The 57,671-nt window shown below is 63.3% G+C and carries 45 protein-coding genes and 1 tRNA gene (2 of these 46 only partly in view); 15 read left to right on the forward strand and 31 right to left on the reverse strand.

The features are described from left to right. Nucleotides 1-1,347 carry the 5' portion of an aminotransferase-like domain-containing protein gene (locus KIO74_RS08975; RefSeq protein WP_502762038.1) on the reverse strand. 60 nt of this gene lie to the left of the window's left edge, so only the first 1,347 of its 1,407 coding nucleotides appear in the window; the start codon lies at nucleotides 1,345-1,347; its stop codon lies beyond the left edge, outside the window. A gap of 107 nt (nucleotides 1,348-1,454) precedes the next feature. Here KIO74_RS08975 and KIO74_RS08980 point away from each other — a divergent pair, with 107 nt between their 5' ends. Both KIO74_RS08980 and KIO74_RS08985 read left to right on the forward strand, forming a co-directional pair. Beyond that, nucleotides 1,455-2,318 carry a DMT family transporter gene (locus KIO74_RS08980; protein WP_213331679.1) on the forward strand — a complete coding sequence of 288 codons (864 nt, stop codon included), beginning with the start codon at nucleotides 1,455-1,457 and terminating at the stop codon, nucleotides 2,316-2,318. A 35-nt stretch (nucleotides 2,319-2,353) separates the two neighbouring features. Continuing rightward, complete coding sequence (locus tag KIO74_RS08985) at nucleotides 2,354-2,983, forward strand: FMN-binding negative transcriptional regulator (protein WP_213331680.1); 630 nt, start codon at nucleotides 2,354-2,356, stop codon at nucleotides 2,981-2,983. Nucleotides 2,984-3,007: 24 nt separating this feature from the next. Here KIO74_RS08985 and pbpC read toward each other — a convergent pair whose 3' ends face one another. The 3 genes from pbpC to KIO74_RS09000 form a co-directional block, all read right to left on the reverse strand. Beyond that, nucleotides 3,008-5,104 (reverse strand): penicillin-binding protein 1C, encoded by a 2,097-nt coding sequence (gene pbpC / locus KIO74_RS08990; RefSeq protein ID WP_213331681.1) that lies wholly within the window; start codon nucleotides 5,102-5,104, stop codon nucleotides 3,008-3,010. 5 nt (nucleotides 5,105-5,109) lie between these two features. Beyond that, nucleotides 5,110-10,482, reverse strand: coding sequence for an alpha-2-macroglobulin family protein (locus KIO74_RS08995; protein WP_213331682.1), 5,373 nt, complete (start codon nucleotides 10,480-10,482; stop codon nucleotides 5,110-5,112). A gap of 299 nt (nucleotides 10,483-10,781) precedes the next feature. After that, entirely contained in the window at nucleotides 10,782-11,930 is a 1,149-nt protein-coding gene (locus KIO74_RS09000) for an alpha-D-ribose 1-methylphosphonate 5-triphosphate diphosphatase (RefSeq protein ID WP_213331683.1), read from the reverse strand. A gap of 662 nt (nucleotides 11,931-12,592) precedes the next feature. Between KIO74_RS09000 and KIO74_RS09005 the strand changes: the two genes are divergently transcribed. Both KIO74_RS09005 and KIO74_RS09010 read left to right on the forward strand, forming a co-directional pair. Next, nucleotides 12,593-13,414 (forward strand): hypothetical protein, encoded by an 822-nt coding sequence (locus KIO74_RS09005; RefSeq protein WP_213331684.1) that lies wholly within the window; start codon nucleotides 12,593-12,595, stop codon nucleotides 13,412-13,414. A 31-nt stretch (nucleotides 13,415-13,445) separates the two neighbouring features. Beyond that, the gene (locus tag KIO74_RS09010; RefSeq protein ID WP_213331685.1) at nucleotides 13,446-14,900 is read left to right on the forward strand and encodes a mannose-1-phosphate guanylyltransferase/mannose-6-phosphate isomerase; all 1,455 of its coding nucleotides are present in this window, start codon (nucleotides 13,446-13,448) and stop codon (nucleotides 14,898-14,900) included. A gap of 111 nt (nucleotides 14,901-15,011) precedes the next feature. Here the strand turns inward: KIO74_RS09010 and uxuA are convergent, their stop codons facing one another. Continuing rightward, a complete protein-coding gene (gene uxuA, locus KIO74_RS09015) occupies nucleotides 15,012-16,190 on the reverse strand; it encodes a mannonate dehydratase (protein ID WP_213331686.1) in 1,179 nt (392 codons plus the stop codon). A gap of 306 nt (nucleotides 16,191-16,496) precedes the next feature. On the opposite strand from uxuA, the gene KIO74_RS09020 reads away from it, so the two are divergent. Further along, nucleotides 16,497-17,408, forward strand: a complete 912-nt coding sequence (locus tag KIO74_RS09020) for a prephenate dehydrogenase (RefSeq protein WP_213331687.1) — start codon at nucleotides 16,497-16,499, stop codon at nucleotides 17,406-17,408. Here the strand turns inward: KIO74_RS09020 and KIO74_RS09025 are convergent. Further along, nucleotides 17,289-17,630 (reverse strand): DMT family transporter, encoded by a 342-nt coding sequence (locus tag KIO74_RS09025; RefSeq protein ID WP_213331688.1) that lies wholly within the window; start codon nucleotides 17,628-17,630, stop codon nucleotides 17,289-17,291. The two genes, KIO74_RS09020 and KIO74_RS09025, sit on opposite strands and share 120 nt — an antisense overlap. Before the next feature lie 621 nt (nucleotides 17,631-18,251). Between KIO74_RS09025 and KIO74_RS09030 the strand changes: the two genes are divergently transcribed. Further along, nucleotides 18,252-19,850, forward strand: coding sequence for a family 16 glycosylhydrolase (locus KIO74_RS09030; RefSeq protein WP_213331689.1), 1,599 nt, complete (start codon nucleotides 18,252-18,254; stop codon nucleotides 19,848-19,850). A 235-nt stretch (nucleotides 19,851-20,085) separates the two neighbouring features. Here KIO74_RS09030 and KIO74_RS09035 read toward each other — a convergent pair whose 3' ends face one another. From KIO74_RS09035 to KIO74_RS09060, 6 genes are all read right to left on the reverse strand, one after another. Continuing rightward, nucleotides 20,086-21,699, reverse strand: coding sequence for a family 16 glycosylhydrolase (locus tag KIO74_RS09035; protein WP_213331690.1), 1,614 nt, complete (start codon nucleotides 21,697-21,699; stop codon nucleotides 20,086-20,088). Nucleotides 21,700-22,194: 495 nt separating this feature from the next. After that, a tRNA-Pro gene (locus KIO74_RS09040) sits at nucleotides 22,195-22,271 on the reverse strand. Nucleotides 22,272-22,567: 296 nt separating this feature from the next. Beyond that, complete coding sequence (locus KIO74_RS09045) at nucleotides 22,568-24,007, reverse strand: DUF1254 domain-containing protein (protein WP_213331691.1); 1,440 nt, start codon at nucleotides 24,005-24,007, stop codon at nucleotides 22,568-22,570. A 273-nt stretch (nucleotides 24,008-24,280) separates the two neighbouring features. Then, nucleotides 24,281-24,640: an HdeA/HdeB family chaperone gene (locus KIO74_RS09050; RefSeq protein ID WP_502762039.1), complete on the reverse strand. Its 360-nt coding sequence runs from the start codon at nucleotides 24,638-24,640 to the stop codon at nucleotides 24,281-24,283. 353 nt (nucleotides 24,641-24,993) lie between these two features. Next, nucleotides 24,994-25,467, reverse strand: a complete 474-nt coding sequence (locus KIO74_RS09055) for a hypothetical protein (protein WP_213331692.1) — start codon at nucleotides 25,465-25,467, stop codon at nucleotides 24,994-24,996. 309 nt (nucleotides 25,468-25,776) lie between these two features. Continuing rightward, a complete protein-coding gene (locus KIO74_RS09060; RefSeq protein WP_213331693.1) occupies nucleotides 25,777-27,582 on the reverse strand; it encodes a tetratricopeptide repeat protein in 1,806 nt (601 codons plus the stop codon). Nucleotides 27,583-27,724: 142 nt separating this feature from the next. Here KIO74_RS09060 and KIO74_RS09065 point away from each other — a divergent pair, with 142 nt between their 5' ends. Then, a complete protein-coding gene (locus KIO74_RS09065; RefSeq protein ID WP_213331694.1) occupies nucleotides 27,725-27,976 on the forward strand; it encodes a hypothetical protein in 252 nt (83 codons plus the stop codon). 104 nt (nucleotides 27,977-28,080) lie between these two features. After that, nucleotides 28,081-28,896 (forward strand): hypothetical protein, encoded by an 816-nt coding sequence (locus tag KIO74_RS09070; RefSeq protein ID WP_213331695.1) that lies wholly within the window; start codon nucleotides 28,081-28,083, stop codon nucleotides 28,894-28,896. A gap of 438 nt (nucleotides 28,897-29,334) precedes the next feature. Here the strand turns inward: KIO74_RS09070 and KIO74_RS09075 are convergent, their stop codons facing one another. The 3 genes from KIO74_RS09075 to KIO74_RS09085 all read right to left on the reverse strand — a co-directional run bounded on the left by KIO74_RS09075 (nucleotide 29,335) and on the right by KIO74_RS09085 (nucleotide 31,372). Further along, on the reverse strand, nucleotides 29,335-29,643 hold the full coding sequence (locus KIO74_RS09075) for a CsbD family protein (protein WP_213331696.1): 309 nt from the start codon (nucleotides 29,641-29,643) through the stop codon (nucleotides 29,335-29,337). A 530-nt stretch (nucleotides 29,644-30,173) separates the two neighbouring features. Then, nucleotides 30,174-31,115 carry an HlyD family secretion protein gene (locus KIO74_RS09080; protein ID WP_213331697.1) on the reverse strand — a complete coding sequence of 314 codons (942 nt, stop codon included), beginning with the start codon at nucleotides 31,113-31,115 and terminating at the stop codon, nucleotides 30,174-30,176. Next, a complete protein-coding gene (locus KIO74_RS09085) occupies nucleotides 31,112-31,372 on the reverse strand; it encodes a DUF3302 domain-containing protein (RefSeq protein ID WP_213331698.1) in 261 nt (86 codons plus the stop codon). The genes KIO74_RS09080 and KIO74_RS09085 overlap by 4 nt, the downstream gene beginning before the upstream one ends. A gap of 375 nt (nucleotides 31,373-31,747) precedes the next feature. On the opposite strand from KIO74_RS09085, the gene KIO74_RS09090 reads away from it, so the two are divergent. The 4 genes from KIO74_RS09090 (at nucleotide 31,748) to KIO74_RS09105 (ending at nucleotide 35,985) form a co-directional block, all read left to right on the forward strand. Continuing rightward, the gene (locus tag KIO74_RS09090) at nucleotides 31,748-32,206 is read left to right on the forward strand and encodes an Rrf2 family transcriptional regulator (RefSeq protein ID WP_213331699.1); all 459 of its coding nucleotides are present in this window, start codon (nucleotides 31,748-31,750) and stop codon (nucleotides 32,204-32,206) included. Continuing rightward, nucleotides 32,196-33,080, forward strand: coding sequence for an NAD(P)/FAD-dependent oxidoreductase (locus KIO74_RS09095; RefSeq protein WP_213331700.1), 885 nt, complete (start codon nucleotides 32,196-32,198; stop codon nucleotides 33,078-33,080). Before KIO74_RS09090 ends, KIO74_RS09095 begins: the two co-directional genes overlap by 11 nt. A gap of 610 nt (nucleotides 33,081-33,690) precedes the next feature. Next, nucleotides 33,691-34,650 carry a sulfurtransferase gene (locus KIO74_RS09100; RefSeq protein ID WP_213334716.1) on the forward strand — a complete coding sequence of 320 codons (960 nt, stop codon included), beginning with the start codon at nucleotides 33,691-33,693 and terminating at the stop codon, nucleotides 34,648-34,650. A gap of 111 nt (nucleotides 34,651-34,761) precedes the next feature. Next, nucleotides 34,762-35,985, forward strand: coding sequence for a YeeE/YedE family protein (locus KIO74_RS09105; protein ID WP_213331701.1), 1,224 nt, complete (start codon nucleotides 34,762-34,764; stop codon nucleotides 35,983-35,985). A gap of 38 nt (nucleotides 35,986-36,023) precedes the next feature. On the opposite strand, the gene KIO74_RS09110 is transcribed toward KIO74_RS09105, so the two are convergent. The 12 genes from KIO74_RS09110 to KIO74_RS09165 all read right to left on the reverse strand — a co-directional run bounded on the left by KIO74_RS09110 (nucleotide 36,024) and on the right by KIO74_RS09165 (nucleotide 49,799). Then, nucleotides 36,024-38,789 (reverse strand): cation-transporting P-type ATPase, encoded by a 2,766-nt coding sequence (locus tag KIO74_RS09110; protein ID WP_213331702.1) that lies wholly within the window; start codon nucleotides 38,787-38,789, stop codon nucleotides 36,024-36,026. An 890-nt stretch (nucleotides 38,790-39,679) separates the two neighbouring features. Continuing rightward, on the reverse strand, nucleotides 39,680-40,255 hold the full coding sequence (locus KIO74_RS09115) for an HdeD family acid-resistance protein (RefSeq protein ID WP_213331703.1): 576 nt from the start codon (nucleotides 40,253-40,255) through the stop codon (nucleotides 39,680-39,682). 63 nt (nucleotides 40,256-40,318) lie between these two features. Then, entirely contained in the window at nucleotides 40,319-41,635 is a 1,317-nt protein-coding gene (locus KIO74_RS09120) for a BatD family protein (protein WP_213331704.1), read from the reverse strand. An 11-nt stretch (nucleotides 41,636-41,646) separates the two neighbouring features. Further along, nucleotides 41,647-42,306, reverse strand: a complete 660-nt coding sequence (locus tag KIO74_RS09125; protein ID WP_213331705.1) for a tetratricopeptide repeat protein — start codon at nucleotides 42,304-42,306, stop codon at nucleotides 41,647-41,649. Further along, entirely contained in the window at nucleotides 42,303-43,220 is a 918-nt protein-coding gene (locus KIO74_RS09130; RefSeq protein WP_291979385.1) for a VWA domain-containing protein, read from the reverse strand. Before KIO74_RS09130 ends, KIO74_RS09125 begins: the two co-directional genes overlap by 4 nt. Next, entirely contained in the window at nucleotides 43,217-44,215 is a 999-nt protein-coding gene (locus tag KIO74_RS09135) for a VWA domain-containing protein (protein WP_213331706.1), read from the reverse strand. Before KIO74_RS09135 ends, KIO74_RS09130 begins: the two co-directional genes overlap by 4 nt. Beyond that, the gene (locus KIO74_RS09140) at nucleotides 44,215-44,706 is read right to left on the reverse strand and encodes a DUF4381 domain-containing protein (RefSeq protein WP_213331707.1); all 492 of its coding nucleotides are present in this window, start codon (nucleotides 44,704-44,706) and stop codon (nucleotides 44,215-44,217) included. The genes KIO74_RS09135 and KIO74_RS09140 overlap by 1 nt, the downstream gene beginning before the upstream one ends. Continuing rightward, on the reverse strand, nucleotides 44,703-45,692 hold the full coding sequence (locus KIO74_RS09145; RefSeq protein WP_213331708.1) for a DUF58 domain-containing protein: 990 nt from the start codon (nucleotides 45,690-45,692) through the stop codon (nucleotides 44,703-44,705). Before KIO74_RS09145 ends, KIO74_RS09140 begins: the two co-directional genes overlap by 4 nt. A gap of 22 nt (nucleotides 45,693-45,714) precedes the next feature. Then, a complete protein-coding gene (locus tag KIO74_RS09150) occupies nucleotides 45,715-46,686 on the reverse strand; it encodes an AAA family ATPase (RefSeq protein WP_213331709.1) in 972 nt (323 codons plus the stop codon). An 8-nt stretch (nucleotides 46,687-46,694) separates the two neighbouring features. After that, nucleotides 46,695-47,732 (reverse strand): HAD family hydrolase, encoded by a 1,038-nt coding sequence (locus KIO74_RS09155; RefSeq protein WP_213331710.1) that lies wholly within the window; start codon nucleotides 47,730-47,732, stop codon nucleotides 46,695-46,697. 41 nt (nucleotides 47,733-47,773) lie between these two features. Beyond that, the gene (locus KIO74_RS09160) at nucleotides 47,774-48,781 is read right to left on the reverse strand and encodes a formylglycine-generating enzyme family protein (RefSeq protein ID WP_502762040.1); all 1,008 of its coding nucleotides are present in this window, start codon (nucleotides 48,779-48,781) and stop codon (nucleotides 47,774-47,776) included. A 16-nt stretch (nucleotides 48,782-48,797) separates the two neighbouring features. Beyond that, nucleotides 48,798-49,799: a SphA family protein gene (locus KIO74_RS09165; protein WP_213331712.1), complete on the reverse strand. Its 1,002-nt coding sequence runs from the start codon at nucleotides 49,797-49,799 to the stop codon at nucleotides 48,798-48,800. A 1,284-nt stretch (nucleotides 49,800-51,083) separates the two neighbouring features. Between KIO74_RS09165 and KIO74_RS09170 the strand changes: the two genes are divergently transcribed. Beyond that, complete coding sequence (locus KIO74_RS09170; protein WP_213331713.1) at nucleotides 51,084-52,208, forward strand: AI-2E family transporter; 1,125 nt, start codon at nucleotides 51,084-51,086, stop codon at nucleotides 52,206-52,208. A 92-nt stretch (nucleotides 52,209-52,300) separates the two neighbouring features. Here the strand turns inward: KIO74_RS09170 and KIO74_RS09175 are convergent, their stop codons facing one another. Further along, nucleotides 52,301-53,233 (reverse strand): GGDEF domain-containing protein, encoded by a 933-nt coding sequence (locus tag KIO74_RS09175; protein WP_213331714.1) that lies wholly within the window; start codon nucleotides 53,231-53,233, stop codon nucleotides 52,301-52,303. Between the two features lie 292 nt (nucleotides 53,234-53,525). Between KIO74_RS09175 and KIO74_RS09180 the strand changes: the two genes are divergently transcribed. Together KIO74_RS09180 and KIO74_RS09185 are read left to right on the forward strand one after the other, a co-directional pair. After that, entirely contained in the window at nucleotides 53,526-53,927 is a 402-nt protein-coding gene (locus KIO74_RS09180) for a hypothetical protein (RefSeq protein WP_213331715.1), read from the forward strand. A 240-nt stretch (nucleotides 53,928-54,167) separates the two neighbouring features. After that, complete coding sequence (locus KIO74_RS09185; RefSeq protein WP_213331716.1) at nucleotides 54,168-54,836, forward strand: hypothetical protein; 669 nt, start codon at nucleotides 54,168-54,170, stop codon at nucleotides 54,834-54,836. Between the two features lie 320 nt (nucleotides 54,837-55,156). On the opposite strand, the gene KIO74_RS09190 is transcribed toward KIO74_RS09185, so the two are convergent. The 3 genes in view from KIO74_RS09190 to KIO74_RS09200 are tightly spaced (each overlapping or abutting the next) and all read right to left on the reverse strand, a layout consistent with a single transcriptional unit that may run on beyond the window. After that, nucleotides 55,157-56,143, reverse strand: coding sequence for an ABC transporter substrate-binding protein (locus KIO74_RS09190; RefSeq protein WP_213331717.1), 987 nt, complete (start codon nucleotides 56,141-56,143; stop codon nucleotides 55,157-55,159). Next, complete coding sequence (locus KIO74_RS09195) at nucleotides 56,140-56,925, reverse strand: ABC transporter ATP-binding protein (RefSeq protein ID WP_213331718.1); 786 nt, start codon at nucleotides 56,923-56,925, stop codon at nucleotides 56,140-56,142. Before KIO74_RS09195 ends, KIO74_RS09190 begins: the two co-directional genes overlap by 4 nt. Continuing rightward, nucleotides 56,918-57,671, reverse strand: partial view of an ABC transporter permease gene (locus KIO74_RS09200; protein ID WP_213331719.1) — the 3' portion only. Its footprint extends 29 nt past the window's final position; only the last 754 of its 783 coding nucleotides appear in the window; its start codon lies off the right edge, out of view; its stop codon occupies nucleotides 56,918-56,920. Before KIO74_RS09200 ends, KIO74_RS09195 begins: the two co-directional genes overlap by 8 nt.

The raw sequence follows: 57,671 nt of genomic DNA on the forward strand, positions 1-57,671 counted from the left end.
ATCGCGCGTCTGCGAAACGTTGAAACGCAGGTATGCGGTCGCGGACTGCGACAGGCTGAACGCATTCCCCGGCGCCAGAACGACATTCCGCGCGAGCGCCGCCCGTGCGACATCCGCCGCGTCCAGCCCGTCCGGCAGGCGCGCCCATAGAAACATGCCGGCCTGCGGTTCAATCCAGGGCGCGATGCCGAGGCCCTTCAGCCTTGCCGCAACCTCGAACCTCGCCTTGGACAGGCGGCCGCGCAGGCCCTCCACGTGCTTCCTGTAGCTGCCGTCGCTCAGGACGCGCAGGACCAGTTCGGCATTGAGCCGACCGCCGCCGAATGATGTGGCGATCTTGAGATCCGTCAGCCCCTCGATCCAGTCCCGTCGAGTCGCCACGAAGCCGCACCGCGCCGACGCGGACAAAGTCTTCGAGAAACTGCCGATGTGAATGACACGGTCCAGTCCGTCGAAGGCTGCCAGGCGTGGCGACGGCACATGCTCGAAATCGGCGAAGATATCATCCTCGATGATCGTCAAGGCGAACTGATCGGCGAGTTTCAGCACCTTATGGGCGGCCATGGGTGACAGCGTGGCGCCGGTCGGATTATGGATCGCGGAGTTCGTGATGTAGAGCCGTGGCCGCTGCTCGTCGAGCGCTCGCGCGAACAATTCTATATCCGGCCCCGTGGGCGTATAGGGCACGCCAACGATCCGGGCGCGATGCGCCCTGAGAAGCGCCTGGAAATTGAAGTAGCAGGGGTCATCGATCAATACCGTGTCGCCTGGCTCGATGAGGAAGCGGCATAAGAGATCGATAGCCTGCGTCCCGGAATCGGCCAGCATGATCTGATCCGGGGAGGCTTCGATACCCCGCTCCGCCATGCGTCGCGCAATCAGTTGGCGCAGGGGCTTGAGGCCCAGCGGTGGGCCATAGTCGGCCAAGGCCGTATTCTCGGCGCGGGAGAGCGAGCGCAGCGCACGCCTCAGGCTGTCTTCCGGCAGCCACGCAGGCGGAAGCCACCCGCAGCCAGGCATGAGGCCTTCGCCCGCTTCCAACGACTGCCGTGAAATCCAGAAAGGGTCGACCGCGCGGTCGAGCTTCGGGCCGATCTCGGCGAGGGACAGCGGCGCGGTCTGGCTGGCGACATAGAAGCCGGATCCGGGGCGCGGATGGATCACGCCCTCGGCGACCAAGCGCTCGTAGGCCTCAACGACTGTCGAGGCCGACACCTTCAACCTTCCAGCCAGCCCCCGGATCGACGGCAATTTGGCGCCCGGCGTCAGGCTGCGTCCAGCGATGCGCTGCCGGATCGTCGCCATCACCATCGCCACCCGCGTAACCCCGGCCGCCCGCCCGTCCATCCGTACTGGACCTTTCACCATAACAGTTTGATGAAACCGTATTGGATTGTCGCTGGCCGCGCCAGCCGTCGCGACCGATAAAGGCGACACAATCGAGAGAATGCGGAATGGACGAGACAGCACGCGGATGGATGAATGGCCTCGTTGGCGTGGTCATCTTCAGCGGGTCGCTGCCTGCCACCCGCGTGGCCGTGATGCAGTTCGATCCCGTTTTCCTGACAGTGGCCCGCGCGGCGATCGCCGGCTTCCTGGCACTCTGCCTGCTGGTCGTTTTCAAGGAGCGGCGCCCCTCGCGACAGGATCTGGTCTCACTCGCGATTGTCGCCGTCGGCGTCGTGGTCGGTTTCCCGCTGCTCACCGCATTGGCCCTGCAGCACGTGACCTCGGCCCACTCCATCGTCTTCGTCGGCCTCCTGCCGCTGGCGACGGCGATCTTCGCGGTCATCCGCGGGGGTGAACGACCAAAGCCCGCGTTCTGGATCTTCTCGATCATGGGCAGCACGATCGTCGCGGGCTTTGCTGCTTCACAGGGCATCGCCGCGTCGCCTGTCGGCGACATGCTCATGCTGGCGGCGATCGTCGTCTGCGGGCTTGGCTACGCGGAGGGCGCGAAGTTGTCCCGCAGGCTCGGCGGCTGGCAGGTGATATCCTGGGCGCTCACATTGTCGCTGCCGATCATGATCGTGCTGGCGATCATCTCCGTGCCGCCATCATTCTCCGGCATCGAAGGACCCGCGTGGCTCGGGCTTGCTTATGTCTCGCTGTTCAGCATGTTGATCGGCTTCGTCTTCTGGTATCGAGGACTGGCGCAGGGTGGCATCGCGGCGGTGGGCCAGCTGCAACTTCTGCAACCCTTCTTCGGCTTGGCGCTCGCCGCCACGCTCTTGCACGAGCCGGTGACGACAACGATGCTGGCGGTGACCATCGCGGTCATCCTATGCGTGGCCGGCGCGCGGAAGTTCGCGAGATAGGCAAGTTGGCGAGATAGCACCGAAGAGGCAAGCCGATGTATGTGCCACCCGCATTCCGTGAGGACGATCCCTCGGAACTTCGGCGGATCATGAGGGAGGCCCGCCTCTCAACGCTGGTGACCGCGACGACCGAGGGCCTGATCGCGACCCCGCTTCCGCTCATTCTCGATGATGGCGAAGGCGAGCACGGCGTGCTCCATGGCCATCTCGCCAAGGCCAACCCCCAATGGAAATTGCCCGCCAGCGGGGAAGCGCTCGTCATTTTCTCCGGGCCGGACGCCTATGTGTCGCCCTCCTGGTATCCGTCCAAGCGCGAGCACGGCAAAGTCGTGCCGACCTGGAACTATGTGGCGGTGCATGCCTATGGACAGCCCGAGTTCTTTGATGACGAGGCGCGGCTCCTTGAGGCGGTCACACGCCTCACGAACCTCCACGAACAGCCCCGCGCCGCGCCCTGGAGCGTGACGGACGCGCCGGAGGCCTTTATCAAGGCGCAGCTCAAGGGGATCGTCGGCCTCCGGCTCCCGATCACCCGTATCGAGGGCAAGCGCAAGATGAGCCAGAACCGGAACGCGGATGACCGCGACGGCGTGGCGGAGGGCCTGCTCGCAAGCGACGAGGCGAGCGATCAGGTCGTCTCCCAGCTCATCCCACGCCAGCGGTAACCAGCGTTCGCGGGTGGCCGAATGTCACTCCAGCCGCACCGTCACGCTGTCGCTGGCGCCTTTGGCGTCGATAACCGACACCCGCGCGAAGCCCTCTCCGTCCGGCTGCCAGCTCGACTGTCGCCGCAGGTTCGCCTCCGAGACGGGCGCGCCGTTCACCAGCCATGTCAGCGGCAGCACGCCACCGCTCGCCTTCAGCGATAGCGCGGAGGCCTCGCTGGCGTTCGCGCGCAAACCGAGGTCGACGCGCGCGCCATTCGGCGGATAGGCGATGCGCAGCGGAGCCGTCGCGGTGGCTGCGATCGTCTTCGGCTGGTCCTGCCGCAAATGGCGCAGCGGCGGCGGCAGCGTCGCCGTCGAGGCGAACAGCACGTTGGGCGGCGCGGGGATCGGTTCCGGCGCGCGATCAAGCCGCGCGAAGGCATCGAACAGGACGGGTGCGGCCGTGCTGCGCGCCACAAGCCCGGACACCGAGGCCCCGTCAGGCCGCCCCAGCCACACGGCGATGGTGGTCTGCCGGTCGAAGCCGATGGCCCAGGCATCGCGATAGCCGTAGGACGTCCCGGTCTTGAAGGCGATGCGGCCCGGTACTGCATTGTCCGGCGGCGGCGCGCCGCGCAGGATATCGGCCACGTACCAGGCGGCGACCGGCGTCGTCAGCGGCTGGTCACGCCGCGCCTCCGCCGGCCGGTCGAGGCGGCGCACCAGCCCGGGCATATCGCCGCCGCGCGCCAGCCCCGCATAAAGACGCGCCATGTCGGTGAGCCGGATGCCGAGGCCGCCGAGGGCGACCGCGAGGCCGGGCGGCCCGGTCTCGTCCTTGGGCAGCACGATATCGGCGCCGGCGCTGCGGAGGCGGGCGAGGAACTTCACCGAGCCCAGCACATCGAGCAGTTCCACCGCCGGCATGTTGAGCGATTGCTGGAGCGCGCGACGGGCTGTCACCGTTCCCTGGAAGGCGAGATCGAAATTCTCGGGCGCATAGGTGCCGAAGCGGACACGGCGGTCATCGAGCACTGTCTCGGGATGGGCAATCCCGTTGTCGAAGGCGAAGGCATAGATGAACGGCTTCAGCGCGGAACCCGGCGAGCGCACGGCAAGCGTCGCATCGACGGCGCCAGCGCGGTCCCGCGCGAAATAATCGGACGCGCCGACCTGCGCCCGGATTTCGCCCGTCGCATTGTCGATGGCGACGATCGCGGCGGACACCCCAGGGCCGACGCGCTCGGCGCTCTCGCGCGCCAGACTTTCCAGGCTGCGTTGCAGACGGCCGTCGATGGCAAGCCGGATGGTCGTGGCGTCCGGGTCGTCGCGAACAGCCTGTTCGGCGGCATGGGCGGCAACCATGGGCAGAGGCTGGCGCGCCTCGGGGATCGGCGCTCGCTCCGCCGCCTCCACCTCCGCCTCGGAAATGAAACCCGCCTCCAGCGCCCGCGCCAGCACGCGGGAACGCGCCGCGCGCGCCGCCTCCGGAAAACGATCCGGCCGGCGCGTCTCCGGCGATTGCGGCAAGGCCACCAGCAGCGCCTGCTCGGCGAGCGACAGACGCTTCGGCTCCTTGGCGAAATAGGCGAAGCTCGCGGCTCTCAGCCCCTCCAGATTGCCGCCATAGGGCGCAAGGCTGAGATAGAGCGAGAGGATCTCGGTCTTGGCGAAACGACGTTCGAGTTCAACAGCGCGCACCGCCTGTCTCAGCTTGGCATCGAGCGTGCGCTCCGCCCGCGGCTCAAGCAGCCGCGCGACCTGCATCGTCAATGTCGAGGCGCCGGACACGACCCGGCCATTCCAGGCGAACTGCCCGGCCGCTCGGACCAGCGCGAAGCCGTCGATGCCAGGATGGCTCTCGAAACGCTTGTCCTCGTAAAGCGTCAACAGCGCCAGAAAGCGCGGATCGACATCCTCGGTCTTCACCGGCAGACGCCAGCGCCCATCCCGGGTCGTGAAGGCCCGCAACAGCCTGCCGTCGCGATCGCGCACCTCCGTCGACCTGAGGTCCGCGACGGACAGATCGAGCGGCCCCAGCGCCACCGTGTAATGCCAGAGCATCGCGGCGCCGACGACAAGCCCTGCAGCCGCTAGTCCGCCGAGGCCAAGGATGATGCGACGTAGATGCCGACGCATGACGATCACCGCACCGCAGTAATCTCGACCTTGCCGAAATCACCCCGGCCGAACCGCTCCGGCCGGTACATATCTTCGACCACGGCCGGCGGATGGACGTAAGTTCCCGGCGAAACCGCACGCACCATGTAGGCCACGGTGAAGAACGCCGCTTTGCCGCCATCCCTGTCGAAGGCCGCGACGAAACGATCATCGCGATACTCGGTATGACTCGGCTCCACGTCGCGCTTCAGCCAGTCAAGCCCCGCGACCGAGCCGGAATCGACGAGATTGGGATTGTCGATTTCAAATCCGGCCGGCAGGTAGTCGACGAGCAGGAGACGTGCGAAGGCCGCTTCGGTCTCCGTCACCTTGAGCGTCACCACGAGGCGGTCATTCTGGTTCACGCGGGTGGCATCCACCTGCGTGCCATCGAGCTTGTAGTAGGCGCGCTCAACCTTGTAGCCCTTCGAGGCGGCCGGCTCCGGTGTCGAGGGATTGCCCGCGACGCTGACCACCATCTGCAAGGGCGTGGAGCCGGCATTGGCCACCGTGAAGCCCGCCCCGCCGAGCGCATCCGCCCGCAGATTGCGGTACAGCGCGCCGGAATGCGGCGTGCCGTTGACCGTGAGGCGAATGCCGTCGGCGCGCTTGGTCAGCGCCTCGGCGGCCAGCACCATCCACGCCTCTTCCTGCGTCGAGACGTAGCTGCGCCTGGCGCGTGCATCCTCGAGAACCCGGCCCACCGCCGTGATATCCCCAGCCTGGGCCCCCGCTTCCGCCGCCAGTGTCAGAACGGCAGCACCGTCGCGCAGCCGCGAGCCGTAGTCGGGACGGGACGTGGGCTTGTCGGCAACGGCGCCGAGCGCCGACACGGCCGTCGTGAAGGCCGCCTGCGCCCGCCCGCGATCGCCGAGGAGCGCGAGCGCCGCCGCGATCTGGCTCTGCGCGAGCGGCGAGCCGAAGTCCTTGATGCGGACGTCAGCGAGATAGCGCAGATCCCCCATCACCGGGCGGCCGTTGCGCGCCAGCACGTAGACGGCATAGGCAAGGCCCTCGCCGGACCCGCTCGTGAAATCCTGGTTGGCGACGTAATTGCGCAGCCGGTCCAGCGCGAGATCGAAACCGATCTGCGGCACGACGAAGCCTCCTTCGCGCGCCCGCGTCAAGAAGTCCGCGACATAGGAATCAAGCCAGATATCATCGCCGCCGACGCCCCACAGCCCGAAGGATCCGTTCGAATCCTGCCGCGCCAGCACACGCTCGATCGACATGCGAATGCGCTCGTCCAGGTTGGTATCGGTCGGAAGCGCGTTGGCGGCCGACAGCGCGTTGACATAGAGCAGCGGCAGCGCGCGGCTCACCGTCTGCTCCGTGCAGCCATAGGGGTAGCGATCGAGCGATGCGAGCAGCGCCGGCACATCGAGCGCCGTCATCGGCGAAACACTGATCGAGGCCAGACCCGTACCGGGCAGGAGGTCCGCGAACAGGTCAGGCGTCAGCCGCACGGAGGCCTGCGCGGGGAGTGGCCGCACCGTCCGGTTGATCAGCGGCGGACGTCCCGGCTGCACACCGATGCGGAACGTCTGCGGACCATCGAAACCGGGACCCGTCAGGCGCGCCTCAATGGTCGCGATGCCGACACTTGCGCCGGTAATGGGGATGGAGAGGCTCTGCCGGGCGCCCTTGGCAAGCTGGAGGCTGCGCTCACGCTGGTTGGCGGGGATCCCAATGGAACCGTCCGCGCTGAGGGTGAGCTTGTAGGCGCCAGCCTGGCCTTCGACATTGTTGATATCGATGGCAAAGCGCGAGTTGTCCCCGATGTTGAGGAAGCGTGGCAATGTTCCCACCATCACGACGGGATCGCGCACGATGACGTCGGCGCTGGCCTGCCCGACGCGGCTCTTCGTCCAGGCCGTGGCCATGACACGCAACGTGCCGTTGAAATCGGGGATGGCGAACGCAACCTCCGCCGTACCGTCGGCTCCGACCTCGACGACGCCGGAATAGAGGGAAACCGGCTCCTGCGCCGGCGGCGAGCCAACGGTCTGGGAGGCTCCCCCGTCACCACCGGAGCGGATGGCGCCGCGCGTCCCCTGCATCCCGTCGATCAGGAAGCCATAGAGATCCCGGATCTCGGCGCCAAGCTGACGCTGGCCGAAGAAATAGTCGCCCGGGCGCGGCGCCTGATAACGCGTGAGATTGAGAATGCCGACATCGACAGCCGCGACCGTGATGTAAGCCTTCTCGCCCGGCACGGCACCTGCCACCTTGATCGGCAGGCGTAGCGTCTCACGGGGGCGCATGGCGGCGGGCGAGCCGAGATCGACGCTGAGACTGCGCGCGGCCGCGTCCACCGAGAACCAGGCAAGGCCGAGCGCCCGGCCAGGCATACGCTTGGCCGCCTCATCCAGCGGCCTGTGCGCGAAGGCAACGAGATAGGCGCCGGCGCCCCAATCCGCGCTGACCGGCAGCTTCACCGACGTGCCATCCGGCGTGACGTCGACGAGCCGCTCTTCCAGAACATGGTCGCTGACGACGGCGACCGTCGCCTTGCCGGCGAAACGGGAACGCATCGTCACCGTCATGTCTTCGCCGCTGTTGAAGGCGGCCTTGTCCAGCGTCACGTCCAGCCGATCGGGTGAATCCGCCGTCTGCTCGCCACCCCAGCCAACATTGAAGGTGATGCTGGTGGGCCCAACGTCCGGTTGGGTGGAGGTGAGTTCGAGGCGATAAGTTCCCCAATCGACGGGCGTGGCGATCCGGCCGGCGGACCCCGCAATCACATCCAAGCGGCCATCCGCCATGCGCCGTGTGCGCGTCACCTTCTCATAGGACCAGCGACCATCGTTGTTGTACCATTGATAATCCCGGTCCAGGCGATAGAGATTCCACTGCACGCCGCCCGACAGGCGCTGACCGGCCGGCGTCGCCAGGACGACATCGAAGGACGCGGTTCCACCCTCGGCCAGTTCCGTGAACAACTTGCGCGCGCCGATGACATTGCCGTCCGGCAGGATCGGCAGCGTCACGCTGCGCTCCACCGCGCGCCCGCCGGTCTCGCCGACGCGTAGCGTGATCTTCGCCTCGACCGGGCGCGGCGCACTGATCTCACCGATCGGCACCTCGACAACGACACGCCCCTGCGCATCCGTTGTGAAATGTTGCTCGATCTCCGTCGTGACCGTGGTGAACTCTTCGTCCGCAAGGCCGATCGAGAAGCCTTCGAGCCCCGGAATAGAGGCCGTCTCGCTCGCCATCACCGACAGTTCGCCGCTCACATCGAGATCAGCGCCCGGCGCGCCATAGAGATAGCGCGCATCGACGGTGATGCTGGCGGGCTCGCCGGCCGCGAGCGCCTTCTGGCTCGGCGTGAGCGTCACGTCGATACGCTCGGGCACATAATCTTCAACGAGGAAACTCGTCTCACCTATGGCCTGCCCCTTGGGATCCGCATAGGCCTGCAGGCGCCAGGTGCCGCGCATCGCGCCCCCGAGGATCGGTAGCGACCACGCGCGGCCGCCCTCGCCCTGGTCGGTCACCAGCGAACGGCGATATTCCACGCCATCCGGGCGCCGGGCCACCAGCGTCACCGGCAGGTTGGGCGCCGCGATGCCCTTGCCGTCGCGCAGGAGGGCCGTGACATAGACGGTCTCACCGGTGCGATAGACCCCCCGCTCCGTGAACACCATCGCATCGAGGGCGCCCGCCGCACGCCGGCCCTTCACGCCGCGGTCACTCAAATCGAACGGGCTCTGGCCGAGGTCGAGGAAATTGTAGTCACCCGCCGCAGTCGAGGCGACAACGAGGCCGGGCGCCTGGCCACCCGTGCCACGGGCGAGGCCGGCGGGAAAGCGCACGCGTCCCTGCGCGTCGCTCTTCTCGATCGCCAGCACATCGTTGTTGCGGGCCAACAGCCGGACTTCGACGCCGTCGAGCGGCGCGGCGCTGCCGAGCGAGCGCAGCATGATCTCGATACCGCCATTGCCGGAGATCGAGGTCAGGCCGAGATCCGACACCACGAACCACTGGGTCGCCTTCAGCTCGTAGTCACCGTCGCCCTTCGGCCCGCCGGACGCCGCCGCCGTCATGAGATAGACGCCGGGCTCCAGCTTGTTGCCGACCGCCTCCATGACGGGGAAGGCCGTGATGACATCCTTGTTGAGCGTATTGGCGACGTCGAGCGTGCCCTGCCAGACGCGCTGGCCCTTGTCGTTGGCGTAGCTGTCAGCGGTATAGCGGCTGATCTGGCTGAGGAAATCATCCGAGCGCACGGTCGGCAGCAAGGAGCGATCGCCGACGCGCAGCACTTCGATGTCGATCTTGGGGGTATTGACCGAAACGACAGGAATGCCCTGCTGGCCGGTGCGTGGCAGCACATAGTTGCGGCCGGTGAAGCGCACCTGGGGCGCGCGGTCCTTCACATAGATCTCGTAATCCGCGTTCTTCTGCAGCGCCTCGCCTTCGATCGCCGAGGGCAGGCCCCGGCGGATGACCACGGCATAGCGTTCGCCATGCTTCAGGCCGTCGACGCAGAGCTGGCTCCCCTCCCCTGTGACAGCCGCATTGGCCGCGCCGGTGATGGCAACATAGGGGGTAAAATCGACCTTGCCCTGCTGCAGCGGCTCGGAGAACTGGAAACAGGCACGCGGGGTCGCGGAATCCGAATCCGTGGAATTGCCTGTCAGGCGGAAGCCATGGGCCGCGACGAGATTGTCATAGATGCCGCGCCGTGCCGGAACATCCGCAGATGCGAGGCTCGACCGGTAGGTGTCGATCGCGGCGCGCCATTGACGATATTGCGCGAACAGGGCGCCAAGATCGGCAAGCGCGGTGCCCTCCTGCGCCGCGGTCGTCGCCTTCTGGTAAGCGGCGTAGGCGGCTCCAAGGGCGCGCCGCCGATAATCCTGGTTCTCCGAATAGTTGGCTCCCTTGGCCTGGGCGGCGGCGGCGGAATAGCCGAGCCATGCTGCCACGTTGTTGGGCTGCATGGCGATGAGGTTGCCAAAGAGCGCGAGTGCCCGGACGCTATCTCCCCGGCCAAGCGCGGCCTGGGCCTCCTGGCGCAACCGGTCTGGCTGCGGCGGACGCGGCGGCTGACCAGCCGAAGGGGGAGCGGGCGTTGCCGGGTTCGCGGGCGGCGCGACCTCCCGCTTGATGTCAGCCTCAAGACGGATAGCGGAACTCGCGAGGTCATCTCGGCTATAGGTCTTCAGCGCCGGCGCGGGAGCAGGCTGCGGCGCCTGGGCCGGGGCTGTCACCGCCGGTGGACTGGCTGGGCGGGACGGAGGGGCAGCCTGCGCAAACGCCTGGCCCGAGGGAGCCCATGCAAGTCCGAGCGCAACGATCAGACCAGCCAGCCCGGCCTTCCCGGACCCATTCTGGAACGATATCGTCATGTGAGACTCCCTGCGTCAGGGCCGGCTATCAGCGGCTCTTGGTACCGCGTGCGAAATTATCACTCGCACCGTAAACCGCAACGCAGCTCTGGTCGGAGCTATCGCATCCGACACAGGCTAGAAACAAAATTCGGGCACTCCAAATGATAGCGCCCCTCCCGCAAGGCCCAGGCGCCCCCTTCACCACTCGACCTCGACGACTTGCCGCTGGACGACTTGCCGCCTGGACGACCGACCTGCCACCTGGACGACCGACCTGCCACCTGGAAGACCGAGCTGCCACCTGGAAGACCTGCCGCCTAAACAACCTGCTCTCCCTGCCGCCACACCCGGCGCACGATCGGCACGTTGCCGGCCAGATGCACCTGAAGGCAATCGGCCCGTTGGCCAACCGCGATGGCGCCCCTGTCGTGAAGGCCGGCGGCGCGTGCGGGATTGAGCGTGATCATGCGCACGGCCTCGGGCAGACTGATGCTTTCGACGCGCTCGGCCAGCATGAAGACCGCCATAGCGAGACTGGCTGGCACATAGTCCGAGGAGATGATGTCGAGCAGACCCTCACGCGCCAGGTCCTCCGCCGCGATATTGCCGGAGTGGGACCCGCCACGGACCACGTTCGGCCCGCCCATCATCACCCGGATGCCGGCCTCATGCGACAGCCCCGCTGCCTCATGGGTCGTCGGGAACTCGGCGATGGCGACACCGTCGGCGATCGATTCAACGACGTGCTCGGCCGTGGCATCGTCATGACTGGCCAAGGCGATATCATGTGCCTGGGCGAAGGCGACGAGTTCCCGGCGATGCCGCGAGGCGTTCGCCTGATGAAGCGCCAGACGCCGCTCGACCACGGCGTTGGCCTCGGCCTCGGTGCGGGCGGTCTTGCCGGTGAAATAGATTTTCCAGAGTTCGACGTCGCGGAACTGCCGCTGGCCGGGGGTATGGTCCATGAGTGAAATGACATGGATCGGGAAGCGCCCGGCAAAGCGGGTCACCTCGTCGATGACGTCGTGGGTGGCGACCTCGCAGCGTAGATGCGTGCGGTGTTCGGCGCGCAGATAGCCGCCGTCCCGCGCCTCGTCGAGCGCCTCCGCGAGGCTCCACAGATCACTGTTGGGCATGCCGCCCTCAGTGTCGGAACCCGCCCTGAGGGAATCGAAGACCGTCGTCACACCGGCGGCGATGATCTGGGCATCATAAGCCATCACGGCGCTGAGCGGGTGCCAGCGTACGCGCGGGCGCGGGTGGAAATGGCTCTCGAGATGGTCCGTATGGAGCTCGATAAACCCCGGCAACAGAAAATCGCCGCCAAGATCGATACCACGCTCCGGCGCCCTGCCCTCGCCGATATCGACGATCACGCCATCATGGATCGCAAGCCACCCGGGCTCCAGCACCTGGTCCGGCAGAACGAGCCGGGCATTTTCGATGAGGTCGGCACGCACGTTCATGGTCCATCTTTCATGCAAAGTCTCGAGGCCCCCGTCCAGCTCCGTGATCGCCACCATCGCGCAGACGTACGCGTGACTGGCAAGGGCCATCCGTAGTCCGCATGAAACTGTGGCGGTTCTCCGACACTTCGCCCTTTGGATCGGGCATCAGGGACTGGACAGCACTTGCGGTTGCGTTAAGCTCGACCTATTCAGTCTGTCATGAAACTTCGATGACACTTATGGCATCGAGGAAGCCTGACAGATGAGATATTTGTCTTATATGCAATCTAAGCAACGTCGACTTTTTAGGTCATAGCAGCCAGATTTTACGCAGATATATCCCTTTCGGCTTCATAGTTTCCTTCTTTGCCATTGTAATAACACGGTTTTTTACCCCTCACGACATCATTCTCGATCAATAGTATTCATTTTTCATGGAGATATTGCGTGATGCCAGAGCTTTCACTGGCTGCGGCCTTGCGGCCTTCTTCATATATCCGCCTGCCTGACGCTCCCTGAGCCCCGAAACCATGGGTTACAAGCGAACGGCGCGGTCCCGGGGCCGGACGACAACCGCGCGCCTGGTACGCCTCCCACTCGATCGTGGCGCGAACACGCGGCCAGCGGCCCACAGCATTTCGTGGGCAGGCACGCATGACTATCATTGCGGCTGGCCACAGGTGCTGCGCCTCGCCGGGTTTCTCGTGGTGGTCCTGCTTGTCGCGTTTCTGCTGTTCGCCAGCCGCACCGCGCAAGCAGGCGCCTGGACGCTGCCGGAGGGCAAGGGGCAGGCCATCATCACCGGCACCTTTTTGAAGGCCGACCGCTATTTCGACTCGCGCGGCCAAACTATTCGCGGGCCAGACTATCGGAAGTTCGAAGTCACCGCCTTCATCGAATACGGCTTGACCGACAGCTTGACGGCGATCCTCTCGCCGTCTCTCCTTTCAACTCGCGTGTCCGGTCCTGAGCCAGCGCAATATACCGGCCTCGGCTATACCGAGGCCGGTGCGCGCTATCGCCTCTTCGAGCATGACGGCTGGATCGTCTCCGCCCAGGCCATCGCCGGCTTTCCCGGCCCGACCAACGCGCTAAACCCCGCGGAGGTCTGCTGCACGGACAAATATGCCGACGCGCGCATCCTCGTCGGCAAGTCGTTCAGGCTGGGTGACTGGCCAACCTTTGTCGACGCCCAGGCCGCCTACCGGCTGCGCAGCGGGGCGGCCAACGACGAGATCCGTTTTGACCTTACGCTAGGCGTCCGACCACTGCCGAAATGGCTGTTCCTGGCGCAGTCGTTCAACGTTCTCGCAATGAACGCACTTGCGAGCGGCTCCACGCTGGGGCTATTGAGCGGGACGCGTTATCATAAAGTGCAGGTCGGCGTGGTCTGGGATTTCGCCGACGACTGGTCTCTGCAGCTTGCTGGTGTCGCCACAATTGCAGGCAAAAGTGCACCGCTCGAACATGGACTGGTCAGTGGTTTGTGGTACCGCTTCTGACATGACGAAAGAGATGGGAGCGCCCCCCTTTATGGCACTATCGAAACCTCGCATCATGCCGGTCCTGCTGTCCGGCGGCACGGGGACCCGCCTTTGGCCCCTGTCCCGCGAGGCTTACCCCAAGCAGCTCCTGCCGCTCGCCAGCGACAAGACCATGCTGCAGGAAACGGCCCGCCGCGTGGAGGATCGCTCCACTTTCATGGCTCCCGTCGTCATCGCCAATGCCGAACATCGTTTCGTCATCGCTGAGCAGTTGCGCGGCCTTGGTATCGAGGATGCCACCATCGTGCTGGAACCTGTCGGGCGCAACACGGCGCCCGCCGCGGCAACCGCCGCCCTGATCGCGGTGAATGAAGACCCCGACGCCATCATCCTGCTGATGCCAGCCGACCATGTGGTCTCTGATCCCAAGGCCTTCCTGAACGCGGTGGAAACCGGTGTCGCCGCCGCCGACGCAGGCAAGCTCGTCCTGTTCGGCATCAAGCCGACCGCGCCGGCCACGGGCTACGGCTATATCCATATCGGCGCCGCCTTGCCTCAGTCGCCGGGCGCGCACGCCGTGGCCGCCTTTCGCGAGAAGCCGGATGCCGCTACGGCCGCCGCCTATGTGGCGGGCGGCGACTATCTCTGGAACAGCGGCATTTTCCTGCTGCCGGCCAAGGCCTTTCTCGACGATCTCGCCGTGCTTGCGCCGGACATTCTCGCCGCCAGCCGCGAGGCGCTCGTCAAGGCCAGGAGCGACATGGACTTCCTGCGTCTCGACAATGACGCCTTCCGCGCCTCACCCTCGATCTCCATCGACTACGCCGTGATGGAGAAGACCGACAAGGCCGTGGTCGTGCCGGCGGATTGCGGCTGGGCGGACGTCGGCAGTTGGTCGGCTCTCTGGGAGATCGGCGCGCAGGACGCGGCCGGCAACGTCATCGCGGGTGACGTGGTCGCGGAGGATGTGAAAGGCTCCTACATACGCGGCGAGGGCCAGCTCGTAGCAGCGCTCGGCGTCGAGGATCTTGTCGTCGTGGCGACCCCCGACGTCGTGCTCGTGACCCGCCGCGATCGCGACCAGGACGTGAAGCTCCTCGTCGAACGGCTGAAAAAGGACGGCCACGAAGCCGCGACGCAGACGCCGCGTGTGCATCGCCCCTGGGGCTACTACCAATCGCTGCACATGGGTGAGCGTTTCCAGGTCAAGCGCATCACCGTGAAGCCTGGGGCCAAGCTGTCCTTGCAAAAGCATTACCACCGCGCCGAGCACTGGGTGGTGGTCAACGGCACGGCGCTTGTCACGCGCGACGCGGAGGAGCTGCTGCTGCGCGAGAACGAGTCGATCTTCCTGCCGCTCGGCTGCGTGCACCGTCTCGAGAACCCGGGCAAGGTCCCGCTGAACCTGATCGAGGTGCAATCAGGCCCCTATCTCGGCGAGGACGACATCGTGCGCATCGAGGATGTCTACGCGCGCGTCGACAAGGCGAATGAGATCGGGTGACAATCGAGGGCGGCCGAGAAGCCGCCCCTTGCCCTACATGTTACTGCCCTACATGCTACGGCGGCCATGCCGCCGGGCTAATATATCAAACCACCCGTCCTGGTAACGCGATCAGGCGTGTCCCGCATCGATGGCGGCCATGACACCGCGTAGCTCGGCCAGACCTTTCAGGCGACCGATACAGGAGTAGCCGGGGTTCGTGCGCTTGCCGATATCGTCGATGAGCAGATGACCATGGTCGGGCCGCATCGGGATCTCCGCGTCAGAGCGGCCCTCAGCCCGCCGCCGCCGTTCTTCCTTCATCAGGGCCGCGACAACGCCGACCATGTCGGATGAGCCGCCGAGATGCTCGGCCTCGTGGAAGGTCTTCGGCGCCTCGCGCTTGACGTTGCGCAGATGCGCGAAATGAATTCGCGGCGCGAATTCGTCGACCATGGCAACGAGGTCGTTGTCCTCCCGCGCGCCGTATGAGCCGACACAGAAGGTCAAGCCGTTGGCGCCGGACTCGACGCCGGCGAGAATGGCGCGCGCGTCCGATGCGGTCGAGACGACACGCGGCAGACCGAAGAGCGAGAACGGCGGATCATCGGGGTGGATGCAGAGCCGAGCGCCCTCTTCCTCGGCGACCGGAACGACTTCCGCGAGGAAACTGACGAGATGAGCCCGCAGGTCATCAGGCGTGATGCCGTCGTAGGCGGCAAGCAGACGGCGCATGCCGACGCGGTCGTGATGGAAATCCGAGCCGGGCAAGCCGGCAATCACGTTGCCTTCGAGAGCCTCGCGCTCGCTCGGTAGCAGCGCATCGAAACGCGCCTTAGCCGCGGCGAGCACGTCCGGGCCATAGGAGAGTTCGGCATTCGGGCGTTCGAGAATGAAGACATCATAGGCCGCGAAGTCGATGATATCGAACCTGAGCGCATAGCCGCCCAGCGGCACGGGATACATGAGATCCGTGCGCGTCCAGTCCACCACTGGCATGAAGTTGTAGCAGATGGTCTTCACGCCGGCGCGCGCGACCGCGCGCAACGACGCGATCCAGGCATCGATATAACGCCTGCGATCGGCGCTGTTGGTTTTGATGGCGTCATGGACGGGAATACTCTCGACCACGGACCAGGTGAGGCCGGCCTCGGCGATGATCGCCTTGCGCTTGGCGACCTCTTCATCGCTCCAAGGCTGATCGGCCGGAATATGATGGAGAGCCGACACGATGCCAGTCGCGCCCGCCTGCCGCGCATGGGACAATTCCACCGGGTCCTGGGGCCCGAACCACCGCCATGTCTGTTCCACCTGTCGCCTCCTTTACCTGCCGCGATCGTTCGGCGGGCCGTGATACGCCGCCGCCACGTACGCCGATCTCATCGGTCAGCGCACTCATAGTTCACGAAGCAGGCGGGCGGAAGCGGATTTCGGGCCGTTGACAGCGCCGACGCGAATGGTCTAGGAAGCCACCCCATGAATAAGCGCTTCGCCCTCACCGGACTTTACTACGTGCCGCTTCCATAGCGGCGAGGTGCTTTGTCATCTTTCAACCGCTGCGTAGCCAGCGGTTGTCACGAAAGACCTCTCTGGCACGCCGCCTGCAGAGGTCAGTCCATGCAAGTTCCTCATAATACCGCTCAGCTTCCCCTGCTAGGCATCATTGGGTTCGGCGCCTTTGCCCGGTTGATGGCCCATCATCTCGGCGCTCATTTCCGCATCCGCGCCTACGACCCCGCCCTCCCGGCTGGATCGATGGAAGGCCTTCCGGCCGTCGAAATCACCGATATGGCGTCGGCGGCGCGATGCCCCATCGTTGTCCTGGCCACCCCTGTCAGCGCGCTCGAAGACGTGCTCGCGGACATCGCGCCACATCTTGGGGCTGGCACGCTCGTGCTCGACGTGGGCTCGGTGAAGGTTATCCCGGCCGAGATCATGGCGCGCGGGCTGCCGAGCGATGTCGATATCGTCGCGACCCATCCGCTCTTCGGCCCGCAAAGCGCACGAGACGGCCTCGCCGGCCTGAAAATCGCGGTCTGCCCTATCCGAAGCCGCCGCGGCTTGAGGGTGGCCGCCTTCCTGCGCCGCGCACTCGGCCTCGACGTCATCGTTACGACCCCACAGGCGCACGACCGGGACGCGGCCGTGGTTCAGGGGCTGACCCATCTCATCGCCAAGGTTCTGGTGAAGATGGAGCCGTTACCCACCCGCATGACGACCCGCAGTTTCGACCTCATCATGCAGGCTGTCGGGATGGTGCGTTACGACGCCCCCGCCGTGTTTCAGGCGATCGAGCGCTCCAACCCCTATGCGGCCGCGGTCCGCAATCGCTTCTTCACCCTTGCGGCTGCCCTCGACCTGGAGCTGGAGGATCACGCAGCGAAAGCGGGGACAACGGCCCTTCAAACATCAATGGCCGACCGAGCGCGAGAAGACGTTAACCACAATGACGCCGGCGATGATCAGACCCAGGCCGAGAAAGGCAGGCCAATCCAGGCTTTGCTTGAACCATATCCAGCTCACAGCTGAAATGAGCACAATGCCGACCCCAGACCAAATTGCGTAGGCGATGCCGGTCGGGATAGTACGCAGTGTCAGCGACAGGAAGTAGAAGGCCAGCCCATATCCCACCACCGTCACCAGCGTGGGGCCAAGACGGGTAAAGCTGTCGGAGGCTTTCAGCGCCGAGGTGGCGACGACCTCGGCGATGATGGCGATCAGGAGATAGATATAGCTCGACGCGCTTGACACTATGCCTCCTCACCCCCGGGACAGAACGGGATTATCCCTGTCCATATCGACAGGCATCGCCCATTGTCCAGCCACATGAAGTGGCCACAGCCCCATTGCCGCGTCGGTGTGACAACAACGTGAATCCGGACCCACATCCCTCGGGATGAAATAATAAATAAAAATAACCCTTCACAATCAAAATTTGAGTATTTTATGCTTATGCTCGCTCCCTCTACCAGAAATATTCACACACCGAACTACTATATCCCGGCGATCTTCATCACACCCCCATACCATATATTTTCTTGGCTATAGCTTGAAAAGGCTAGCCTTTCACAGATCAGGGGTCGTGCCCCCCGCCCCCACAGGCGCGCTAAACGGTATGGTCATGAAGCGAAGCGCGTCATCAACGCTGGCCATGCGTTGCAAGCCTTGAAAAGTGAGGCTGATCTTGCGTCGGCGCGGCGGATGGCGATATATTATTTTTTTATACTTGGTACGTTGTCGCCTTCTTGAACGCGCGAAAACGTTCCATGTCTTCGGGTCTTCGCAATTCCGGAGCGGAAGGCCGCGACACACAGCTTCCGGAATGACTTTGGGAATGGTTCCGGATTGGGCAGCCGGGCATTGGGGGGCAACATGGCGTCACAGCTTACCGGTTCAGAAGTTATTTTCAGCGATGATTTCTCGACGAATGGACCCATCGATTCCGCGAAATGGCACTACAACGTGTGGGCCGACGGCGGGTCCTTCTACGGTAACACCCAGCAGCGGCAAACGCTGCCTGTCGCTTCCGACGGGGTGATGCGCCTCAGGCTGGATACGTATAATCCCAGCGATCCAAATCACACCACTTTCCTAGGCTCGGAGGCAATCACCTATCGCCTCTTCGACCTCAGCAACGGGCCGATCGCCTTCGAGGCGCGGGTTCGCTACGACCAGGACCAGCGTGGCCTGATCGGTGGCTTCTTCACATTCGCAGGCCCCGCGAACAACCACGACGAAATCGACTTTGAAGCGATGTCGAACAGCTTCAATCAGATGCAGACGAATATCTATCACAACGAGCCGCTTGGCGAAGGCCATCCGATTTCCTACCCGATCAGCGGCTCGCTGGCCGATTTCCACACCTACCGGATCGAATGGCTGCCCAATATGGTGCGCTGGCTGATCGATGGGCAGGTTGTCCGTACCGAGACCAACCTTGTCCCGGACAAGGCGATGGCGCTGCACTTCAATATCTGGGGACCGCCCGCCTCCTGGCCGACCGGCGATTCCAGCCTGAAGGCCGCCGCGAGCCAGGCGCAGAACCAGACGTTCTATTTCGATGTCGATGACGTGAAGGTCGAAAAGATCGCCAGCCTCCTGGGCGATGCCGCGCACAATACGCTGGTCGGCAGCGCCGCCCATGAATACATCGACGGCGGAGACGGGCACGACAGGCTCAGCGGCGGCGGCGGCAATGACATCCTTGATGGAGGCGCAGGCGTAAACACCGCCGTCTATGCCGCGGCGGCCAGCAGCTTCGCGATCAGCGCGCGGTCCGGCGAACAGACCCTCACTGTCGCGGACCGGACCGGGGCCGAGGGTGAGGATACCCTCGCCAACATCCAGAATGCCGAATTCAACGGCCAGACGATCGATCTGACGTCAATGCTGGCGGCCGCCAATCTCGACGCGGAAGACTTCGCGCCGATCATCAGCCTGTACAATGCCTATTTCGACCGCGCTCCCGACGCGCTTGGGCTATTTTTCTGGGCCGCCCAGCACGCCGGCGGCATGAGTCTGGACGAGCTGGCACAGCGCTTCTACGATTCCGCTGAAGCCGCAGGATCACGGCCGGCTGGGCAATCCGTGGCCAACGCGGTCGCTCAGGCCTATATGGACATACTCGGCCGCGCACCCGATAGCGATGGGCTCACGTTCTGGGTTCGGATGATCGAAACGGGGCAGCTGGCGCCCAGCGATTTTGCCCTGGCCCTCATACAATCCGCCAGCGGCCAGGCGGGCGTGGACGGCCAGATCGTGCAAACCAAGGCAAGCCTGAGCGCTTACTATGCGCTTGAGCATGGGCTGAACGACGGAGCGGACGCGGCCAGCCTTCTCGACGCGCCAAATCTCCATGCAGGGCGCGCACTCGTGGACGGCTACGCATCCGCCGCCGAGAGCAGCGAGACAATGCAGCTCGTCACCCGCATCCTGGGCATCTCCACGGCGGATGACGCCGTGTTCGCTTAGAGCATTTTCAAGCGAAGTGGAAACCGGTTCGCGTGAAGAAAATGCTCAAAAACAAAGACCTAGAGCATCCCTGGTGAGCCGGAGTTCACCAGAAATGCTCAGAAACATGGCCGGACGTGTGCGGGCCAGTTATGGTCCGCGCACATGCTCTGGAAAGTGGCCGCTCCATCCCGGTCCATCCCGGCGTCGCTATTGCGCACAGCGACGCGCCGAGGCCAGCGCCTGCGGTTATTCCTTAGGCGGCCAAAGTGTAGTCGGCGACATCCGTGCCCAGCAGGCTCGCAACCAACTGCCCGTTCTCGCCAGCGGCATTGGCAGCGTAGAGATCGGCCAGCGCCTTGGCCGAGGCGAAGTCGGTCGCATCCAGCACGGCTTTGGCGCCTTCGCCATCGCCTAGCCCCTTATCGAGAGCGAAATAGGCAGCCTTTTCGGCCTTCTCGATGAGTTGTTCGCCGTCAGTGCCCGCAGCGCCCGAACGTCCCGACAGGATGAAGGCCAGCGGAATATCCTCGATGTTCAACCGGCCGCTGTCGACTGCGTCGACCCAGTAGGCGAAGCCATCGGCGTCCGGTGCCCGGCCAAGGATCTCGCGGTACGCCATATCCACGATCTCGCTCGTCGACTTGCCGGCGAAACGGCTGGGCCCAGCCGCCGCGAAGAACTGCTCCGCGATATCCGCAATCGCCACGCCGTCGTTCAGGAGGCTGGTCCAGAAATAGAGGCCCATGGCATCCGGCGCACGGTCGAAATACGACGTATAGAGATCGATGATCATGCCGAGGTCGGCGGCGTCGGCATTGGCCGCCTTGATCATCGGGACGAGATCGATGGTCTGGTCTGCGAAGCGCAGTTCATGCACATTGACGACGACATCGGTGCCTTCGGCATTGCTGCGATCGTCAACGATGACAGCCCGCTGAGCCGCGTCCATGCTGAGGGCGAAATTCTCCGCGCGTCCGATGTAGGACGCCGCGTTGTACCCGTCGCCACCGTCGATGACGTCGTCGCCACTGTCGCCGTGCAGCGTGTCGTGCCCGTCACCACCGAAGAGATATTCGCTGCCGGTCGTACCGACGACGTTTTCGCCCTCGGCCGAGCCCGTTGATTGGGCCACCCGCTCCACTTTGACGCTATCGACGCTCGCATAGAAGGTGCGGTTCTGATTGGGATCACGCGTTGCCGTCAGCGAGGGATCGCCCACGCCTGTCCATCCGCTCGGCGCACCCCAGATATTGAAGTGCAGGTTCATCGGCTTTTCGGGAACGATCGAGGTTTCGGTCCGCACGACCGTGCCATCGATCTTCCAGATCACCAGGCCCTTGTACCATTCGATCCGGTAGTCGTGATAAACGCCCTGACCGCCCGGAAGATCGTGGTCCTTCGGATGCCCTTCGGAGAGATCCTCATTGTGGTAGGGGTTCGTCTGCGCCACGTTGTAGCGCGTGGACATCAACTCCCAATCGATCTCGTCATGCGAGGCGCGAGGGCCTGCGAAGGTGAAGAACCCTACGACGATTCCGGGTTGCGTCTGGTCGGACTTCATTCGCGCCTCGAAGGCAAAAGGCCCATTGTCGAGGCTGAACGTCCGGAGTGAAATGGCTTCGTTGCCCAGGAACGAAGGCGCATATTGCGGATAATCGCGGTTGCCGTCGTGGTAGGTGTCGAGGCGAAGACGCATCACCCCGTCGCTCATCACAGGCAGGGACTGGCGGACGTTCGTACCGTTGTAGAACGCCGGATTGTCGTTCGCCTGCCAGTGATTGTAATCCCATTTGCTTGAGTCGACCGGACCGCTCCCGTTGAAATCATCGCTGAAAATGATCTCGGATTCTGTACGCTCTGTAGCCATGTGAAGGCCCCCCACGCATTACAAGACCGCTTCCATTGACGCGGCCATCGGTTGTTTCCCACGATATGTCGAGTGGGGGCGCCAGCGACAATAGGCATGACGTCTCAATATTGGTGTTTGCATCTCAAGAGCGGAATTCGCCGCGCGTTCGCGCTAACCTTCTGAAGAGGCAGACCAGTCGTTGGCTGTTGCGGTGGATACCGCTGGATCGGCGCATCAACTCTTCGTCAGAATGACGACAGCGCTATCGAGCGCCGGGTGATGCACGACTGCCTCGGCTGGTGAAGATCGGGAGCAGGCGCACCTGCCCCACGCGATCGAGACGCGCGCCAGCTGGAAACGTGCATCGGAACTTGGGTTAAGGCACCCCCGCGGGACCAACTCGGATACAAAAAAAGGCACCCTCACGGCGCCTCTGATATTCCGAAAAATATCCCAACCGCCCCTCGCTTGGAGGGCGAGACAGAAAAAACAATCTACCTCGAGATGGCTAGATGGTCGGAGTGAGAGGATTCGAACCTCCGACCCCCTCGTCCCGAACGAGGTGCGCTACCAGACTGCGCTACACTCCGACATCGCTTGCCGCGAGGCCGGTCTTATAGCCGCGCGATCGCCGGTCTGCAAGCCATGTTGCGCCAACAAATGCATCTTATTCCACAGCCGGCGCAGATTCTTATCACAAGGCGTGTCCCGCTCCGAGCCTCTAGCAATTCAAGCCCTTGATAATAATGGGCTTATCCCCGCCCATTCCGAAGAGCGGGGATAAAGGCGCGTCGATCCAATCGCGGGAACAAGAGCTGACGCGCCCAAAGGGGCGCGCCGCCTATCCTTGAACCGGGTGCCACACCGCGGTCAGGCGCAACAGCGGTCAGCCGAGCCTTTTCACCGGAGGAATGACCCATGATCCGTCGAGGATCGATGGATGGTTCTCGTCCGGCCAGTACAACCGCATCATCAGGATGAACTTGCCCTTCGGCGCTGGCAGCCAGTTTGCCTCCTTGTCGGCGCCGGGGGACTCGTTCTGAATATGGATGTCGATCGAGCCATCGGGGTTTTTCTTCAGGTCCTGCCGCGGGCTGATCGAATAGCGGTCGATGGGGTTTGCGACGAAGAAATACTTGTCGTCATACATGGTGATGGACCAGAAGCCGCGCACTGGCGGTGTCCGGCCCTTCGGGAAGGTGAGGACATACTTGTTCGACCCGTCATAGGCACGGGAGAAGAGACCGTCAGGCTGCTTCAGCGAGGTCGGATAGACCGCGTCCTGCGGGCGGTTGGCGCCGAGCCCGATCGCCGCGATAAGGGCGCGCTGCAGATAGTCGGTTCCATAGAGCCCGGTCCTGGTCGTGTAGCCCCAGCCGTTGATATCCTTGATGTCGCCGTCGCTGAACTTGAAATGCAGCATGATGCGGCCGAAGCCGACCTCCGGGATCCGCTTCACGAAGGCGGCATCGAGCTTGCTCTTGTCAAAATCCTGCCCGGGCACAATGCCGATGCGCGCCAACTTCTCGAGGATCGGGGCGTCCGCCTCTGACGGGGGATTGGTCTTCAGGAGTTGGCTGAGAAGCGTGAAATACGAGACGGCATCCATTCGGTTGACCTGGTCGCGGACGGCCGTCTTCATGTCGATGCTCGGGTCAACCACGCCGGGCGGTGGCTGCCAATCCTTGCCGTAGCTGCTGAGCGGCACCAGTTTGCACTGGTCCTGGAGCGCGTGAACGGCCTTGTAGTCCTCCGGCGTGCCCGTGCAATAGATGCGGCCGAGGATCCAGACGATATCCGTCGGGGACGCGTATTGCGTGACACCGGCAGGAAGCGTGCCCTGCCACCCAGGCCCGGTGATCGCGTATTGCTGCGCCTTGCCGCCCGTGGTGCGTTGGCCAGGCACCTGGAACACGTTGGTCCAGCCATCGAGCATGGGGAACAGGTAGTAGCGATCATCCATCGCCGGGATCGACAGCACCCACGGCTCTTTGCCCACGTCAACGAAGGCCGTGGTATAGAGGGTGTCCGCATTGGGGGCGGTGACATCCCTGAACGACGCATTCGGGTATTCACGCAGTTTGATGATCTGGCCCATAGGGCCCTTCGTGCCTTCCACCGCCGGCACGTTCGTTATGACACGCCGTGTCATCTCCATTGTCACGAGCGGATAACCGTAGACATACGCCTCGACAGCCAGCCAGAAATCTTCCGAGCCGTCGACGAGATCGGCGATCGGGCCGTCGAGAGCATGGGCTGGAGAAAGGGCGGTTGCGGCCAGCAGCCCTAGACCACCGGCGGATACAGCGCGACGCGAGATTTTCATGTTGGCCTCCTGGGAAACCTGAGACGTTACTTAAGTCGAAATCTGAGTTAGTCCCGCCGATATCCGGCGCAGTGCCCGCTCGCGTCCCATCAACCGATAGAGGGCTTGATAGGCTCGGCGGCGGAATGTGGCTTGCAAGTAGTCGCATCGATCGCGGCCTGGCCGCGCCATCGTGGTCCCGGCTCGTATCCTAAGGCGCCAAAATCGTCCTTTGGGACTCCATCGCCTTCTCGACGCCGCGCGCCCTCCCTTCGCGGACCTGGTTTCGCCAGGTCATTTCATGTCAATGCCAAGCTTCGCCCGCTCATCTTTGAACACGACCGCTATCGCTTCAATCACCTTTCGATCCGGGTTGGCCTTGCAGTATACAATCACCTCATGCTCGGCTAGTTTGCCCTTGCGCAGATCGGCATAATGCTTCTTGGCGAGGCCATTGTACCATCCGCTGTACCATGCGGTCAGTGCATCGGCGTCTTCCTGGTAGGTGGCCGCCAACTGCGCACATGTGAGCGCCTGCACATCGATAAAGCCATTTGCATCCGCATAAGTGGAAAGCGGCACTGCGTTCTGCGCTAGCGCGCCTGAACCGACCAGGGCTCCGCCGATCATGATAGCGATGCTCAAACTTCTCATTTCGCTGCCCCTTTTTGACAGTATCGGACGTTCGTTGACCTGTTGGCGACTTCGGATATGAGCTCATGGCGGTGAAGTCGTGTATGTCGCGGTCTGTCTTTGCTGCGCGGCAAGACACAAGCGACAGCTAGTCCTCCTGATGCCAGCGCAGCATCGACGAGGTTGCTTATGATCTCTGGGGGGAGCGAGCGGGAGTAGGTTACACGAGGATACAGCCTGTCACCGCAGCTCGAACAGAGCGGCCATAAGTGACATGGCCGAGGCCGTCCGTATATCCAACCCATGTTGCCAGTGACAACCGCAGCTCCCCAAGAGCCAGCGTGAGCGCGGTTCAGGGCATGGGCACGGTTCAGTCATCGCCGTATCGCCCCATGTTCACGCAGGATAACCGCGCGGACGTTCTGGAGCGTGGCGTACAGGAATGCCGTGGTCAGGCCGAACAGCAACATGCCGTTGAGCGCTTCCAACGCGCCGAGCATCTGCCACTCACTGGCTAGCCGAAGGTTGGCGTGGCCAAAGGTCGTCATCGCGCCGATCGAGTAGAGCATGGCCGCGCGGCCGTCAGGAAGCGCTCCCAACCACACATAGGCCACGGCCCAGACGATCGCCGCGATCGCGTGCAGAACCGTCGCTGCCAGAACGGTGGCCCCGACCACGATCGCGAAGGTCACGCGCGGGCTGCGCCAGACGTGTCTATGCTTCAGGCCGCTGTCGATGCCGATCTCTATGGTCCCGAGCCCGATAACGTGAATGGTCGACGCCAGCACGATGAGAGGCAGGCCCCATGACCAGTCCGCCATCCATGCCCCGGGCGTAAGCGCTTCCATAGTCGCTCCTTTTGATGTGCACGGTCTCGCCAGAAGCATTGCCACGGAGGGTGCTGCAGATATCGCCCGCGCATGAGTGACGAGAGTTTAAGGCGACCACGGCAGCTCCAGGGTCAATCCGCACGCCGACAGAGGTAGGTTACGGTATGTTCTGTAGCGTAGGCCGCCCCTGAGGCGCACGGCCTGCGAGGCCGGAAAGCCTCATAGACTCACCAAGGAAATGGCCTGCCCGATCAGACCCGGCCGGAAAGCCGATGGCCTATTTATACAACCATGGCGAGATAACCGGGCATCGTCCGAATGCACGTGCTAATGCTGCATCCCCGTCGCTGCTTTCGAAGCAAGGGGAACCGGAAACCCGGCCTCGCGGGCGGCGTCGGTCAGTATACGCCGGTCTTCGGGGCGGAAATTGCGCTTTGCGAGTTCATTGTCCAGATCGTCGAAGAATCGCGGTCGCATGGCCAGGAACTGCCTACGGCTTGCAGCCGCCTCCGCATTCAACCCGGCACGGGCGAAGATGAGCGCCGCGATCACGTGATAGAGGGGGAATTTCTGAAGGTCCGCCCGGCGGATGAAGGTGATGGCGCGGGCCATGTCGCCTTGCATGTAGGCCGCGAACCCAAGCATGCCGGCATAGAAGCCGGCATTGCCGGGATTACGGAGGAGCGCCTCCTCGATGATCGACGCTCCGCGCTGCCACTCCCCGGCTTGCGCCAGGCGGCTGCCGTATTCGCCTAGAAATTCGGTGTCGTTGGCGTTCAGCGCATAGGCATGGGCGCCCACGCGCAGTGCCTCCTCGGGCTCACCGACAAAGAACAGCGCCATCATCAGCGCCTGATGCGCGCGAACGCTTTCCGGATCGAGCCGCACCGCCCGCCTGGCGGCATCCAGGGCGCGCTCCAGGGGGCGCCTATCGGGCCGGGTATTGAACCCGAAGCGGTCCTCGTCGAGATAAATATATGACAGCATCGCCCAGGCGGTGGCATAGGTCGGATGCAGGCTGACAGCGCGTTCCAGGCAGCTCCGGACAGCCGCATGCGCTTCGGCGCTCAGAACCTCCCGATATCCATAGAATCGCAAGGTGCAGCCATAGGCCTCGAGATCGTCCGGCGGCGCGTTAGCCGTACGTCGCTCGTCTGCCTGGAAAATGATGCCATAGGGCTGCGCGACCGCGGTCGCTACCTTATTCGCAAGCTCAACCTCAATCTTGAAGAGATCTCCAGAGCGCAAATCCTCCTCATAGGCGTTGGACCAGATGATCGTGGAGGTACCCGCGTCCACGACCCTCGCGGTCACCCTGAAACGCCCGTCAAAAACCCGCACCGCGCCTTCAAGAACATAGCGTACGCCGAGCATGCGATGAAGATCGGCCACCCCCGCTCCAGCGGGCAGGCTCCTCGAGGTTTCGCTGCCGATAATTCTGAGTTCTTTGAAACGCGCGATTTGCGACAGGACATCTTCTGTCAAGCCGGCCGCATAGAGCGCGCTGTTGCCGTCCCCTCCCAGATCCACAAAAGGCCGGACGAGCACAGATGGACCGCCCTGGAACGTACTTGGATTGACGGTTGACTGTCTGAAAAGACCGGATTCAATCACGGCGTAGACTACACCGAGGAGGACGACGCCAACGGCGACGGCGACCACAGCCCACCGGTGGAAAAGGTGACGCGGCGCGACTTTGTGCGTTTCCACCGCCGGGGGATCGGATCTCAACGCCTCCGTCTCGACAACCGGAAGGCTTTCCGGATGACGCCGCGCGAAGACGGGCACGTACCCCCCTTTTGGGATGTCGATCAGGACCGGATCATCCTGCCCGGCGACGAGATAGTAACGCTCGAGGGCGCGCCGCAGCCGCCCAGCTTCGATCCGCACGACCGGATCGTTCTGCGTGTCGAAGGTTTCGTCGCGACCAAATACCTCGATCGCGATCGAGAAGGCCTTGATACGCGCAGACCGCCCTTCCAGGGTCTCTTCCACGATATAGCGCAGGAAATTGCGCGCCCTCTCGGGCGCCCTGAATTCCGGGCTGCTCAGGATCCGCTCGCATTGGGCGCGCGCGTCCTCGGGGGATACGTCCGGGCAAAACTCGGCCCGCAGGTCCCCGGCAGGAGTCATGTCCGCACCTGCCATGCTCTTACCCGAACGCACACCGAGCTGCCCCCACCCCAGGATCGCGGCAATGCCACGTTCACTACCGTAACATACTCCCCAAACGGCCGCGATAGGGCTCAGATGCCGGGATCAGAGGGGCCATGTCATGCACCGAGGCGTGCTAGCCGCAATCCAGCATTGTCCCGGCCGGCGCCGGGCGATTGAGGAACTCGCTCTGCAAAGCGAGAGCTTCCGTCTGCTCTGCGGCGACCTCGCCGACGCGGAAGCGGCCTTACGCAATTGGGAGAATGCGGATGTGCCGCTCAAGGAGGAACGCTGCGCGGAGTATAAGTCACTTGTCGCCAGCCTCGCCGCTGAAATTGGGGAAATCATGGATGCGCGCTATCCGCGCGAGTGATCCTGACTTTACAAGAAACGACGATCATGACTTCTTGTGTCGATCGCAGTATTGGCGATGCTGGTGATCACGAACCATGGTCTCCGACCAGAAGGATCAATGCCATGGTGAGACTTCTGCGGAGGGCGGTCGGTGTCCTTTGCCTGCTGCTGGCGCAGCCGAGCTTTGCGGCGGATCTCGCGACAACCCCGCCTCCTCCCGTTCCACCGCCGTCAATTCCAGCCGGCTGGACCTTCCAGGCGACGCTCTATGGCTGGGCGACAGCCCTCAACGGGACGGTGGGGATACGCAACCTGCCGCCAGCAAAAGTCGATGCCTCTTTCGGCGACATTCTGAAGAATCTCGACGGCGCCATCATGGGCGCCTTTCTCGCCAAAAACGGCGACTGGATGTTCCTGACCGATCTCGTCTGGGCGCAGCTTTCGGACGATGCCAAACTGAAGTTCGCCAACGAACCGACCTTGAAGCTCAAGCAACGTCTGCTTATCGCCTCGGCTATAGCGGGCTATCGCCTCCCCCTTGGCAATCCCGACCTCGAGCTCAGCGTCACAGCAGGCGTGCGCTTCCAGCGTCTGACGCTCGACACGACCCTTGTGCCTGGAGCCGTTCCTTTTGTCGGCTTTAAGAATGATCAAACAAAGGCTTGGATCGACCCCATTGTCGGTCTTGCGCTGCAATATCGCATCAACGAGCGCTGGTTCCTCAACGCGCTCGCCGATATCGGTGGCTTCGGCGTAGGCTCGCAGTTGACATCGCAAGGCCTGGTATCCGTCGGCTACAAATGGACGGAGAGCTTCTCCACAGCCGTCGGCTACCGTGCGCTCTATACGGATTACAAAGGCAGTGGCACCCGCACCGGAACCTTCCGCTACGACACAACCATGCACGGCCCGTTCCTAAGCATGGCCGTGCACTTTTGAATGGTCCTTACACCGCTGGACCTGTGGAAGCGCTGCTATCATTCTGTTTCACTGCCCGAGACACAACACAACCGTCACAGCAACCCAGACGCTCAAAGCAACTTAACGATCAGAAGAAATTCATAGTTTTCTTCACCTGACGAGAATTCGGCCTTGCCGGCTTTACCAAGGCATGGTTTCGTTAGTTTGCTTCGTGGGGCTGGGAGGGAACTAAGATGGATCTGTTTGGGGGGCATCTTAGTTTCAGGGGGCCTATCGGGGCCCCCGGTCGCTTCATCAAAAAGGCAGCCATTTTCAGAAATGTGCCTGAGGCGGCCGGGGAACTATGGTCTGTCAAGATCGTGATGCGGTGATCGGAGTAAGGAGCGAGCCGCTACAGGGCACTACTTTAAATCTGCGCATCAGCATAAGCCTTATCCAACATTTGCCGGCTGCATTCTAGTTCTTCCCTCGACACAGCCAGCCAACCATAAAGCCAATGAGACCCGCGGCGAGGAGGCTGCCCATCGGCTGCTCTTCGACCCGCCGGCCGATCGCGTGCACGCCTTCGTCATAATAGGCGCGCCCGGCGTCTGCGACATCTGCCACCCGCTCCTTCGCCACGCCATAGGCGTGCTGGGTCGCGCCAGCGACTTGATCCACCATCCCGTCGGCGCGCATCCGGCCGCTGCCAATCGCCTCCCCTATAGCTTCCTTCGCTCGGCCCCCAAGCTCGGTAACGGTACCCTTGACCTCATCTTTGTTCATACTCGCCTCCTTGTTCATCATGGTAGCTAAACGCTGAAATTGCCCAATGGTTCGCATGGGCTGCGACACAGGGTGGAAAGCCTCACCGCTCCGCCCGGCCAGAATCGGGAGGAACGTCCTTGGGCAGCCCCCAAGCCGCGGGCGCACGGATCGCGCAAACGACAAATTTCTCAATCTTTTCAAGAGTATAATTAAATAATACCTTGCCAATCGCGACGCGACATGGTTCGGTGATAAGCTTCTCGGGGCTATCGCTCGCCGTTGGCGGTGTGGGGACCGTCACAACCCGCGATGCTGAGAGTTCAGAGGGCCGAAGCCCTCGATCGCCTCCGCCCCCGGACATGGTGATCGAGGGCGGGCCCGCTCTCTTGAGACGCAGCGCGCCGCTTCTCAACGATCTGGCCCACTTCCACAGCTATTAGGGCTCGATCTTGGCCATGGTCCTTGACGCTGGAGCAGGCTCGGCTTGCCTTGAACAAGCGAACGCCATCCACGTCAGGTTTGCTCCGTGCGACGCGCGTCCGGCGCTCTCAAAACGGATTGATGTAGTTCAGAATAGCGATCTGCCGCAGGAGCACCTTGCGGATAACGTGGGCGGGCTTGACATGGCTGGTGAATATCGCTGCCTCCCCTGTCGCCCCTGCTGGCAGCAAGCTTGCGAAAGCCCGGTCATCCAGCCGCATCCGGACGACGAAGGGAGCGGACTGAATGGCGACTGGCGCGACCGCCACCCCCGAGACCTGAGTCTGGCCCGTCGCGATCGCCTGCAACACACTCTCGACCCGCCCCGCGAAGATCTGGCCCGGGGCAAATTTGAAGGTGATCTCGACGGGTTGTCTCGGCTCCACATAGCGCGCATCGATCTGGTTGATTTCGACCCCGATGATCGTGTCCGACGTGTCGATAAACGCCATCACCGGCGAGAGCGGCAGATTGCTGACACGGGCACCCTTGCGAAGCGCAACATTGGTCACATAACCAGCCGCTGGCGCACGTACCGAGGTTTTTTCGAGATTCCACTCGGCGCTGACAAGTTGCGCTTTCAACTGGTCGACCTCCGCCTGCCGCTCCTCGACATCAAAAGCCCGCCCCGTGCCACGGGCCTGCAACTGTGACATCTGGTCGAGACGCGTCTCCTGAAGCTTAAGCTGTGCCTTCAGCGCATCGACTTGCGCCTGGAAAGGGACCGGATCAATCCGAAACAACAGATCACCCGCCTCGAGCGGTTCATTGGCCTGAACAGGAACCTCGACAACTTCTCCCGCGACCTCTGGAACAATAGCAACCGATTGACGAACCACCAGCGCCGGCCCCTGCGGCGCGCCCCAGTTCATCGGTATGAACAACCCGACAAGGAGCAGTAGAAACACAATGACCGGCGAGACCTTCCAGAAGAGATTGAAAGGAACGATCCTCAGCTTCACCAAGATGAACAGGAGGGCGAGATAGGTGTTGAGAAGGACGACGATCATCCCGTCGCCTCCGTCTCAGCCGAAGGCTGACGGGGCTTGGTGGGCATATCGACATAGGCCCAGATCAACACGATGGGCCAGAACACGAAACCGAAAAAGAGCGTCACCCAACCGCCGACCGTGACCGCCTCCGCCCAGGGGTGGCCGCGCCTCTTGGCAATTATTCCCGGCAACATCGCCATGAAGATGACCACGAAGGCTGAACTGGCGACCAGAACGATAAGAACGATCCACGCGAAAATATCCAACCCGCTCATCGCAACTATCTCCCGTTGCAGCCCCTGCGCGCAGGTGGAGAAACAAGCTTCCCGCCATTCGTTCAGACCACGGAAGCATGCGCCGGATGTCGGCGTGGAGCAACATGGAAACCGCGACCGCGAGAGCCTCGGCGGACAACCCGCCTCCCCCACGCCAGCAGCGTTTCTCCGTCATAGACGTTATCCGGATAGTGTTCCGACAAGCCAGAGGACGACGCGTTAAGAATTGGCCCGGACCCAAAAGGACCCCGCGAAATCCGACAGATCATAGCGGCAGCCTTTCAGGAAGCGGCTGTTGGCTTTGATAGCCCCATTTTGGGCAACCCGGAGACGCTGGGCTTGCATCGCAACTCATATCGTAATAAACGAAGTTACATGAAAAGAGACAGTCGCCTCTCCTCGGTCCTGCACGCACTTCTGCACATGGCCGCCCATGACAGGCCGATGACCTCGGACACCCTTGCGGCTTGCATGGGAGCCAATCCGGTTGTGGTCAGGCGCACCATGGCGGGTTTGCGCGAGGCGGGCTTCGTGCGCTCCGGGAAAGGCCATAACGGCGGATGGACGATCGCCTGCGATCTTAGCACCGTGTCACTGCGGGATATTCACCAGGCTCTCGGTGAACCCGCGATCTTCGCGATCGGCAATCGCAACGAAACGCCGGAATGCCTCGTCGAGCAATCCGTGAACGCCGCGCTGGACGATGCTTTCGCGGCAGCCGAAGACCTGCTGATGCAGAGGTTTGGAAGCGTGACCCTCGCCGCGTTGGCCGAAGACTTCTCACACCGTCTCGCCGCGCGCCGACACAAGAAGGATCTCCCTCATGTCATATGATGTCATCGTCGTTGGCGGCAGCTATGCTGGCATGTCCGCCGCGCTGCAGATCGCTCGCGCGCGGCGCAATATCATGGTGATCGACGCCGGCGTCCGCCGCAATCGCTTCGCAGCCCATTCCCACGGCTTCCTGGGGCAGGATGGGGTGGATCCGGCGCAGATAGCCGCCACAGCCCGCGAACAGCTCGTTGCCTATCCCAACGTCGTGTGGACGGAGGGACAGGCTGACCATGCCGCAAAGGACGATCGCGGCTTCACTGTCATGATGCGGGATGGTGCGGAGCATCGCTCCAGCAGGCTTGTGCTGGCGCTTGGCGTGACCGACACCTTGCCAGAGATTCCTGGATTGCAAGAGCGTTGGGGCAGGAGCGTTTTTCATTGCCCCTACTGCCACGGCTTTGAGCTCGGCGGCGGGCCACTGGGCGTGTTGGCTGTCGGCGACGTGTCGATGCATCAGGCGATACTGATCCCGGAGTGGGGGCCGACGACGCTTCTCACCAATGGCGCGTTCGAACCAACTTCCGAACAGCTCATGGAACTTGATAGCCGATCCGTCACCGTCGAGCGAACACCGGTCGCCCGCATCACGGGCGGAGCCGACGTCGAACTCGCTGACGGACGCGTGCTCTCACTCGCCGGTCTCTTCACCGCCAGCCGCACGCGGCCCTCCAGTTCGCTCGCGGATGATCTGGGCTGCGCGCTGGACGAGGGTCCGCTCGGTCCATTTCTGCGCACCGACGCGATGAAGGCAACAAGCATTCCGGGCGTCTTCGCCTGCGGCGACGCGGCACGGGGAGCGGGATCCGTATCACTCGCCGTCGGCGACGGAGCGCTCGCCGGAGCGGCCGTTCATCGATCTCTGATCCTTGGATAGCGTCGATCGGTCCCCAACAGGCTCGAACACGCAGCTCCCCCATGCCAACTGAGGCCTCAACGGCATAGCCCGGCCTTTTCAGCGGCGGATATCACCCGAGCCCGCGCGTGGCCTCCGCCACGCGCTCAATACGGGCGGTCAAATTTCACATAACAATAGTGTATTTAAAAAATCTACCCTGTGAAGAACGTATTTAATTGACAAATTTCATAGACCGTTGGATTTTATGTGTACTGGCTCGTTTTGAGGCAGCCGCGGGCATTTGAGCTAGCAGCTTGCGCCGCGTTACCAAACGCTAAAGCGCCACGACATCGTTTCGTGGGCCCTCATTGATGGAGGACCTTATGCACCATTCCAGCATTTGCATCCGCTCTCGAGCCGTTCATTTGAGCTGTCTTCGGATCGCGCGTCGGAATTCGTGTCGCTGAACGAAATATTTCAAGCAAGCACTCTCTACAGCTAAGCCGTTTCTTCAGAACTCCGATGTCTAGACGACTTTCGGTTCGGTTTTGATCGCGCGTGCGAGGCGTATTCTCATCCCGTCAGCTCATGATGATCTGATCGATATCGCAGGACCACTCTCGGGGAGGTGGAATCAATGTCTTTTCGTATGAATCTACGGTTCGCTTCAGCGGCCGCAATCGCGCTTCTACTTTCAGCTCCGACCCTGATCACGCCGGTGTCAGCCAATACGCAACCCGCCACTAAGGCCGAGACGCGTGAAAGCCCTCTTGTTACGACCGAATGGCTTGAAAAGAACATCGATGATCCGACAATCCGGCTCGTTGAGGTCAGTGTCGAACCCGGGTTGTTCGAGCGTGGTCATATTCCCAGCGCGCAAAATATTGTCTGGCATACTGATCTCGTTGATACGGTGAAGCGCGACATCGCTACACCCGAGAAGTTTCAAGAACTTGTCCGTAAACTCGGAATCGACAAGGATAAGACCGTCGTTCTCTATGGCGACAACAACAACTGGTTTGCGGCCTGGGGCGCCTGGGTCTTCGCCAGTTACGGCTTCGACAATGTGAAATTGCTGGATGGCGGTCGCAAGAAATGGGAGGCAGAGAAGCGCCCCCTTTCAACGAAGGCGGCCAGTTTCCCTGCTTCGACGATCACGCTGACCGGGGCAAATCCCAAAACGCGGGCGCGCCTCGCCGATGTCGTGCCTATCGCGAAGGGTGATGCCGATGTTACCCTCGTCGATATTCGCTCAGCCGATGAATTCAATGGCAAGATCTTTGCTCCACCCGGCTCGGCTGAGCTATCGATCCGCGCAGGCCATGTGCCGAACGCCAAAAATGTGCCTTGGGTGAGGGCCGTGAACGAGGATGGCAGTATCAAGCCCGTGGAAGAGCTTCGCAAGCTCTATGCGGATGCAGGCATAGACGGGTCAAAACCAATCGTTGTCTATTGCCGCATCGGTGAACGCTCCAGCCACACCTGGTTCGTTCTGTCCAAAGTCCTTGGCTACGACGTCCGCAACTATGACGGATCCTGGACGGAATATGGAAATACCGTTGGCCTTCCTATCACCAACGTCGCGGGCACGGTCTGGGGCGTGAAGTAACCCCGCCTCTTCTTCACGCCTGGGCACCGCGCGAGGCAGGAACGCCTCGCGCGGTGCCGCCTTACGCGCAGGGATATGCGCACTGAATAACTCTACAGAGGCGCCCTTCGCGTGAATTCTCCATCGATCGCACAAGCACAGTCCTCGGCGACTGGCATTACCCCTTCCCTTTCTGCCGTTGCCGTTGCGGTGTTCATCGCAGCAGCGCTTTTCGCCGCAGCGGGTTGGATCGACGCCCGCGCCGACAACGGCCCGACGCTGGCCTTGTCCCTCGTCCTCGGCTCGGCTTTTGGCTTCGTGCTGCAACGGTCGCGCTTCTGCTTCTTCTGCGCGTTCCGCGAATGGCTCGACGAGCGTAATCCTGCCGGCATCCTCGCCATCCTGGCTGCATTGGCCGTCGGCCTCGCGGGATATGCCGTCATTTTTGGCGCCTGGCTGCCTGATCCATCAACGGGACGTCTCGCGCCGGATGCCTTCATTGGACCGGTGGGGCCTGTCCTGATTCTTGGTGGCGTGGCTTTCGGCGCAGGCATGGCGATCTCGGGTTCTTGCGTCAGCGCCCATCTCTATCGCCTCGGCGAGGGATCGCCCACCGCACCTTTCGCCCTCATCGGCACCGCGGTCGGCTTCATTCTCGGTTTTCTCGCCTGGAACAGCCTCTACCTCGGCTCGGTCAGCGCGGCGCCGGTCATCTGGCTCCCGAACCACATCGGTTACGCCGGCACCCTGATTGGCAGCCTCGCGGTGCTCGCGCTCCTCGCGCTGGTCCTGATCCATCATCTCAGGGCGCGCCCCGATCATGCCGCCGAGATCCGGCCTATTTACTCGGTCTTCGTCCGGCGCTGGCCCGGCTGGCTCGGCGGGCTCGCCGTGGGCGCGATCGGCACGGTCGCCTATCTGCGGGTCGCCCCCCTCGGCGTCACGGCCGAACTCAGCGGCAGGGCGCGGCAAGGTGCAACAGCGGCCGGACTGCTGCCGGAACGCCTGCTCGGCCTCGACACCTTGCGCGGCTGCGCGGCTCTGGCCCGGGACGTGCTGCTCACGCCGAACGGCCTCTTCGTCGCCGGCCTGATCCTGGCCTCACTGGCGGCCGCGCTCGCCGCCGGCCAATTCCGCCCCGCGCGGCCAACATCATCGCAGGTGCTGCGCGGCCTGATCGGCGGCATCCTTCTTGGCTTCGGTGCGATGGTGGCCCTCGGCTGCTCGATCGGAACGCTTTTGTCCGGCATCATGGCCGGCGCGTTGTCAGGCTGGGTCTTCGCCATCGCGATGCTGGCCGGCCTTGTCGCCACGTTGCGTATCGGGCGCCGCCTGAACCTGCTGCCGAAGGCCTGATGCGGCCTTCGACGAAGATGTCAGGCGGGCTGTCGCGCTCATGCCGCGTAAGCGGCAGCCGGCGACACCCGACGCGTGATCACCTTCTCGATCTCGAGTACGATCATCGTGATCACGCCAACAGCAATGATCACCAACCCATCGGCAAACGAGACGGGTGCGCTGTCGAACAGCTCGTGCATGAATGGCACGTAGGTAAACGCGAACTGCGCCACAATAACGACGGCGATCGCACCAAGGACGGCGGGTGTTCCCATCGCGCCGATCAGGCTGAACGACGTCATGTGCAGGTAGCGGACATTGAAGAGATAGAATATCTCCATCACGACAACCGCATTGACGACCATCGTGCGGGCTTCGGCCTCGGTGTATCCGCGCCCAAGGGCATAGTAGAACACACCGAAGACACCCAGCATGAAGAGAAACGAAACAAAGACGATTCGCCACACGAGAAACGGTGACAGGATCGGGGCCCCGCGCTTGCGCGGTGGACGCCGCATCACGTTCGGCTCGGAGGGCTCGAAGGCGAGAACCAGGCCGAGCGTCACCGTCAGGATCATGTTGATCCACAGGATCTGCACGGGTGTCATCGGCAATGCAAGACCGAAGATGATCGCGAGCACCACGCAGAGCGTCTCACCACCATTGGTGGGAAGCGTCCAGCCAATAACCTTGCGGATATTGTCATAGACCGTACGGCCCTCGTGAACAGCTGCCACGATCGACGCGAAATTGTCGTCGAGCAGCACCATCTGCGCCGCTTCCTTCGCCGCCTCCGTGCCCTTGCGGCCCATGGCGACGCCGACATCCGACTGCTTCAGCGCCGGCGCATCGTTCACGCCGTCGCCTGTCATGGCCACGATATGCCCGTTCGCTTGTAGCGCGCGCACGATCCTGAGCTTGTGCTCCGGCGTGGTGCGCGCGAAGACGCTGACCTCCTCCGCGACCGTGCGAAGCTCCTCATCCGACAGAGAATCCAGCGCCGCGCCCTCGATGGCCTTGGGATCGTCGGCGAGGGCGAGCTGGCGGGCGATGGCCGCAGCCGTGCCACTGTGATCGCCGGTTATCATCTTCACCGCGATGCCGGCCGCCCGACACTCCGCCACGGCGGCAACGGCCTCCTCGCGCGGCGGATCGATGAAACCGACGACGCCGAGAAAGGTGAGACCGGACCTGACGGTCTCAAAGGCCATTCTCTCAACGTCGGCACTCGGGACCATCGTTGCAAAGCCGAGAACCCGCTCGCCAGCGGCGGCGGCGGCATCGATGCGCTGTTGCCAATAGGCGAGATCGACGGAATGGCTTCCGCCCGGACCGGCCTGATCGATGCACATCGCAAGCACGCGTTCGGGCGCGCCTTTCACGAATATACGACGTTCCCCGTCCGGCCCCTCATGGAGGGTCGCCATAAAGCGGTGCTGCGCGTCGAAGGGAATTTCATCCAGTCTCGTCCAGGTCTCGCGCACGGTCTCGGGATGGAGCCCGGCCTTGGCGGCCAGCGTCACGAGCGCCCCCTCCATCGGGTCGCCGAGGACGGACCACTGCCCGTCCTGCTCAACGAGCCGCGCGTCGTTGCACAGGAGCGCGGCGCGGATCAAAGCGTCGCGCGCGCTGTCCGGCGCGGCCTCTCCACCATCTTCGGACGTCAGCTTGCCTTCAGGCGCGTATCCGCCACCGGACAGTTCAGTCACGCCGTGCGCCGTCGCTACGCGTCGGACCGTCATCTGGTTCTTGGTCAGCGTGCCGGTCTTGTCGGAACAGATCACCGAAGTGGCGCCCAGGGTCTCGACGGCCGGCAGGCGGCGGACGACGGCATGGCGCGCCGCCATGCGGCGAACGCCGATGGCCAAGGTAATGGTGATCACCGCCGGCAACCCCTCCGGCACCACCCCCACGGCGAGCGCGACGACGACCATCAAGGCTTCGACCCAGTCGTAGCTGCGCGCCAGGACGGCGAAGGCAAACAGCGCCGTCGCTGTGCCGATCGCGAACCAGGTGAATTGCTTGCTGAATTCGTTGATCTGGCGCAACAGCGGCGTCGTCAGGGTCTCGACCTTGCCGATGAGATCGGAGATCCGGCCGATCTCCGTCCCGGCCCCCGTCGCCACCGCGATGCCATAGCCCTGCCCCGTCGTGACGAGCGTGCCCGAATGCAGCATCGCGAAGCGGTCGCCCAGCGGCGCGCCCTGCGGAACCATCCCTTCCCGTTTCTCGGCGGGGACGGATTCGCCAGTCAGGATCGCCTCATCCGCAGTCAATCCCCGCGCCCGCAAGATCCGGATGTCGGCGGGCACCTTGTCGCCGGCCTCGAGGACCACGACATCGCCCGGCACGATATCCCGCGCATCGATGGTGTGGCGCTCGCCCTCGCGCAGGACGGTCGCATGCGGGGCGATCATGTCGCGGATCGCATCGAGCGCCTGTTCGGCGCGCCCTTCCTGCACGAAGCCGACGACCGCGTTGACCAGGACGACGATCACGATCACGGCGCCATCAACGACATGGCCCAGCAAGGCTGCAGCGACAGCTGCGCTGAGCAGGAAATAGATCAGGGCATTGTTGAACTGCGCCAGAAAGCGGACGATCGGATGGGTGCGCGCGGCCGCTGGCAGCTGGTTTGGTCCATGGAGGTCGAGGCGGCGTCCGGCCTCCTGATGATCGAGACCATCGGCGCTGGTTCCAAGCGCAAGGCAAGCCTCCTCGGCGGATCTTGCGTACCAGCTGTTGGATAACGCGCCGTCGTCGATCGCTGCGTTGGATTTCAAATCATCGGCGACCGTCGCGTCCACCCACTTCGCCGCCATGAAACCTCCTTCTCGGCTCCGCTAACCTCTTGATGACGGCACAAGCCGGTCAGGGCGCAAGCACCGTCCCATCGCCACGCTCTCTGCCATAGATAGCCGCGACGAGCATCGGCAAACGTTGACTTAAATCAAGTGACAATCGCGATCCTGCCGCCATGTCCCCATGCAGAACAAATGCCGGCCCGGCACGCGACGAGGCGATTGATGGATATTTACTGTTCTTCTTCTGTCCATATACGCGCTATCGCCAGATATCGAGGTTGTTTCCAACGACGGCATCCCGAATTCGCGACAAGAATGACAGAGCGATGCGCAGAGATTTGCAGCGTCATGGACCCGACGGCTCTAGGCTCGATCGAGATCGAGCGATCGCCAAGGCAAGGTCGACCTAAGGCTGAAAGTATGGCGGCGCGGGCTCCCCAGCGTCATCAAGTCAGCCGCGACGCGCCGATCCCCTCAGGGAACGGTGGTGCCGCAGGCGCCGGGTGCCCAACCGGCAGATGGCGACACGTGCGGGCCAAGGGAGCATCGCCTTCCCTCGTTGACCCCACCCGACCTCGCTGACGCGAGGCCACCCTCCCCAATGGGGAGGGATCAAGTCAGAGCCTTCCCCACGTCAATCCGGCCGATGGGTCCTCCGGCCCTACTATGGTCACATTGCAACACTTCACAGAGTGGACTTCCTCGTGAAGTGCGTGCTCTCGATTGGTTGGCTGGAGGCTGCCAGTTCGAGGGTGCGCTCCAGCAGGCCTCCGAAATCCGGCGATTAAGGGGTAGGCATAAGCGCCAGCGCTTGTGCCGACGCCGCAGGCATCACAAGAACCCGCGTGGCGAGACTGTCCGTCGCGAGACCGTCGACGCGACGATCAAGTCCGCTCAGCGGAATAATGTCAGCGCCTTGTCCGGAGCATCGTGCCGAAGCTGATGAAACCAACCCCCTGGAAGATGAGGTCGATCGCGAGAATGGCTCCGAGCAGGACGAGGCTGTTGCCGGGCCAGGCGGCGTAAACAACGATGCCGACGAGGAGCGTGAGGACGCCCGTCGCGACAATCCAGCCCCAGCCGCTCTCGGGGCGCGCGGCGAAGCCCACCCAGATGCGGAAAATGCCCGCGACCACGAGCGTGACAGCGAGCAGCAGCGTCAGCGCGGCCGAAGCAACGAGCGGATTGTAGAAGGCGATCAAACCGGCAAGCGCATAGAAGGCGCCACTCAGAAACCAATAGAAGAAGCGGCCCCATGTCTTGACCTGGAATGCATGCACGATCTCGACGATGCCGCCGATCAACATCATCGCGCCGATATAGAAGATCGTCGCGACGGTCGCCAGGAAGAGATTGGCCAACGCGATGACGCCCAATAGAATCAGGCCCACGCCAAGCGCGACAAACCAGCCCCATTTACCACGGACTTCCCCTATGGCAGCGCCAAGGGAGGGGGAAGCTCCTGTATGTCCAGCCTGTGTCATAGGTCACCTCGAAGTAGACCGGCAATCGTGCCCAAGTAATTATATTTCGGTAATTATATCTCATTAGCCCGATGGCTGGAACCTCGAACCGGGCACGACAACCATCTGGCGCGGATTGAGGGCGGGCAAGTCCGTCCGAATGTCCTGACTGGTGACACCCGTCATATCGCCACGTATCCGCGTGAGATGCTCCGCCAACGCTCTGCCGTCATCAACTGTCCAGCCGGGAGCCTCGCTCTTGGCGAAAAGCGCTCGCTCAAGCCCCAGCGTGGCGGACGCCAATTGGGGTTCAGCCGAGGGAGGCAAACGCCGCCGCCAGATGGAGAGAGCGCGGTAAATCCGGGCCGGATCTTCGCCACCACACGTCTTGATGAGGTCCTGGAACGCTTTGCCCTCGGACGCGACGAAACGGCGTCTCCTGGCGCCAAGCCATAGATGCGCGCGTCTCAGGCCGGCCAGGAGCAACGCGACCGCTGCGATGGCGCCCAGCCCCAACGCGGCGAAGTCCGACCATGAGCGCCGCCCGAGTCCCAGAATATGCGCGCCCTCATCCGCCGCAGCCGTCTGCGCGGGAGCCGCGGCGATGGAGAGCGTCAGCCCTGCGCCGGTCGCAGTCTTCAGGCTCGCGCCGCGCAAATCCCACCACGGCTGCGTAACCGCCGGCAAGGTCACCGTGCCGGCGCGCGCGAAGACATAGGTGATGGTGTCGCGGCGATGCCCGGTGACAACGCCGCGGTTCATTCTGTCGTCGATCTCAGGATCAGATTTATAGGCACGGACGCCGTCCGGCGGCGTCAGGTCGAGGTCGCGCATCGCGAGCCCCGGGACGTCCGAGGCCGCGCGCGTGATGATGCGCTGGATCGCATCGCCGGCTTTGAAGGAGCCGCGCGGATCCGGGGTCCACGTCTCGGCCAGGGTGAGTTCCCCTGTCGCGACGACCGGCGCCGAGGGATCGACACCCGCCGGCACGACAGATGTCACGGAAACGGGCTGCCCCCCGGCAGAACCGGTGACATCACCATTGCGGTCGAGCAAAGCGACCTTCGCCGGAGGGATGTTCAGAACCCCGCCCCTGCGCGCATAGATGGCGAAGGTGAACCTCTGGCCCGCATAGGGCTCGCCGCCGATCCGGTCGGTCAGCGTCGTGCCCTGGCTCTCGAAGCGGAAGACCTGCGCCCCCTGGATATCCGGAATGGTGACCCGGGGCGGCCTTGGCATCTCTTCGCGGAACAGCACGTCCACGTTGAGCGCGATACGCTGACCAATGACAGCGCTATCTTGGGGGCTGAGACTTGTGCGCACGACGACCGGTGGCGACGAAGCCACATCCTGCGCGACCCCGGTCAGCGGCATCAAGAACAGCCCCAGAATCAAAAGCATCCATGCCCATCTCAAGGCGAGTTCCCCCTCGCTGAGCTCGCTTGCAACTGATTGGCGAAGCGGGCACGCAGGAAGTCGGCGGGTTTGGTGGCGACACGTTTGAGCCAGAGCGCGCGAACCTGTTCGTCGCTCATCGCGGTCGCGCTGATCTCCGTTTCCTGGCCCGCCGTGTTCTTGGCGTCCTTGTCGTAGACGATCTGATCGGCCCCCTCGCGCTGGTCACCGGCATCGCCCCCCGGCGCCTTCATGCGTTCCGCCCGCAGCGCCGCCAGATTACGGTTCGCGGTGGCGTCGGCCCAGCCGGGACGCAAAGCTAAAGCACGATCGTAACGGGAGACGGCCTCCTGATAGCGCCCCAGCATGACCAGCGCGTTGCCCTGGTCGAAGGCTGCCTCCGCTCCCTCCAGGCCCGCGAAGGCCTGCTCCGCTTCCTTGAAGCGTCCGGCCCGCATGAGGGCGGCACCGCGCCAAAGCGGATCGATGAAGGCGTCGGCGGCATCGCCGTAGTGTCCCCGCTCGAAAAGCCAGCGTCCCCGTTGGTCGGGACTGGCCCAGAGGGCCTGCCAGCCGACCATGCTCCAGGCGGCGGCGAGCACAAGCAGGCCCGCCGCCAAGGCAAGGACCAGCGGGCGTCGAGATAGGGTGCCGAGCTGCCTTGCGATCGTCCTCATGAGAGCACCCAGCCACGCCGGAACCAGCCGAGAACCAGCAAGGCGATGATCGGTGTCAGCCAGAAGCCGGCCTCCTGCCACCCCTGCCCCTCGCCGGGAGGCGGATAGGCATCGCCGCGCGTCTGAAGGGAACGGGCGAGCGCCTCGACATCGCTGTTGTCCAGCGTGAGCATGGCAACGTCCGCGTCGAGGGCCGTGGCCGCGGCCCTGAGATCAGGCGCGGCGCCCGCGCGTTCCGGCGGCAGCATCTCAAACAGGGTGACCGGGGGAGCCGGCTGCCCGGCAACCGGGGTCACAGCGGGCGCGGCATCGGCGAAGACAACGATCGATCCGCCTTCCTTGCCGTCCGCGAGGACCTGAGCCGCCAAGGCTATCGCCTCGCCCAACGCGTCGCCTTCGCGTGGCATGATGTCGGGCGCCAGCGCGTCGGCCATGCTGAGCACGACATCCCCGTCCGCCGTCGGTGGCAGCACGAGATGGGCCGAACCCGCATAGGCGACAAGACCTGTCGGCGCGCCTTCGCGCAGTTTGATGAGGTCGGCGATCTTCTCCCGCGCCCGATCGAGCCGCGAGGGCTGCAGATCGGACACCATCATCGAGGGCGTCACCTTCAGAACAAACATCGCCGGCCGCGCTGCGGCGGCGAAGGGCGACGGAACCTGCCGCCAGGTCGGACCCGCGATGGCGAGGATGCCAAGGAGCCAACCCGCGAGGAGGACGGAGCCGGGACTGACCCTGCGCCCCGTGTCGCCGCCGACCGTCAGGTGGCGGAGCAGGCCCGCATCGATGACGGCGCGCCAGCGCGCCGTGGTATCCGCGCTTCGCCACTCCATCCATCCGAGAAGGACGGCCGGCACCAGGAGGGCGAGCCACCAGGGCCGAAGGAAATGGAAGTCGGCAAGAGCGCCTGTCACGAGCTTGCTCCCGCAACGGCCTGACGTCTCGGCCGGGGGAGGAACCGCAGCCCTTGCACAAGCATCGAGAAGACGGTCAACGCTGCCAGCGGCAGCCAGAAGAGCTCGACCTTCGGCTGAAAGACCACCGTTTCGACCTTGCGCGCTTCCACGGCGTCGATGCGCGCATAGATATCAGCGAGTTCATCCCGGTTCAGCGCGAGGTAGTAGCCACCGCCGGTCGTACGCGAGACATCCTGGAGGGCCGCTTGATCCAGCTTCTCCTCGCCGGCGGCGGTGGGATCACCGATCGCCACCGTGTGAATGACGATACCCCGGTCCGCCGCGACCCGCGCCGCCTCGGCGGGCGGAACGCTGCTGGCGGTATCGTTGCCATCCGTCAGCGCGATCATGGTCTTCGCCGGCGCGGCCGATTTGGCGAAGAGGTTGATGCCAAGGCCAATGGCGTCACCGAAGACCGTGCGGGGGCCGGCCATCCCGACCTCCATCTCCCGCAGAAGCCGTCGCACGAGATCAAGATCCGTGGAAAAGGGCACGAGCGTGAAGGGCGCGTTGCCGAAAACCACGATGCCGACCCTGTCGCCTTGCCGCCGCGCCAGGAAATCGTCGAGCACCTGTTTGACCGCCGACAGGCGGTTGATCTTCGCACCCGTCGTATCGGTGAAGTCGGTCGTATCCATCGAGCCGGAGAGGTCGACGAGCAACAGCAGGTCCCTGGCTGGCTTCTCGTGATGAATGGGTGGCTCGATCCACTGCGGCCGCATCACCGCGAGGATCGCCAGACACCAACACAGGATGAGCGCCGTCGTGCGCCAAAGCCCCCGGCGTCCCACGCTCCTGCCCGGCAAGGGCGAGGCTCCGGTCAACGCGGCGAGTTTCCCGAAAAAGGGAACGCGCAGGCCGGGCCGGTTCTGCGTCCAGGGCGGCGCGAGGAGGTAGACGGCGAGCGGGGCCGGCAGGAGCAACGCGACCCAGGGGTAGGCAAAGCTCAGCATCACGCCTCTCCCCTTACGTCATCGCCGTGATGGCGGCTGATCCAGCGCTCGGCTGCGGCCGCTATCGCCACACCATCGCTGCGAACCGGAGCGCCGCAAGACAGCGCGACGAGATCACGGCCGGCATCCGTGCTGAACGCCTCCATGCGGCCCGAACGGTCGAGAAAGCTGAGCCATGGCTCGCCCGTCAGGGCCGCGACGTTTTCGCGGGGAAAGGCGACGAGCGCCGCCCGCTTCAGCACCGCCGATGTCGCCTGCGCCCGCCCGGTATCCGTCGCCGGCCCGATCGCGCGGAGTTCGCGCAAGGCGGCGCGCCGATAGCCATTATGCCGATAGCGCGCGATCATGCGCGCAATGAGGATCGCCAGACAGGCCAGCAGGACAAGGCCCAGGATCCACCAGCCCGACGCGGGTGGCCAGTAGGGGATCGCCGGCGGCAGGACGATGTCGCGCAGATTGGCGAGATCAGCTGGATCCGTTGTCGGATTCATGGCTGCGTCCTCCCGCCCGCTCGCCGTCCCGGAGCCAATCGCCGTCCCAATTGCTCGCGCAACTGACCGCTGACATCGGCGGCGGTCGACAGGGTCAGGATGGGGATGGCGCGCCGCCGGGAAAAATGCTCGATCCCAGCCCGGCGATCCACGAAATCGGCCGAAAAGCGCCGTCTGAGCCCGGCAGCGGTGGTATTGACCTCGATCTGCCCAGTCCCCTCCGCGAAGACCGCGCGGCCAATCGGCGGCAGGGTGCTTTCAAGGGGGTCTGATATGAAGATCATCAGCACGTCGTTATGCGCCGTGATGCCGGTCACGAGTTTCACCGTCTCGGCGTCCGCGCCCCCCGCGTCGGTGATGAGGCAGACCAGACTGTCGTGCTTCGCCACGCTCGCGGCGCGTTTCAAGGCCTGATTGAGGAGGCCCGGGTCGGATGGCCGCTCGTCCCTGGCGGTGAGCGCGTTGTTATGGCGAACGAGCGGCCCGAGAATGCGCATCACGCCCGCGTTGCGGCCCTGCGGGCGGATCTCCTCGATCCCGTTCTCGGAAAAGATGATCGCGCCGACCCGATCGCCGAGCACGGTGACACGCCAGGCCGCCAGCGCCGCCGCCTCCGCCGCGACCACCGATTTCATGGCGCGTCGTGAACCGAAGAACATGGACAGCCTCTGGTCCACCAACAGGAGAACGCTGCGGTCCCTTTCCTCGGTGAAGACCCGCACATAGGGGGTGGCGAGCCGCGCCGTCGCGGACCAGTCGATGGTGCGTGTGTCGTCGCCTTCCGCGTAGTGACGCAGTTCCTCGAAATCGAGGCCGCGTCCACGCAGGCGCGACGCGTGCCGGCCCGCGAGAAGGCTGTAGACGGGCTGGCGCGGCAGGAAGCTGAAGCCCTTGGCGTTGTGACGCAGGCGCAGCAGCGCATCGAGCGTGACATAGACGCGGGCCTCGTCCATGTGGGCCTCGTCCAAGCGGGCCTTCCCGATCATCACCGCCTCCCGCTTGCGGCCCCTACACGGCGACCGCGACCTGCCTCACCAGTTCGTCGATCACATCGTCCCCGCGCACCCCGTCGGCGCTCGCCTCGTAGCTGAGGGAAATACGGTGGCGCAGGCAGTCGTGGACGATCGCCTGCACATCCTCCGGCACCACATAGTCCCGCCCTTGCAGCCACGCGTAGACACGTGAGGACCGGTCCAGGGCGAGCGTGCCGCGCGGGCTCGCGCCGATCGCGATCCAATCCTTGAGCTTGTCGCCGTAGTCCGTTGGCCGGCGTGTCGCCGCGATCAGCGCGACCATGTAGCTCTCGACCGCATCCACGGTCTTCACGGCGTCGATCTCCTTGCGCGCGCCGAAGATCGCGCCCTGGGGGAGTTTGGGCGGCGGAGCCTCACCCGTTCCGGCCTGTTCGCTCCGGACCAGCCGCAAGACCTTGGCTTCGTCCGCATCGCTCGGGTAGTCGATCCGCACATGCATGAGGAAGCGATCCATCTGCGCCTCAGGCAAGGGGTAGGTCCCCTCCTGCTCGATGGGGTTCTGGGTCGCCAGCACCATGAAGAGATCCGGCATCGCGTAGCGCGTGCCGGACACGGTGACCTGCCGTTCCTCCATCGCCTCGAGAAGAGCCGACTGGACCTTGGCAGGGGCGCGATTGATCTCATCGGCCAATACGAGATTACCGAAGATCGGGCCCTTGCGAAATTCGAAGCGGCCTGTGCCGTCGGGATCGGTGCGATAGATCTCGCCGCCCGTGACATCGGACGGCAGGAGATCCGGCGTGAACTGGATCCGGCTGAATTCGGATTCGAGCGCCTGCGAAAGGCTCTTGATGGCCCGTGTCTTGGCAAGCCCCGGCAGGCCCTCGATCAATACATTGCCATTGGCGAGAAGCGCGATGACGAGACGCTCGACGACGCGCTCCTGGCCGATCACGGAGGCATTCACACGTTTCTGGAGCTCCAGGACAGCTTCGCGAGGCGTCATGCCGTTCCTCATTTCTGGAATGGATAGATGACCTTCCAATCGTTCTTCATATCGACCACGGTCCAGCCGCGCTGGGGCGCCTGATCGAGCGCCTTGTCGAGGCGGCCGACCTCGGAATTGCGATCATAGGCCCACTCACGCACGGCATCGGTGTGATGAACCAGCAATCCAAAACGCGGGCCGGTGTTGAGCGTGGTCCACTGCAGCATTTCGAGATCGCCGTCGGAGTTGCCGGCGGCGAAAACGGGGCGTCGGCCGATGAAGCGATTGATGCCGACCGGCTTGCCGGGGCCGTCATCAACAAATTCAACGGCGGGAAGCTTTTCGATGACCGGCTTGTCGTCGTTCAGCTTGAAGATCGTCTTGCCACTGGAACCGACGATCTGCTCTGGCGGAATGCCATAGGTCGATGGCACCCACGGCCGCATGAACTCGATGCCTCCGCCGGACACGATAAAGGTCTTGAAGCCATTGGCCCGGAGAAAATTCAGAAGCTCCAGCATGGGCTGGAACACGAGCTCGGTATAGGGTCGGTCGAACCTCGGATGGCGGGCGGTGGCCAGCCATTTACGGACGATCGCGTCGAAATCCGTGACCGATAGGCCCGAATGGGTCAGCGCGATGATATCGAGGAGGCCCTTCTCGCCGAGGGCGGCAAGCGCGGCACGATCCCCGTCGATGACAGCCTTGAATGGCTGCGTGTCGCGCAGCGCCGGATTCGTCGCGCCCATCTCCTTCACCCGATCCATGGCGAAGAGGACCTGGAAATACATGGGCTGCTCGGACCACAGCGTGCCATCATTGTCGAAGGTGGCGACGCGCTCCTCGAGGGGCACGAAATCGGCGCTCCCCTCGGTCGTCACCCGACGGACGAAATCGAGGATCGCGGTCTTGGTCCTGCCATCGTTCCAGGACGGCAGAGGGTCGCTCTGGGCGATGGCTGGCGATGGCTCGAAAGCGCCAAGGACCGGAGCCAGCGCGAGAACGAGACCAAAGCCGAATGCCGCCAGGCTACGCCTGCTCCAATTCCGGACTGTCGTGACCATCGTTCCGCCCTCCCTTTCATCAGCGCCCGGTTATCCCCACGTCACAGCGGCGGGGCTCGCCGCAGGCAGCGAAAACCGACATGGCTGGTCGATGTATCGACCGGCTCGGCGTGGCGAGCGGCAGGCCGATAGCGCCGGCAATAGTTCGGGGCGCACAGATGCGAGCCACCCTTCAACACCTTGCGTGGAATGGCGATCTGCGGCTGCCGCGGGTCAAAACTTGCCTCGCGGGCGCCGCCGCGCGGGTTGACCGGCACGCAGCAAGCCTTTGGCGCGTCGTCGGGATGCCGACTAGACCACCAGTCAGCTGTCCATTCCCAGACGTTGCCGATCATGTCGTAGACCCCGTAACCGTTCGGCGGAAAACTCCTGACCGGAGAGGTGCGCTCGAAGCCGTCTGTCGCGAGGTTCTCGAACGGAAACTGGCCCTGCCAAGTGTTGGCCATCTGGCGCTCGCCGGGATTGAGTTCATCACCCCAGGCGAATTCCGCGCTGTCCAGGCCGCCACGCGCCGCGAACTCCCATTCGGCCTCGGTGGGAAGCTCCTTGCCCGCCCATTTCGCATAGGCCTCAGCATCCCGGTAGGCGACATGGACGACGGGATGATCGTCCAGGCCAATGATGGAACTGCCCGGCCCATAAGGCTTGCGCCAATTGGCACGGAAGCGGAAGCGCCACCATTGGCTCCAGTCACGCAGATCGACGGGGTGGTCGGGTGGCGTAAAGACGAGCGAGCCGGCCTTCAGCATCCCGGGGAGCGCGCCGGGATAATCTTTAGGCTCCGGGCGGATCTCAGCGAAGGTCACATAATCCGTGGCCTCGACGAAAGCCCGGAAATGCGCGTTCGTCACAGGTGTTTCGTCGATGAAGAAGCCGTCGACAGTCACGCTATGGGCCGGACGCTCCTCCGTATAGTGCTGGTCGGATCCCATGCGGAAGGTACCGCCCTCGATCCAGATCATCGGAACCTCAGGCACAGGTTGTTTCACCGCTGCGTGCCTAGGCCCACGGGATAGCTTGCTCAAGGCGCCACTCCTGCCAATGACCATGACATAGCCCGCACTTTCAGTCCCCCACGCTGATCGGCAGGGCGACGGTGAAGAGCCCGACCGTTCCTTCCTGGCGGTTCTTCGCGTTGAATTCCCGAAAGACCTTCACACGTGTTGAAATCGGCGTCTTCCCCGCGGCGAAGTTGTAAGCCACTGTGCCGCCAAGTGCCGTCACGCGCCCCTCATAGCCGCCGAGTGTCGCCCCGGCGCCGCTGTCGCCGGACACCTGCTGATAGTGATAGCCCAGAAGCCCGATGGACAGCTCTTTTGTGAGTGTCTTGGTGGCCGCCCATTCGACATGAAATTCCGTGCCGGTCCGATAGTCGGTGACGGGATTCTCACCGTTGAAGGTAAAGCCCGCTGTCGCCGAGAGATCGATGCCGAGTTCCGGGTCAAACCAGGTCAGCGCACCGGACAGGTCCGCGGCCCAACGATTGAAGGACAGATTGGCAAGACCGCCTTCGCGATAGTCGCCTATCGGCACATTGACCAGCAGCGTCGTGTTCCAGTGGAACTTGCCGGAGTGCCAGCCAAGCACCGCCGATACGACGGGGTCGCCGAACATCTCGGCCCTGTCGCGCAACGTTCTGCCGACGCTGCCGCCAAGACGCGGTCCCGCGAGTTCGACGCCGGCTGTGGCCCCGATCCTGCCGAATGGAACCACCGCCCCGATCGCGATATTGGCGCCAAGCACCTGCCAAGGCGTCACCCAGGTGGCGGTCACGAAGTCGGCGCGCGCCTGCCCCTTCACATTGGCGACGACGCGCCCGCCGGATGGGAAGGACTTTCCGCCGCCGATCTTGCCGTCGTAGACATAAAAATCGTTCTGGAAGTAGAAGCCTGGCGGCGGCACGAAACCGGCCATGGGCCCACGGCTGCCAAGCAGGTAGAAGCCGATGCCGTTCTCGGCCGCTTCCGCCGGGCGGATCGCAGATGCCGCGAGAAAACAGCCGACCGCCGCTGCGAGATACCGCCGCCTGATGACACCCGCCTGCCGCCAATGCGACTGCTCACTCATAGTGGGCCTGTTTCCCTCACCAACCTGCTGGTGACGCTAGGATTCGCCAGCCAGAGACCTCATTTGAGTTTCGTATTATTGAACTGCTTCGGCTTATTTCACGATCTGACCGATGAAGAAACCGGCTGGAAGCAGAGCCTGCGGATAGGGCGCGAGGACCGTCAGAATCACGTCAGATTTTGCAAGCTGACGCAACCTCCTCACACCCGATGCGTCTTTCAGCCGAGCAAGCCACGCCGAGGCTCAATACAAGAATCGCACACCTCCCAGTGACGCGAATCTACAGGAGGGTCATGCTGTCCGTCCAGATATGCTGTTTACACCCATCTTCTCCCCGGCGCAGAAGCAAACAAAGGGATCTTTTATTCAAATACTCTCATGCGGGAAAAGCCCTGAGGCAGGCGCGCCTGCCATTGCGCCATCGCCGAGCGCCTGGGCGCCGAACTTCCCCACATTGCGGGAATAGCGCGATCGCGAAACCCCGCCAGTATCCTTGAAAATGGCTTACTTGAGCCAGATCCCCACCACCGCGACGCATGAGACGGGCATTGACGATCCCGGCCATATAGCATTAACACTGCGCCGCCGAAGCGTGGCGCGACTTTTGCCAGATCTGGTTTGGGCCAGGCTGAAGTGGCCGCCTCTGCTTCATTTTGGCACCGATCCCCGGCCCAGTCCTCCAGCTGGGCCGGGGACAGTCCCGCCTTGAAATCGTGTTGTTCCTAAATGGGACCGTACAGTGTCTAGTATACAAGATCGCCATTATGCCCGGGACCGCTATCTACCCTTGCATACGCGGACTTAATTCACAGCCCGGCGAAAGCCTTGAGAATATTGCGGCGTATTGAGATCCTTGTACGGGACGTCAAGTCATACGGTAACACGCTCCGCATTGCGCTTTTTTGTGCTCAATTTTTGTCGGGCGTCCCATATTGCAACTTTAGCTTAACAATCGGCCCATAGGTTCTCACTTGCCCTCTCCCCCCGAGGGCAGGCCCCGGTCGTTTTGACCCATCCCCCCAGGTTGGTCATGAGTACGACCGGGGCTACCCGCAGGGAGCCTGCCGCGCGCCTAGGCGATGGTACCCCCAGGCTTCACCTCGTGTCTCCGCGTGAGCGCGGTCGAGGTATTGCCCACGGATATACAGACCCGGACGCCATGATGGCGCGGGCAAGGGACGGGCCCTATCGGCACGGATATGGCAGATTTCGAAACGTCAGCGGAACCGTCTTCCCGTCAGCGACTTATTGTCAACGCATGGTCAATGGTATGGGTTTGCGCGCATGGATATCCTGAACAACAAGGATGCAAATCCAGCGGGCCCCGCCACAACGGCGACGAAGCCCAACCTGAGCGAGACAATAGGCTTGCCGACCGACCCGGTCGTCATCTGCCTCGTCATTCTGGTAACCCTCGCCCTCCTCGCCACAGCCTATGTCGCGGCGGACATTATCCTGCCGATCGTACTTGCCTTCGTGCTGAAACTGTTGTTTCAGCCCATCATGCGGCTGCTCGAGAAGCTGGGACTGCCGCGCAGCCTGGCGGCGCTTTTACTGATCCTGGCGGTTTTCGGTGCCATCGTTGGCATCGGCGCCGCCATTTCCGGCCCGGCCGCGACCTGGGCGGGAAAACTTCCCGAAGGAATACCGCGCCTGCAGGAGCGTCTGCGCTTTCTCGACGAGCCGATCACCACGCTGCGGACCTTCCTTCACCAGGCGGACCGTTTCGTGCAGGGTGGCGAGGGCATCGGCAGCGCGGCTTCGGGCTCCGCCATCGCCAGTGTGCTCTTCAGCAGCACCACGCATTTCGCCGGCAGCTTCTTCGAGACCATCCTCATCCTGTTTTTCCTCCTGATGTCGGGCAACACGTTCCTGAAGCGGACCGTGGAAATCCTCCCGAGCTTCAAGGACAAGCGTCAGGCCGTCGAGCTGTCCCAGCGCGTGGAGGAAAACATCTCCGCCTACCTTCTCACCATCACCATCATGAACGTGGCGGTTGGATTGGCGACGGGCGTCGCCATGTGGGCCTGCGGACTGGGCGACCCCGTGTTGTGGGGTGTCGTCGCCTTCTTTCTCAACTATGTGCCGATCATGGGACCGTTCTTCGGCCTTGGGATCTTCCTCCTCGCCGGGCTCTTGAGCCTGGATCCGATCTGGGCAGCCCTGCTTCCCGCAGCGCTCTATATCGTCATCCACGTGATTGAGGGCGAAATCGTCACGCCCCTGCTGCTCGCGCGGCGTTTTACCCTCAATCCTGTCCTGGTGATCATCTCCCTGATCTTCTGGTTCTGGATGTGGGGGGTGCCGGGCGCCATACTCGCCGTACCCATGCTGGCGATCTTCAAGATCGTCTGCGACGGTGTGCAATCGCTCGCCGCTATTGGACATTTCCTGACCGGCGACGAGTGAGCTGGCACGGGACGAACGATGGAACGGTAGAGGCGATCTATCGACAACTCGCGGCCGCTCTGTTGGCGGTGCGATGGCGCCGGCACCATTTTCTAGCTCGCCGCAGCGTGATCCTGTAGCTCACTTTCGATGTGAATGCGATTGCGGCCCGCCATCTTTGCCGCATAGAGAGCTTTGTCGGCCCGGCCGAACAGGTCCGTCGGGGTATCGCCCGGCCGCCCCGCAGCAATGCCGGCCGAGAAGCTGTAGCTGAAGTCATTCCAGGCCTGGAGAGGTCGCGACAGACGCACGATAGCCAGCATGCGCTCAACGATCAGCGCCGCCTCCTCCACCGATGTGGAGGGCATGACGAGCACGAACTCCTCACCGCCGAACCGCCCGAAGCAATCCGAACGCCGCACGCGCCCGATGATACGCGTCGCCAGATCGCGCAGAATAATATCACCGGACTGATGACCGTACCGGTCGTTGATGTACTTGAAATTGTCGAGATCAAGCACGGCGACGCAACCGTAAAGTCCAGTCTCGGGATCCGGCTGGCGCAAGATGTCCTCGATACGCGCCGTGACATAGCGGCGGTTGGCAATCCCCGTCAGATCATCGGTATAGGCGGCTTTCAGGGCAGTGTCCCGATCCTGCCGAACCAGACGCTCCTCGGCGCGAAGATTTGTGATGTCGCTGGCGATGCAGAGCATCCATCCGTCGCCCTGCACGGTCTCCGTCATCCAGAGCCATCGACCATCCCACAAGTCGGTCTCAAGCGCCCGAAAGCCAATCTTGCCCCGGCGGGACTGCGTGGAGATGAGCCAAGCCTCGAAGTCATCCTGGCGAATCACCGTGCCACGCCGCAGGTGGAAATTCCGGCGCATGAGCTCCGACCACAAGGGCATCTCATCCGGATCAAGAAAAAAGGTGTCGCGAAAGGACCTGTTCGCATAGCGCAAACGATCGAACTCGTCATAAAGCGCGACGAGAACGGGCGCTGCTTCATAGAGATCAAACAGTTTGGCTGCCGTGTCGGTCATTGTGCTGCGTCACAGCCCACGTGCGCGGCATATCGCTGGATGCCGCCGAATCCAGGCCTCGTCTCTTGCCAGCCCCACATGGCGGATCCCGCAGCTTGCAACACCATGCCCCGGCCCAAGACGAGAGCGCTACGGCTCACGTGTTGATGGATACCAAATATCACCGTTATATGCAATCAACCGCGTACTCCAATGAATATATAGAAGAAATATTTAATATCAGCATAAATTACCAAGATTTTATCTGATAAATACAGTTATTATTAGCCTTCTCTTTGAAGGAAATTGCTCCATGGGAAATATAATAGAAACAGCATTCTCTCAAATTGGTGAAATCACGCAGACATTATGCGACTGCGCCGGCGACGCTGCAAAATCTAGCTTGCATTATATCGGCTGGGGGGCCTCAAAACTTTGGGGATTAACGGGCTGGGCTGTGGAAAGCGTGGTGGACGGCATCAGCTGGGGCATCTCAACAGCATTGGCTCTCGGGACAGGCGGCTGGCTTTTACCCGCCCTGGACGGACACGACGGCCATGATGCCGATGTGGCGCATTCTCCATCCCCGTACGTGACAACGTCGGCTTCTGAAGAGTCTGTCCAGTTGCGCACGCAGCCCGACGATCTTCACGGCGAGCCGCATCTCATCGGTGTGCCAGCCCTCACGAACGCACCAGATTGGCATCACGCCTGACGGATACGACAGAAGCCGGCGGCATTTCGTTCGATGCCGCCGGCCCATGATCCTATGACCAGCAGATACTGCTCACTGCCGCCCTCAACACCAGCACCCACGTTTCAACAGCCGATAATCATCGCCTTTTTCAGTTATATAAAAATATATAAACACTATATCTCCAAACTAGCATAAATTACCAAGATAAATTCATTTGATCTTCTAAAGTAAAATAGATCAATTCAAAGGAGATCTTTTATGGCAAACTATGCATCCGACCCGGCGGGGGCTTTCTGGGACGACTTTGGGAAGATCGCTTTCTACGCACCGAAGAAGACCACGCAGGCCGTAGTCTGGGTCGGAGACCAAGCCTATGGGGGGGTCAGCTCGCTCGCCTCGAATGGAAAGGCTTTCGCTGCAGCCTTGGGGGAGGAGATCAGCGCGAGAGCTTCATCTGCGGGAGAGACCATCGGTTCGGGGGCTTCGCGCGCCTGGGAGTGGACGAGCTCCGGCATTGTTGACGCAGGCAATGCCGTTGGATCGGGCGTCTCAAACGTCTGGCAATGGGCCAGCTCAGGCATTGCTGACGCTGGCAAAGCCGTCGGATCGAGCGTCTCAAACATCTGGCAATGGACTAGCTCGGGCGTTGCTGACGCTGGCAAGGCCGTCGGATCGGGCGTCTCGGACGCCTGGGAATGGACCAGCTCGGTTGCTTCAGCTGCAACGGATGCGATCGACACGGGCGTATCAATCGTATGGAATGATATCCAGACGGGTAGCTGGGCTCCGAAGTACTCCTTCAGCGATACGGTGGATCCCGACACCGCGCGAGAGCCCCCCCTGCCTCACAATGACATCGCCCACTTCGGCGGTCCTGACATTGACGTGGTAGGGTATATCATCGGTCCAGACCCTCAGCTGTCCTAACAGCCAAACAGGGCCGGACTGCATTGCGCCAAAGTTCACCGGCAAGCCTGAGGTTGTCGCGCTTTATCTGACCGCCGGGCGCAGAAGGCAGAAGAGGGACTCGCCAGACTTCAATTCCACCCAATGGATGTGGCGCGTGCTTACTTCCAGGGCTGGAGGGAACGCTGATCAGCGTGCCGCGACTGGCGGCAAGGTTGGTGTCCTCAAGCCCGTAAAAGCGGGAGCACATCAAGCTGGGAGCCGGGATCGACGCTCTTCACAAGAAGATTGCGACGGCCCGGTCTCCTCACAATCGAACTATAAGGCCCCGAATACCCGTTTTACCTCTGGGTAAAGGCGATCGGCGCGACGAGGTCGGACTTGATGTCGATCTTCTTCTTCATCATGCCGGCTTCGACCATGAAGTCCTGGTCCGCGGCGAGATTGACGACATCGGCGTCGCTCATCTTGAGCGTGAAGTCATACCAGGCATTCATCCGGCGGGCGTCTTCGAGCGAGATTTTCTGCTCGGCGGCGGCAAGCTTCAGCGCCTCCTCGGGCTCCTTCGCCATGAAGTCCAGCGCCTTGCGGTGGGCGGTGAGATAGGCCTCGACAAGATCGGGGTGATCCTTGAGGAACGCGCCTCGCACGCCGATGACGGTGGTGGGATCGAAAAGTCCCTTGCCATTGACGATCACATGGCCGCCTGCTTCCTCGACGGCGAGGGCGTTATTGCCGGCGAGCGTGGCCGCGTCGACCTTCCCCGCGAGCAATGCCGCGCGGGCCGCGCCGAGGTCCATGTTGATGTAGTTGATGTCGGACAGCGTCATGCCGTTCTTGATCAGCGCCGCCGCAAGAAGCTGGTTCAACGCGGTGCCCTTCGGGCCGGCGACGTTCTTGCCCTTGAGCTCGGTGACCTTCGTCGGACCGCCCTTCCCCGCCAGAATGGCGTAGGCTTCAGGGTTGCGGCTGTAGGCGGCCACCACCAGCACGTCAGCGCCGTTGGCCTTGCCGAGAATCGCGGAGGAACCACCGAGCACGCTGGCGATGTCGATCTCGCCGGCGGCGATGGCCTGGACCTGCTGGGCACCCGACGTGATCTCCGGCGACTCCACCTTGATGCCATGGGGCGCGAAGGCCTCGTCCAGATAGCCCTTCGCACGCATGACGATGGACGGGACGTTGAACGGCGACGCCACATAGGTGATGCGCACGGTCTTGGGCTTCTCGGCGGCAAGCGCGCCTGCGATGCCGCCGGTGGTCAGCGACAGGGCGCCGGCGAAGGCCAGCGCGGTGGTGATGAGGCGACGACGGGTAGGAGGGATCACGGGATTGTCTCCTGTTGGAAAACGCTTGGGTCCAAAGAGGGGTGTCTGGCTGTGACAGGGCTTGGATCGCCCGCGAGGTCATCGAGGATGGCACGGCGCAGCGCCACGAGCCCCTGGTCGGTGGCATCGCGCGGGCGGGGGAGCGGGACCGGACGGCGCCCGATGATGCGGCCCTTGTCCATATGCACGACCTGATCGGCGAGCAGCAGGGCTTCCTCGACGTCATGGGTGACGAAGACGACGGTTGGGCGGCGGGCAAGCCAGATGTCGGTGAGTTCGGCCTGCAGCCCACGCCGTGTGAAGGCGTCGAGCGCCGCGAAGGGCTCGTCGAGGAGCAGAAGTTCCGGTTCGAGCACAAGCGCCCGCGCCAGCCCGACACGGCTCGCCATGCCGCCGGACAGCTGGTCCGGATAGGCATCGCGGAACTCGGTGAGGCCGACCAGCGCGAGCGCCGCTGCGACGCGCGTCGCGATCTCTGCTTTCGGGACCTTGCCGACAAGGCCGAAGCCGGCATTGCCCGTGACGCTGAGCCACGGCATCAATCGCGGCTCCTGAAACACGCAGCCGATGGTGGGGCGATGGCCATCGGCATGACGGATATCACCCGCCGTCGGCGCGACGAGGCCGGCTAGAAGGCGCAACAAGGTCGACTTGCCGCAGCCCGAGCGCCCGACGACGACCGTGAAACTGCCCGGCGGCAAAACGAGATCGACATCGGCCAGGGCGACCACGTCGCGATCGGCGACCTTGTAATGCTTGCTGAGCCCGCGCAGCTCAAGCATGGGTAATCTCGGTGCGCTGGCGCAGCCATGGCGCCGTCCGGGCGATCAGCCGGCGAATGCCGAAATCGGCAAGGAGGCCGAGGCCGCCGATGACGAAGATGCCAACGATGATGATGTCGGTGCGCGCCAGCTGCTCGGCATCGACGATCATGTAGCCGAGCCCCGCCGCTGACGCGACGAGTTCCGCGCCGACCAGCGCGCGCCACCCTTGCCCCAGCGCGATGCGAAGCCCGATGACGATGGAGGGCAGGGCCGCGGGCAGCACGATGCGGCGCAAGATAGCGCCTTGCGGCAGCGCGCAGGCCCGCCCCACCTCCACAAGCTTCTGATCACACTGCGCGATGCCGCCGAGCGCGCCCAGGAATATGGGGAAGAAACAGGCCAGAACGATGATGCCGATCTTCTGTGTCTCGCCGATGCCGAGCCAGAGAATGAGCAGCGGCATCATGGCGAGCGGCGGCACCTGGCGCAGGAATTCCAGAACCGGCTCGAAGGCTCGCTGGGCCGATGGCGAGATACCGAAGAGGAAGGCCACGGGGAGCGCCAGCGCTGTCGCGATGAGGTAGCCGGCGATGATCCGGACCACGCTGACGGCGATATGCGCGCCGAGAGTGCCGTCGCTAAGGAGCTCCCATCCCGTCAGTGCGACGGTGTGGGGCGTCGGCAACAGGAAGGTGGAGACGAGCCCCCGGGCGGAAGCCTGCCACCAGGCCGCCGCAAGCGCGGCGATAACGCAGATGGCGCCG

This window comes from Chelatococcus sp. HY11 (genome assembly GCF_018398335.1).
Classification (GTDB): Bacteria; Pseudomonadota; Alphaproteobacteria; order Rhizobiales; family Beijerinckiaceae; genus Chelatococcus.

Coding starts and splice junctions, on each gene's coding strand:
- KIO74_RS09175 (WP_213331714.1), bottom strand. CDS start 53,233: ATGACCGACACGGCAGCCAAACTGTTTGATCTCTATGAAGCAGCGCCC.
- KIO74_RS09180 (WP_213331715.1), top strand. CDS start 53,526: ATGGGAAATATAATAGAAACAGCATTCTCTCAAATTGGTGAAATCACG.
- pbpC (WP_213331681.1), bottom strand. CDS start 5,104: ATGCGTCGGCATCTACGTCGCATCATCCTTGGCCTCGGCGGACTAGCG.
- KIO74_RS08995 (WP_213331682.1), bottom strand. CDS start 10,482: ATGACGATATCGTTCCAGAATGGGTCCGGGAAGGCCGGGCTGGCTGGT.
- KIO74_RS09100 (WP_213334716.1), top strand. CDS start 33,691: ATGAATCTACGGTTCGCTTCAGCGGCCGCAATCGCGCTTCTACTTTCA.
- KIO74_RS09125 (WP_213331705.1), bottom strand. CDS start 42,306: ATGAGGACGATCGCAAGGCAGCTCGGCACCCTATCTCGACGCCCGCTG.
- KIO74_RS09020 (WP_213331687.1), top strand. CDS start 16,497: ATGCAAGTTCCTCATAATACCGCTCAGCTTCCCCTGCTAGGCATCATT.
- KIO74_RS09055 (WP_213331692.1), bottom strand. CDS start 25,467: ATGGAAGCGCTTACGCCCGGGGCATGGATGGCGGACTGGTCATGGGGC.
- KIO74_RS09165 (WP_213331712.1), bottom strand. CDS start 49,799: ATGAGTGAGCAGTCGCATTGGCGGCAGGCGGGTGTCATCAGGCGGCGG.
- KIO74_RS09160 (WP_502762040.1), bottom strand. CDS start 48,781: ATGGTCATTGGCAGGAGTGGCGCCTTGAGCAAGCTATCCCGTGGGCCT.
- KIO74_RS09045 (WP_213331691.1), bottom strand. CDS start 24,007: ATGAAAATCTCGCGTCGCGCTGTATCCGCCGGTGGTCTAGGGCTGCTG.
- KIO74_RS09135 (WP_213331706.1), bottom strand. CDS start 44,215: ATGCTGAGCTTTGCCTACCCCTGGGTCGCGTTGCTCCTGCCGGCCCCG.
- KIO74_RS09085 (WP_213331698.1), bottom strand. CDS start 31,372: ATGAGCGGGTTGGATATTTTCGCGTGGATCGTTCTTATCGTTCTGGTC.
- KIO74_RS09030 (WP_213331689.1), top strand. CDS start 18,252: ATGGCGTCACAGCTTACCGGTTCAGAAGTTATTTTCAGCGATGATTTC.
- KIO74_RS09095 (WP_213331700.1), top strand. CDS start 32,196: ATGTCATATGATGTCATCGTCGTTGGCGGCAGCTATGCTGGCATGTCC.
- KIO74_RS09140 (WP_213331707.1), bottom strand. CDS start 44,706: ATGAATCCGACAACGGATCCAGCTGATCTCGCCAATCTGCGCGACATC.
- KIO74_RS09090 (WP_213331699.1), top strand. CDS start 31,748: ATGAAAAGAGACAGTCGCCTCTCCTCGGTCCTGCACGCACTTCTGCAC.
- KIO74_RS09035 (WP_213331690.1), bottom strand. CDS start 21,699: ATGGCTACAGAGCGTACAGAATCCGAGATCATTTTCAGCGATGATTTC.
- KIO74_RS09070 (WP_213331695.1), top strand. CDS start 28,081: ATGGTGAGACTTCTGCGGAGGGCGGTCGGTGTCCTTTGCCTGCTGCTG.
- KIO74_RS09185 (WP_213331716.1), top strand. CDS start 54,168: ATGGCAAACTATGCATCCGACCCGGCGGGGGCTTTCTGGGACGACTTT.
- KIO74_RS09155 (WP_213331710.1), bottom strand. CDS start 47,732: ATGGTCACGACAGTCCGGAATTGGAGCAGGCGTAGCCTGGCGGCATTC.
- KIO74_RS09195 (WP_213331718.1), bottom strand. CDS start 56,925: ATGCTTGAGCTGCGCGGGCTCAGCAAGCATTACAAGGTCGCCGATCGC.
- KIO74_RS09060 (WP_213331693.1), bottom strand. CDS start 27,582: ATGACTCCTGCCGGGGACCTGCGGGCCGAGTTTTGCCCGGACGTATCC.
- KIO74_RS08980 (WP_213331679.1), top strand. CDS start 1,455: ATGGACGAGACAGCACGCGGATGGATGAATGGCCTCGTTGGCGTGGTC.
- KIO74_RS09075 (WP_213331696.1), bottom strand. CDS start 29,643: ATGAACAAAGATGAGGTCAAGGGTACCGTTACCGAGCTTGGGGGCCGA.
- KIO74_RS09080 (WP_213331697.1), bottom strand. CDS start 31,115: ATGATCGTCGTCCTTCTCAACACCTATCTCGCCCTCCTGTTCATCTTG.
- KIO74_RS09010 (WP_213331685.1), top strand. CDS start 13,446: ATGGCACTATCGAAACCTCGCATCATGCCGGTCCTGCTGTCCGGCGGC.
- KIO74_RS09150 (WP_213331709.1), bottom strand. CDS start 46,686: ATGACGCCTCGCGAAGCTGTCCTGGAGCTCCAGAAACGTGTGAATGCC.
- KIO74_RS09000 (WP_213331683.1), bottom strand. CDS start 11,930: ATGAACGTGCGTGCCGACCTCATCGAAAATGCCCGGCTCGTTCTGCCG.
- KIO74_RS09065 (WP_213331694.1), top strand. CDS start 27,725: ATGCACCGAGGCGTGCTAGCCGCAATCCAGCATTGTCCCGGCCGGCGC.
- KIO74_RS09170 (WP_213331713.1), top strand. CDS start 51,084: ATGGATATCCTGAACAACAAGGATGCAAATCCAGCGGGCCCCGCCACA.
- KIO74_RS09145 (WP_213331708.1), bottom strand. CDS start 45,692: ATGATCGGGAAGGCCCGCTTGGACGAGGCCCACATGGACGAGGCCCGC.
- KIO74_RS08985 (WP_213331680.1), top strand. CDS start 2,354: ATGTATGTGCCACCCGCATTCCGTGAGGACGATCCCTCGGAACTTCGG.
- KIO74_RS09115 (WP_213331703.1), bottom strand. CDS start 40,255: ATGACACAGGCTGGACATACAGGAGCTTCCCCCTCCCTTGGCGCTGCC.
- KIO74_RS09120 (WP_213331704.1), bottom strand. CDS start 41,635: ATGCTTTTGATTCTGGGGCTGTTCTTGATGCCGCTGACCGGGGTCGCG.
- KIO74_RS09110 (WP_213331702.1), bottom strand. CDS start 38,789: ATGGCGGCGAAGTGGGTGGACGCGACGGTCGCCGATGATTTGAAATCC.
- KIO74_RS09050 (WP_502762039.1), bottom strand. CDS start 24,640: ATGAGAAGTTTGAGCATCGCTATCATGATCGGCGGAGCCCTGGTCGGT.